The 55,797-nt window shown below is 72.2% G+C and carries 54 protein-coding genes, 2 tRNA genes, 1 pseudogene and 1 riboswitch (1 of these 58 only partly in view); of the genes and pseudogenes, 32 read left to right on the forward strand and 25 right to left on the reverse strand.

Annotated features, from left to right (window positions below; genetic code table 11):
• On the forward strand, window positions 1-421 hold a 421-nt coding region (locus IEZ08_RS14850), incomplete at its 5' end, for a GGDEF domain-containing protein (RefSeq protein WP_189242332.1).
• Between the two features lie 115 nt (window positions 422-536).
• Window positions 537-1,307 (forward strand): VOC family protein, encoded by a 771-nt coding sequence (locus IEZ08_RS14855; RefSeq protein WP_068924323.1) that lies wholly within the window; start codon window positions 537-539, stop codon window positions 1,305-1,307.
• 63 nt (window positions 1,308-1,370) lie between these two features.
• On the opposite strand, the gene IEZ08_RS14860 is transcribed toward IEZ08_RS14855, so the two are convergent.
• Window positions 1,371-2,015, reverse strand: a complete 645-nt coding sequence (locus IEZ08_RS14860; protein WP_084780315.1) for a TetR/AcrR family transcriptional regulator — start codon at window positions 2,013-2,015, stop codon at window positions 1,371-1,373.
• Window positions 2,016-2,079: 64 nt separating this feature from the next.
• On the opposite strand from IEZ08_RS14860, the gene ureA reads away from it, so the two are divergent.
• The 4 genes from ureA to IEZ08_RS40250 all read left to right on the forward strand — a co-directional run bounded on the left by ureA (window position 2,080) and on the right by IEZ08_RS40250 (window position 7,856).
• Window positions 2,080-2,883: an urease subunit gamma gene (ureA, locus tag IEZ08_RS14865; protein WP_189242333.1), complete on the forward strand. Its 804-nt coding sequence runs from the start codon at window positions 2,080-2,082 to the stop codon at window positions 2,881-2,883.
• Between the two features lie 55 nt (window positions 2,884-2,938).
• Complete coding sequence (locus tag IEZ08_RS14870) at window positions 2,939-4,588, forward strand: urease subunit alpha (protein WP_068924326.1); 1,650 nt, start codon at window positions 2,939-2,941, stop codon at window positions 4,586-4,588.
• 109 nt (window positions 4,589-4,697) lie between these two features.
• A complete protein-coding gene (locus IEZ08_RS14875) occupies window positions 4,698-5,684 on the forward strand; it encodes an agmatine deiminase family protein (protein WP_068928923.1) in 987 nt (328 codons plus the stop codon).
• Between the two features lie 300 nt (window positions 5,685-5,984).
• Window positions 5,985-7,856, forward strand: a complete 1,872-nt coding sequence (locus IEZ08_RS40250) for a tetratricopeptide repeat protein (protein WP_189242334.1) — start codon at window positions 5,985-5,987, stop codon at window positions 7,854-7,856.
• A 21-nt stretch (window positions 7,857-7,877) separates the two neighbouring features.
• Here the strand turns inward: IEZ08_RS40250 and IEZ08_RS14885 are convergent, their stop codons facing one another.
• From IEZ08_RS14885 to IEZ08_RS14895, 3 genes are all read right to left on the reverse strand, one after another.
• Complete coding sequence (locus IEZ08_RS14885; protein ID WP_189242335.1) at window positions 7,878-8,876, reverse strand: phosphotransferase enzyme family protein; 999 nt, start codon at window positions 8,874-8,876, stop codon at window positions 7,878-7,880.
• Window positions 8,877-8,948: 72 nt separating this feature from the next.
• Window positions 8,949-9,596, reverse strand: a complete 648-nt coding sequence (locus tag IEZ08_RS14890; protein ID WP_068924329.1) for a response regulator transcription factor — start codon at window positions 9,594-9,596, stop codon at window positions 8,949-8,951.
• Window positions 9,587-10,834 carry a sensor histidine kinase gene (locus tag IEZ08_RS14895; protein WP_068924330.1) on the reverse strand — a complete coding sequence of 416 codons (1,248 nt, stop codon included), beginning with the start codon at window positions 10,832-10,834 and terminating at the stop codon, window positions 9,587-9,589. Before IEZ08_RS14895 ends, IEZ08_RS14890 begins: the two co-directional genes overlap by 10 nt.
• A gap of 193 nt (window positions 10,835-11,027) precedes the next feature.
• Here IEZ08_RS14895 and IEZ08_RS14900 point away from each other — a divergent pair, with 193 nt between their 5' ends.
• From IEZ08_RS14900 to IEZ08_RS14910, 3 genes are all read left to right on the forward strand, one after another.
• On the forward strand, window positions 11,028-12,458 hold the full coding sequence (locus IEZ08_RS14900) for an acyltransferase family protein (protein WP_189242336.1): 1,431 nt from the start codon (window positions 11,028-11,030) through the stop codon (window positions 12,456-12,458).
• 70 nt (window positions 12,459-12,528) lie between these two features.
• Window positions 12,529-15,033: a DEAD/DEAH box helicase gene (locus tag IEZ08_RS14905; protein WP_068928924.1), complete on the forward strand. Its 2,505-nt coding sequence runs from the start codon at window positions 12,529-12,531 to the stop codon at window positions 15,031-15,033.
• Between the two features lie 113 nt (window positions 15,034-15,146).
• Window positions 15,147-15,680 carry a DUF2087 domain-containing protein gene (locus IEZ08_RS14910; protein WP_068924331.1) on the forward strand — a complete coding sequence of 178 codons (534 nt, stop codon included), beginning with the start codon at window positions 15,147-15,149 and terminating at the stop codon, window positions 15,678-15,680.
• Between the two features lie 113 nt (window positions 15,681-15,793).
• On the opposite strand, the gene IEZ08_RS14915 is transcribed toward IEZ08_RS14910, so the two are convergent.
• From IEZ08_RS14915 to dusB, 3 genes are all read right to left on the reverse strand, one after another.
• Entirely contained in the window at window positions 15,794-16,774 is a 981-nt protein-coding gene (locus IEZ08_RS14915; RefSeq protein ID WP_068924332.1) for a TAXI family TRAP transporter solute-binding subunit, read from the reverse strand.
• Window positions 16,775-16,846: 72 nt separating this feature from the next.
• The gene (locus IEZ08_RS14920; protein WP_203863256.1) at window positions 16,847-18,922 is read right to left on the reverse strand and encodes a TRAP transporter permease; all 2,076 of its coding nucleotides are present in this window, start codon (window positions 18,920-18,922) and stop codon (window positions 16,847-16,849) included.
• A 125-nt stretch (window positions 18,923-19,047) separates the two neighbouring features.
• Entirely contained in the window at window positions 19,048-20,172 is a 1,125-nt protein-coding gene (dusB, locus tag IEZ08_RS14925; protein ID WP_068924333.1) for a tRNA dihydrouridine synthase DusB, read from the reverse strand.
• Window positions 20,173-20,318: 146 nt separating this feature from the next.
• Between dusB and IEZ08_RS14930 the strand changes: the two genes are divergently transcribed.
• The 6 genes from IEZ08_RS14930 (at window position 20,319) to IEZ08_RS14955 (ending at window position 22,078) form a co-directional block, all read left to right on the forward strand.
• Window positions 20,319-20,390, forward strand: a tRNA-Gly gene (locus IEZ08_RS14930).
• Window positions 20,391-20,404: 14 nt separating this feature from the next.
• Window positions 20,405-20,479: transfer RNA gene (locus IEZ08_RS14935), tRNA-Val, on the forward strand.
• A gap of 25 nt (window positions 20,480-20,504) precedes the next feature.
• On the forward strand, window positions 20,505-20,696 hold the full coding sequence (locus IEZ08_RS14940; RefSeq protein ID WP_068924334.1) for a hypothetical protein: 192 nt from the start codon (window positions 20,505-20,507) through the stop codon (window positions 20,694-20,696).
• 123 nt (window positions 20,697-20,819) lie between these two features.
• Window positions 20,820-21,353, forward strand: a complete 534-nt coding sequence (locus IEZ08_RS14945) for a hypothetical protein (RefSeq protein WP_141704118.1) — start codon at window positions 20,820-20,822, stop codon at window positions 21,351-21,353.
• Window positions 21,350-21,640, forward strand: a complete 291-nt coding sequence (locus tag IEZ08_RS14950) for a hypothetical protein (RefSeq protein WP_189242337.1) — start codon at window positions 21,350-21,352, stop codon at window positions 21,638-21,640. Before IEZ08_RS14945 ends, IEZ08_RS14950 begins: the two co-directional genes overlap by 4 nt.
• A 69-nt stretch (window positions 21,641-21,709) precedes the next feature.
• Complete coding sequence (locus tag IEZ08_RS14955) at window positions 21,710-22,078, forward strand: nuclear transport factor 2 family protein (protein ID WP_068924336.1); 369 nt, start codon at window positions 21,710-21,712, stop codon at window positions 22,076-22,078.
• Between the two features lie 123 nt (window positions 22,079-22,201).
• On the opposite strand, the gene IEZ08_RS14960 is transcribed toward IEZ08_RS14955, so the two are convergent.
• Window positions 22,202-22,867, reverse strand: a complete 666-nt coding sequence (locus tag IEZ08_RS14960) for a hypothetical protein (RefSeq protein WP_189242338.1) — start codon at window positions 22,865-22,867, stop codon at window positions 22,202-22,204.
• A 163-nt stretch (window positions 22,868-23,030) separates the two neighbouring features.
• On the opposite strand from IEZ08_RS14960, the pseudogene IEZ08_RS14965 reads away from it, so the two are divergent.
• Window positions 23,031-23,939, forward strand: a pseudogene (locus IEZ08_RS14965) (SDR family NAD(P)-dependent oxidoreductase); the annotation flags it as partial.
• 8 nt (window positions 23,940-23,947) lie between these two features.
• Here IEZ08_RS14965 and IEZ08_RS14970 read toward each other — a convergent pair.
• Entirely contained in the window at window positions 23,948-24,499 is a 552-nt protein-coding gene (locus IEZ08_RS14970) for a DUF6886 family protein (protein WP_068924339.1), read from the reverse strand.
• Between the two features lie 106 nt (window positions 24,500-24,605).
• On the opposite strand from IEZ08_RS14970, the gene IEZ08_RS14975 reads away from it, so the two are divergent.
• Together IEZ08_RS14975 and IEZ08_RS14980 are read left to right on the forward strand one after the other, a co-directional pair.
• A complete protein-coding gene (locus tag IEZ08_RS14975; protein ID WP_084780319.1) occupies window positions 24,606-24,938 on the forward strand; it encodes a DUF4291 family protein in 333 nt (110 codons plus the stop codon).
• Between the two features lie 71 nt (window positions 24,939-25,009).
• Window positions 25,010-25,573 carry an ATP-binding protein gene (locus IEZ08_RS14980; RefSeq protein WP_068924340.1) on the forward strand — a complete coding sequence of 188 codons (564 nt, stop codon included), beginning with the start codon at window positions 25,010-25,012 and terminating at the stop codon, window positions 25,571-25,573.
• 79 nt (window positions 25,574-25,652) lie between these two features.
• Here IEZ08_RS14980 and IEZ08_RS14985 read toward each other — a convergent pair whose 3' ends face one another.
• A complete protein-coding gene (locus IEZ08_RS14985; RefSeq protein ID WP_068924341.1) occupies window positions 25,653-26,057 on the reverse strand; it encodes an STAS domain-containing protein in 405 nt (134 codons plus the stop codon).
• Window positions 26,058-26,435: 378 nt separating this feature from the next.
• On the opposite strand from IEZ08_RS14985, the gene IEZ08_RS14990 reads away from it, so the two are divergent.
• The gene (locus IEZ08_RS14990; protein WP_068924342.1) at window positions 26,436-26,870 is read left to right on the forward strand and encodes a ribosomal maturation YjgA family protein; all 435 of its coding nucleotides are present in this window, start codon (window positions 26,436-26,438) and stop codon (window positions 26,868-26,870) included.
• A gap of 8 nt (window positions 26,871-26,878) precedes the next feature.
• Window positions 26,879-27,703, forward strand: a complete 825-nt coding sequence (locus IEZ08_RS14995) for an Fpg/Nei family DNA glycosylase (RefSeq protein WP_068924343.1) — start codon at window positions 26,879-26,881, stop codon at window positions 27,701-27,703.
• A 33-nt stretch (window positions 27,704-27,736) separates the two neighbouring features.
• Here the strand turns inward: IEZ08_RS14995 and IEZ08_RS15000 are convergent, their stop codons facing one another.
• Window positions 27,737-28,612, reverse strand: coding sequence for a dihydrodipicolinate synthase family protein (locus IEZ08_RS15000; protein ID WP_189242339.1), 876 nt, complete (start codon window positions 28,610-28,612; stop codon window positions 27,737-27,739).
• Between the two features lie 71 nt (window positions 28,613-28,683).
• Here IEZ08_RS15000 and IEZ08_RS15005 point away from each other — a divergent pair, with 71 nt between their 5' ends.
• On the forward strand, window positions 28,684-29,655 hold the full coding sequence (locus IEZ08_RS15005; protein ID WP_189242340.1) for a LysR family transcriptional regulator: 972 nt from the start codon (window positions 28,684-28,686) through the stop codon (window positions 29,653-29,655).
• Here IEZ08_RS15005 and IEZ08_RS15010 read toward each other — a convergent pair.
• A complete protein-coding gene (locus IEZ08_RS15010) occupies window positions 29,579-31,045 on the reverse strand; it encodes an FAD-dependent oxidoreductase (RefSeq protein ID WP_084780321.1) in 1,467 nt (488 codons plus the stop codon). The two genes, IEZ08_RS15005 and IEZ08_RS15010, sit on opposite strands and share 77 nt — an antisense overlap.
• Window positions 31,046-31,054: 9 nt before the next feature.
• The gene (locus IEZ08_RS15015; RefSeq protein ID WP_068924347.1) at window positions 31,055-31,909 is read right to left on the reverse strand and encodes a tryptophan 2,3-dioxygenase; all 855 of its coding nucleotides are present in this window, start codon (window positions 31,907-31,909) and stop codon (window positions 31,055-31,057) included.
• A 146-nt stretch (window positions 31,910-32,055) separates the two neighbouring features.
• Here IEZ08_RS15015 and IEZ08_RS15020 point away from each other — a divergent pair, with 146 nt between their 5' ends.
• The gene (locus IEZ08_RS15020) at window positions 32,056-32,496 is read left to right on the forward strand and encodes an Lrp/AsnC family transcriptional regulator (protein WP_068924348.1); all 441 of its coding nucleotides are present in this window, start codon (window positions 32,056-32,058) and stop codon (window positions 32,494-32,496) included.
• Window positions 32,497-32,517: 21 nt separating this feature from the next.
• Here the strand turns inward: IEZ08_RS15020 and IEZ08_RS15025 are convergent, their stop codons facing one another.
• Both IEZ08_RS15025 and IEZ08_RS15030 read right to left on the reverse strand, forming a co-directional pair.
• Window positions 32,518-33,684: an alpha/beta hydrolase gene (locus IEZ08_RS15025; RefSeq protein ID WP_068924349.1), complete on the reverse strand. Its 1,167-nt coding sequence runs from the start codon at window positions 33,682-33,684 to the stop codon at window positions 32,518-32,520.
• A gap of 63 nt (window positions 33,685-33,747) precedes the next feature.
• Window positions 33,748-34,434, reverse strand: coding sequence for a GntR family transcriptional regulator (locus tag IEZ08_RS15030; protein WP_068924350.1), 687 nt, complete (start codon window positions 34,432-34,434; stop codon window positions 33,748-33,750).
• 87 nt (window positions 34,435-34,521) lie between these two features.
• Between IEZ08_RS15030 and IEZ08_RS15035 the strand changes: the two genes are divergently transcribed.
• The 4 genes from IEZ08_RS15035 (at window position 34,522) to IEZ08_RS15050 (ending at window position 38,056) form a co-directional block, all read left to right on the forward strand.
• Complete coding sequence (locus tag IEZ08_RS15035) at window positions 34,522-35,835, forward strand: MFS transporter (protein ID WP_189242341.1); 1,314 nt, start codon at window positions 34,522-34,524, stop codon at window positions 35,833-35,835.
• Between the two features lie 159 nt (window positions 35,836-35,994).
• Entirely contained in the window at window positions 35,995-36,552 is a 558-nt protein-coding gene (locus tag IEZ08_RS15040; protein ID WP_068924352.1) for a GNAT family N-acetyltransferase, read from the forward strand.
• A 113-nt stretch (window positions 36,553-36,665) separates the two neighbouring features.
• The gene (locus IEZ08_RS15045; protein ID WP_229803124.1) at window positions 36,666-37,481 is read left to right on the forward strand and encodes a sirohydrochlorin chelatase; all 816 of its coding nucleotides are present in this window, start codon (window positions 36,666-36,668) and stop codon (window positions 37,479-37,481) included.
• Between the two features lie 74 nt (window positions 37,482-37,555).
• Window positions 37,556-38,056 carry an OsmC family protein gene (locus IEZ08_RS15050; protein WP_068924354.1) on the forward strand — a complete coding sequence of 167 codons (501 nt, stop codon included), beginning with the start codon at window positions 37,556-37,558 and terminating at the stop codon, window positions 38,054-38,056.
• Here IEZ08_RS15050 and glgA read toward each other — a convergent pair.
• A complete protein-coding gene (glgA, locus tag IEZ08_RS15055) occupies window positions 38,032-39,210 on the reverse strand; it encodes a glycogen synthase (protein ID WP_176728544.1) in 1,179 nt (392 codons plus the stop codon). The genes IEZ08_RS15050 and glgA overlap by 25 nt on opposite strands.
• Window positions 39,211-39,258: 48 nt before the next feature.
• On the opposite strand from glgA, the gene glgC reads away from it, so the two are divergent.
• Window positions 39,259-40,485 (forward strand): glucose-1-phosphate adenylyltransferase, encoded by a 1,227-nt coding sequence (gene glgC / locus IEZ08_RS15060; RefSeq protein WP_068924356.1) that lies wholly within the window; start codon window positions 39,259-39,261, stop codon window positions 40,483-40,485.
• Here glgC and IEZ08_RS15065 read toward each other — a convergent pair.
• The 3 genes from IEZ08_RS15065 to IEZ08_RS15075 all read right to left on the reverse strand — a co-directional run bounded on the left by IEZ08_RS15065 (window position 40,482) and on the right by IEZ08_RS15075 (window position 43,853).
• Complete coding sequence (locus tag IEZ08_RS15065) at window positions 40,482-42,002, reverse strand: hypothetical protein (RefSeq protein ID WP_189242342.1); 1,521 nt, start codon at window positions 42,000-42,002, stop codon at window positions 40,482-40,484. The genes glgC and IEZ08_RS15065 overlap by 4 nt on opposite strands.
• A 328-nt stretch (window positions 42,003-42,330) precedes the next feature.
• A complete protein-coding gene (locus IEZ08_RS15070) occupies window positions 42,331-42,798 on the reverse strand; it encodes a hypothetical protein (protein ID WP_189242343.1) in 468 nt (155 codons plus the stop codon).
• Between the two features lie 263 nt (window positions 42,799-43,061).
• Complete coding sequence (locus IEZ08_RS15075) at window positions 43,062-43,853, reverse strand: enoyl-CoA hydratase/isomerase family protein (RefSeq protein WP_307815318.1); 792 nt, start codon at window positions 43,851-43,853, stop codon at window positions 43,062-43,064.
• 108 nt (window positions 43,854-43,961) lie between these two features.
• Here IEZ08_RS15075 and IEZ08_RS15080 point away from each other — a divergent pair, with 108 nt between their 5' ends.
• The 4 genes from IEZ08_RS15080 (at window position 43,962) to IEZ08_RS15095 (ending at window position 47,373) form a co-directional block, all read left to right on the forward strand.
• Entirely contained in the window at window positions 43,962-45,596 is a 1,635-nt protein-coding gene (locus IEZ08_RS15080) for a pentapeptide repeat-containing protein (protein WP_229803126.1), read from the forward strand.
• A gap of 146 nt (window positions 45,597-45,742) precedes the next feature.
• Window positions 45,743-46,162, forward strand: a complete 420-nt coding sequence (locus tag IEZ08_RS15085) for a hypothetical protein (RefSeq protein ID WP_068924359.1) — start codon at window positions 45,743-45,745, stop codon at window positions 46,160-46,162.
• Between the two features lie 2 nt (window positions 46,163-46,164).
• The gene (locus IEZ08_RS15090) at window positions 46,165-46,389 is read left to right on the forward strand and encodes a helix-turn-helix transcriptional regulator (protein WP_068924360.1); all 225 of its coding nucleotides are present in this window, start codon (window positions 46,165-46,167) and stop codon (window positions 46,387-46,389) included.
• A gap of 3 nt (window positions 46,390-46,392) precedes the next feature.
• Entirely contained in the window at window positions 46,393-47,373 is a 981-nt protein-coding gene (locus IEZ08_RS15095; protein ID WP_068924361.1) for an NAD(P)-dependent alcohol dehydrogenase, read from the forward strand.
• Window positions 47,374-47,402: 29 nt separating this feature from the next.
• Here the strand turns inward: IEZ08_RS15095 and IEZ08_RS15100 are convergent, their stop codons facing one another.
• The 6 genes from IEZ08_RS15100 to IEZ08_RS15125 form a co-directional block, all read right to left on the reverse strand.
• Window positions 47,403-48,422, reverse strand: a complete 1,020-nt coding sequence (locus tag IEZ08_RS15100) for a mechanosensitive ion channel family protein (RefSeq protein ID WP_084780325.1) — start codon at window positions 48,420-48,422, stop codon at window positions 47,403-47,405.
• A 61-nt stretch (window positions 48,423-48,483) separates the two neighbouring features.
• Window positions 48,484-49,479, reverse strand: coding sequence for a ribonucleotide-diphosphate reductase subunit beta (locus IEZ08_RS15105; protein ID WP_068924362.1), 996 nt, complete (start codon window positions 49,477-49,479; stop codon window positions 48,484-48,486).
• Window positions 49,480-49,536: 57 nt separating this feature from the next.
• Complete coding sequence (locus IEZ08_RS15110) at window positions 49,537-51,765, reverse strand: ribonucleoside-diphosphate reductase subunit alpha (protein ID WP_189242344.1); 2,229 nt, start codon at window positions 51,763-51,765, stop codon at window positions 49,537-49,539.
• 120 nt (window positions 51,766-51,885) lie between these two features.
• Window positions 51,886-52,080: riboswitch (cobalamin riboswitch) on the reverse strand.
• 5 nt (window positions 52,081-52,085) lie between these two features.
• Window positions 52,086-53,129, reverse strand: coding sequence for a Bug family tripartite tricarboxylate transporter substrate binding protein (locus IEZ08_RS15115; protein WP_068924364.1), 1,044 nt, complete (start codon window positions 53,127-53,129; stop codon window positions 52,086-52,088).
• Between the two features lie 145 nt (window positions 53,130-53,274).
• Entirely contained in the window at window positions 53,275-55,083 is a 1,809-nt protein-coding gene (glmS, locus tag IEZ08_RS15120; protein ID WP_229803128.1) for a glutamine--fructose-6-phosphate transaminase (isomerizing), read from the reverse strand.
• Between the two features lie 88 nt (window positions 55,084-55,171).
• Window positions 55,172-55,447, reverse strand: a complete 276-nt coding sequence (locus tag IEZ08_RS15125) for a hypothetical protein (RefSeq protein WP_068924366.1) — start codon at window positions 55,445-55,447, stop codon at window positions 55,172-55,174.
• Between the two features lie 154 nt (window positions 55,448-55,601).
• On the opposite strand from IEZ08_RS15125, the gene IEZ08_RS15130 reads away from it, so the two are divergent.
• A protein-coding gene (locus IEZ08_RS15130; protein ID WP_068924367.1) for an N-acetylmuramoyl-L-alanine amidase crosses the window boundary here: on the forward strand, window positions 55,602-55,797 show its start. 1,736 nt of this gene lie beyond the right edge of the window; the window shows 196 of its 1,932 coding nt (coding positions 1-196); the start codon lies at window positions 55,602-55,604; its stop codon lies off the right edge, out of view.

Here is a 55,797-nt window from a genome sequence, read left to right on the forward strand (position 1 = left end):
GGCCCTGCTCGACCTCGACCACTTCAAGCGCTTCAACGACACCCACGGCCACCAGGCCGGCGACCGGCTGCTGGCCGGGGCCGCCACCGCCTGGAGCCTGGTGATCACCTCCGGCGACATGCTGGCCCGCTACGGCGGTGAGGAGTTCGTGCTGCTGATGCCCGGCCGCACCCTGGACGACGCCGAGCACCTGCTGTCGGCGCTGCGCCTGGTCACCCCGGAACAGCAGACCTTCTCGGCGGGCCTGGCCCGCTGGGACGGCCGGGAGAGCCCCCTGGAGCTGCTGCGCCGCGCCGACACCGCGCTCTACGCCGCCAAGGACGCCGGACGCGACCGCACCATGCGGGCCGGCCTGCCGGCCCGCTCGCCGGTCAAACCCCCGCCCGTGGGAAGGCACCGCGCCCCCGGCGGGCCGTCCTGAAATTGTCGGCGGGCCGTGCGAGGCTGACGGGTGGCCAGATGAGCGGCGCACCGTCTCCCGTCTGCGGAGGCCACGGGGCGCCGCCCGTCACGTACGGACCTCGAAGGAGCATGTCATGCTCACCACGCAGTACGTCCCCGGCGCTCCCAACTGGATCGATCTCGGCTCTCCCGACGTCGAGGCCTCCGTCTCCTTCTACCGGGGGGTGCTCGGCTGGGACTTCCAGTCGGCCGGTCCCGAGGCGGGGGGCTACGGCTTCTTCCAGACCGGCGGGAAGACCGTCGCCGCGGTCGGCCCGCTCACCGAGGAGGGTGCCGGCTCGTCCTGGATCGTCTACTTCCAGACCCCCGACGCCGACGCCACCGCCAAGGCCGTCGAGCAGGCGGGCGGCACCGTCCGCGCCGCGCCGTTCGACGTCTTCGACAACGGCCGGATGGGGCAGTTCAGCGACCCGGCCGGGGCCCGGTTCGCGGTCTGGCAGCCCGGCGCCACGAAGGGCCTCGACGCCGTCACCGAGCCCGGCTCCCTGTCCTGGACCGAGCTGTACGTCCCGTCCCCCGACGCCGTCCGCCCGTTCTACACGGCGGTCTTCGGCTGGCGGATCGAGGACACGCCGTTCGGCGACGCGACCTACATCCTGGTGTCGCCCGCCGAGGGCGAGGGCGACGACGCGAGCATCGCCGGCATCATTCCGCTCCAGGACGGCACGCCCCACTGGCTGCCGTACTTCGAGGTCGCCGACTGCGACGCGACGGTCGCCAGGGCCGGGGAGCTCGGCGGCACCGTGGTCGTGCCCGCCGCGGACGCCGAGGGCGTCGGCCGCTTCGCCTCCCTCACCGACCCGCACGGCGCGCGGTTCGCCGTCATCACCAGCGCCGCCGGTTGACCGGCGCCCCGGCTCAGGCTCCGGCCCGGGGAGCGTCCCCGCCGGGAGGCCTCCGGTCCGGGGTCAGGCGCCGCCCAGCTCCCGCAGGATCGCCCGGACGGCCTGGTCCCGGGCCCAGGCCGCGTCGCAGCCGGGCAGCCCGAGCAGGACGTCGTTCGCGAGGCTGTCCATGATCCGGCACATCCGCGTCGCGTGGTCCTCGGCGTCGCCGATCGGACGGAAGACCCCCTCGCCGATCCCCCGGGTCACGATCCCGGCCAGCTCCCGCACCCAGGTCCCGGTGAAGCCGGCGATCCTGGTCAGTGTCTGCGCGTCCGTCGGCGGCCGGGCGATGACCTGCGCCCACAGCCGCCACCGCACGTCCGTGGCGCTCACGGGGAGGTAGAGCTCCACGAACCGGCCGACCGCCTCGCGCGGGCCGGCGACGGAGGCGAGTTCGGCGGTGCGGCGCTCGGCCAGCTCGTCCTCACTGAGCAGCAGCGTCGAGACCAGGATCCGGTCACGCTTGCCGAAGTAGTACATGACGTGACCGCTGCTCATCCCGGCCCGCTCGGCGATGTCCCGCACCCGCACCCGCTCCGGGCCGACCTCGTCGATCGCCAGCAGCGCCGCCCGGAGCACGTGGGCCCGCACGTCGGGGCGTTCCAGCCGCGCCGCGGCCCTTCGCGTGGGGGCTTCCCGAGTGGAGGCTTCCCGATCGGCAGTCATAGGTGACACCGTACCGGTTTAGAATGCTGCTCTAAGTTTGAAGGAAGTTCTAAAGGGGGCGGTTGTGCGGCTGACACCTACCGAACGCGACCGGCTGCTGCTGTTCACCGCCGCCGAGCTGGCGCGGTCCAGGCGGGCGCGAGGGCTGCGGCTGAACGTGCCGGAGGCCACCGCGCTGATCGCCGACGCGGTCTGCGAGGCCGCCAGGGACGGTGCCCGGCTGGCCGGGGCGATCGAGGCCGGGCGGGCCGTGCTCGGCCCGGACGACGTGCTTCCCGGCGTGGCCGACATCGTGACCGAGGTGATGGTCGAGGCCGTCTTCGACGACGGGACCCGGCTGGCCGTGGTGACCGATCCGATCGGGGGCGGTTCCCTCGGCGCGGAGGCCCCCGGCGCCGTGATCGAGCCGGTCCCCGCGGCGGAGGTCCCCGCGGCGGAGGTCCTCACGGCGGGGGAAACCGCCGTCCACACGGGCGTCACGACCCGCGCGGGCACCGCCGTCCACACCGACGGCCCGGCCCCGGCGACCGGCGGGGCGAGCGGTGCGGACGACGAGGCGGAGGTCGAGGTGGTCAACACCGCGACCGTGCCGATCAGCGTCACCTCGCATTTCCACTTCTTCGAGGTCAACCCCCGGCTCCGGTTCGACCGGGGCGCCGCCTACGGGCGCAGGCTCGCGATCCCGGCGGGCTCCACGGTCCGGTTCGATCCGGGCGAGAGCCGTACCGTCCGGCTCGTCCCGATCGGCGGGGCCCGGGTCGTGATCGGGTTCGCCGGGCTGGTGGACGGGCCGCTGGACGCTCCGGGGGCGTTCGAGCGGGCGATGGAGAAGGCGCGGGCCTGCGGCTATCTGGGGAGTGGCGCGTGAGCGGGCGAAGCGCAGGCATGGAGGAGCCGTTCACACGGCCGGTGGAGGGGATCTCATGAGCGTGTACGGCCCGCGCAAGGGCGACCGGGTCAGGCTCGGCGACTCGGGCCTCGTGGTCGAGGTCGAGCACGACTCGCAGAAGCCCGGCGAGGAGTTCCTCGCCGGGTTCGGCAAGACGGCCCGGGACGGGCTGCACCTGAAGGCCGCCTCGATCGGGGAGACCTGTGACCTGGTGATCAGCAACGTGCTGATCCTCGACCCGTTCCTGGGGGTGCGGACCGCGTCGATCGGCGTCCGGGAGGGGCGCATCCACGCCGTCGGCCGGGCCGGGAACCCCGACACGCTGGACGGGGTGGACGTGGTGGTCGGCACCGGCACCACGATCGTCTCCGGCGAGGGGCTGATCGCCACGGCGGGCGCCGTCGACACCCACGTGCACCTGCTGAGCCCGCGCATCATGGAGGCCTCACTCGCCTCGGGCGTCACCACGATCATCGGGCAGGAGTTCGGCCCGGTCTGGGGGGTCGGGGTGAACTCGCCGTGGGCGCTGCGGCACGCGTTCAACGCCTTCGACGCCTGGCCGGTGAACATCGGCTTCCTGGCGCGCGGATCGTCCTCCCACCCGGCCCCTCTCGTGGAGGCGCTGGCGGAGGGCGGGGCGAGCGGCTTCAAGGTGCACGAGGACATGGGGGCCCACACCCGGGCGCTGGACACCGCGCTGCGGGTGGCCGAGGAGCACGACGTCCAGGTGGCGCTGCACACCGACGGCCTCAACGAGTGCCTGTCGGTCGAGGACACCCTCGCCGTGCTGGAGGGCCGGACGATCCACGCCTTCCACATCGAGGGCTGCGGCGGCGGTCACGTGCCGAACGTGCTGAAGCTGGCCGGGGTGGCCAACGTCATCGGTTCCTCGACCAACCCGACGCTGCCCTTCGGCCGGGACGCCGTCGCCGAGCACCACGGGATGATCGTCGCCGTGCACGGGCTCAAGCCCGAGCTTCCCGGGGACGCGGCCCTGGCCAGGGACCGGATCCGGGCCGGCACGATGGGCGCCGAGGACGTGCTGCACGATCTCGGGGTCATCGGCATCACCTCCTCCGACGCCCAGGGCATGGGGCGCGCGGGCGAGACGGTCCGCAGGACGTTCGCGATGGCCGGGAAGATGAAGGCCGAGCTGGGCGCCCCCGAGCGCAACGACAACGAGCGGGTGCTGCGCTACCTGGCCAAGCTGACGATCAACCCGGCGATCGCGCACGGCCTGGCCCACGAGATCGGCTCGCTGGAGCCGGGCAAGCTCGCCGACATCGTGCTGTGGCGGCCCGACCACTTCGGCGCCAAGCCGCAGCTCGTGCTCAAGGCCGGTTTCCCCGCCTACGGCGTGACCGGTGACCCGAACGCCTCCACCGACACCTGCGAGCCGCTGGTGCTGGGCCCGCAGTTCGGCGCGCACGGCGCGACGGCCGCGGACCTGTCGGTGGCCTTCGTCAGCCAGGCCGCGGCCGTCTCGGGCGGCGACCGCATGACGACCCGCCGGCGGCGCGTCGGCGTGCGCGGCACCCGCGGGATCGGCCCGGGGAACATGGTCCGCAACTCCCGGCTCGGGTCCGTCCAGGTGGACGCGCTGGGCCGGGTCAGCCTCGACGGCGAGGAGCTCCGCTCGGCCGCCGCCGAATCGGTCTCCCTCAGCCGCCTGTACTTCCTCTGAGACCCGCCGGAGAACCCGGGTCTCCGGCGCATCCGAATCCCCGGGGCGGCCGAATCATCGGCGGTCGCTCCCCTCCGACCCTCCCGACAGGAGCCAGCACGTGTTCTTCATGCCGCCCGAATGGCACCCGCACACCCGGACCTGGATGTCCTGGCCGGTCTCCGGTTACGCCCTCACCGACCCCGAGGCGTCCTACCGGGCCTGGTCCGACGTGGCCAACACGATCGTGCGCTACGAGCCGGTCACGATGGTCGTCGACCCCAGCGAGGCCGAGTCCGCCGCCCACTGGCTGGACTCCCGGGTCGAGATGCTGGAGCAGCCGCTCGACGACTGCTGGATGCGCGACAACGGCCCGACCTTCCTGCTGGACGGCGAGGGCGGCCTGGCGGGCGTCGACTGGACCTTCAACGGCTGGGGCTGGAACGCCCACGCCAAGGACGACCTGGTGGCCGCGGCGATCCTGGAGCGGGTCGGCGCGCGCCGCTTCCGCTCGGAGCTGGTCAACGAGGGCGGCGGCATCCACGTCGACGGCGAGGGAACGGTGATCGTCACCGAGACCGTGCAGCTGGGTGAGAAGCGCAATCCCGGCTGGACGAAGGAGGGCGTGGAGGACGAGCTCCGCGCCCGGCTCGGGGTGGAGAAGGTCATCTGGCTGCCGCGCGGCCTGACCGCCGACTACGGCCGGTACGGCACCAGCGGCCACGTGGACCTGCTGGCCTCCTTCGCCCGGCCCGGCCTGGTGCTCTGCCACGTCCAGCCCGACCCGTCCCACCCGGACTACGAGGTCACCCGGGAGAACCTGGCGATCCTGCGCTCCTCGACCGACGCCAGGGGCCGCCCCCTGGAGGTCGTCGAGCTGCTCGCGCCGGAGACCACGGAGGCCGGCGGGGAGCTGGTCGACTACTCCTACATCAACCACTATCTGGCCAACGGCCTGGTCGTGCTCTGCTCGTTCGACGACCCGCGCGACGCCGAGACCGCCGAGATCTTCGCCAGGCTCTTCCCCGGGCGGGCGATCCGGCCGGTGGACGCCCGGGACATCTTCGCGCTGGGCGGCGGCATCCACTGCATCACCCAGCAGCAGCCCCGCCCCTGAAAGGTCAGCTCACACATGACAGATTCACCAGCTTCTGTCCAGCGTTTGGCCAGGTTAGGACACTCGCCGGAAAGATCTTGTCAATCCGTGCACACGCTCCGAATACTTTCGATTTGCACCATTTCCAGAGAGGAGCAGGCGTGAAGAAGGTTATCGTTCACAAGCCGGGCACCGTCGCGCTGAGCGGCGCTGCCAGCCCCAAGCACGTGGGCTGAACCGAAGTTCGCCGAACCGGCGTCCAACGGCGGACGCCGGTCCGTGGCAGGACACGACCTGACGAGACGAAACGCGAGGAGACCGGTGAGCCGGGGATCGCCCATCGCGGAGGAGACCCAGCTTCCTCCCCTGCTCCTGTCCCCGATCGACGCCGACCGGCGCCTGCGGGGCCCGTACACCGCCGGGAGCGCCATCGCCTCGGCGCTGGTGCCGGAGGCTGGGCCGGAGCTGGTCGCCCGCTACGACATCGAATTGCGCACCGTCGCCCCCGATCTGGGCGAGCTGGTCCCGGCGCGGCGCCAGTCGATAGCCGCCCGTCTCCCCCGGGCCGAGCGCATCCTGGTCCACGCCCCGCGGCGGACGCTGCGCATCGCCAACGGCCTGGCCGAGTTCGTCCGTGCGCACCTGCGCGCGACCGGCCCGCGCACCCTCGTCGTCAGGAACCTCCACGAGGCCGACCCGACCGACCGGGAGCTCCTGCGGGTGCTGCGCCGCCGGCTCGGCCCGGACCTGCTCGTCGTGGTGACCGGCGAGCAGGCCCCGTCCGGGGAGCTCGAGGAGGATCTCAGGCCCGAGGAGCACGACAAGCGCGCCGACGAGCTGGAGGCGCAGGGCACGATCGGCGCCCGGCTCGGCGCGATCCCCTACCACCGCGAGCGCGGCACCGACCCGCGCAGGGCCGTCGAGGCCCTGAGGTTCGCGGTCGAGTGGTGCCTGGACTCCGGGTACCACCACGCGGTGGCGGAGCTGGGCCTGCGCGCGCTCCCGCTGGTCGACCCGGAGACCGAGCCGGACCTCTGGTGGCGGTTCCTGCACAGCACCGCGACCGCGCTCGGCTCGCTGCGCCGCGAGGACGAGGCGGAGGCCCTGTTCGACCGCGCGAGGCGGGAGAGCGTCTCCCCCGTCACCCACGCGGCGGCGGCCTACTCCACCGGCATGCTGAAGGTCCGCCACCACGACCCGGCCGGGCGCGACCTGGACGCGGCGCTGGCCTGGGTGAACCAGGCGATCGCCATCTCCACGCTGCTGCCCGACCCGGGCGAGCGCGCCTTCAAGCTGGGCTTCGACCTCAACGGCCGGGCCCTGATCGAGGTACGGCGCGGCCGCCCGGCCAAAGCCCTGGAGCTCGTCCAGCAGGCGGTCGATCTGGCCGACAGCGGGCTCCGGCCGGACGAGCACCCGATCCACCGGCTGGTGCTCCTGGCCAACCGGGCGCAGCTCGCCATCATGCTGGGCCGCCCCGAGGACGCGCTGGAGGACCTGAACCGGGTGATCGCCGCCGACCCGGGCTACCCCGACTACTACATCGACCGCGGCAACCTCCTGTACCGGCTCGGCAGGCTGGAGGAGGCCGCCGCCGACTACGAGACGGCGATGGAGGCGGGCCCGCCCTTCCCCGAGCCGTACTACAACCGGGCCGAGATCCGCTTCTCGACCGGCGACCACGCCGGCGCGCTCGCCGACCTGGACCACGCCCTGGAGCTGGACCCGGAGTTCGTGGACGCGCTGGCCAACCGGGCCGGGTTGCTGGCGGCGCTCGGCGAGTACGGCAGGGCGCGGGCGGACGCGGAGGCGGGGCTCTCGCTGGAGGAGGGCAATCCGTACCTGCTGTGCGCGCTGGGCCAGGTGGAGATGGCGGAGGGCCGGCACGCGGAGGCGCGGGCCGCCTTCGACCGCGCGTTGGAACGTGCCCCCTCGCTCACCGCGGCCTGGGCCGCCCGGGGCGCGCTGGCCTTCGAGACCGGCGACCCGGCCGGGGCGGTCGACGACTTCACCCGAGCCCTCGAACCCGGGACGGACCCGGCGCTGCTGTTCAACCGGGCGCTGGCGCTGCGCGCGGCGGGCCGGCCGCGGGAGGCCGAGGCCGACCTCGCCAGGGCTCTGGAGCTGGACCCCGCCGACGAGGACGCCCGGCGCGAGCTGGCCTCGCTGCGCGGCGAACGACCGGCGCAGTGACGGCCCGTCAGACGGTGCTCGTCAGACGGTGCCCGTCAGATAGCGCTCGGCCAGCTCGCAGGTGCCCAGGGTGTAGCCCGCGCCGAGCTCGGCGGCGATGTCCGCCCCGGTGTGGGTGCCGATCCAGGCGACCAGCAGCAGGCGGCGGAACATGATGAACGTCCAGATCTCGGCCTCCTCCTCGGAGGGCAGGCCGAGCACGGTCCGGTACCCCCGGAGCCACGCCTCGATCATCTCCGGGACCAGGGGGTGGTGCTCGATGAAGCTGAGCGCCGCGGCGAGGTCGTAGAGGTACCAGCTGAAGCCGCAGTCGTCGAAGTCGATGACGCTGGGCGGCCCGTCCCCGGTGGTCAGCAGGTTGGCCAGGCGCAGGTCCGCGTGGATCAGGCCGTAGCGGCCGGGATCGCGGCCGAAGCGGTGCAGCCGCTCGCGCAGTTCCTTGTCCAGCCGGTCCAGTACGGCCAGCGCCCCGGGCTCCATCCCCGGCCCGTCCTGCCAGCGTCCCCAGCGGGACTCCGTCCCCAGGGCGGCCTCGTAGTCCCAGTGGAAACGGGTGAACCCGGCGGGCTCGCGCCAGGCCCGCGCGTGCCGGTGCATCCGCGCGGTGACCTCGCCGAGCAGCTCGAAGTCCTCGACCAGGCGATCCTCGGGCGGCTCCGTCCCGGGCAGGAACTCGAACATGACGCACTCGCGGGGCAGCTCCCCGGGGACGGTCAGCACCCGGGAGCCGTCCGGGGCGGGGATCGCCCTCGGGGTCCTGACCCCGGCCTCCTGGCGGAGCGCCTCCAGCCAGGCCAGCTCGGAGCGGATCGCCGGGACGGAGTGGTAACCGAGCCGGTGCACCCGCAGGATCGAGCGGGTCCCGGTCGCCGGGTCGTCCACCCGGAAGGTGGCGTTCTCCGACACGTTGATCAGTGTGACCTCGGCGTCGGGCAGGCCGTGCAGCCGCGCCGCCGTACGGGCCGTGTCGTGCACGCGGGCCAGCACGTCGCCACCGGCCGACAGGTCGTGGGCCTGCATGGGTCTCCTCCCGGACGCTCGCGCAAAGGCTCGGATCCTATCCGAGACCGCGCCGGGCGCCGCGCCGGGGTCTCAGGAGCGGAGGTAGGCCAGCACCGCCAGGACCCGGCGGTGCTGGTCGCCGTCCTCGGCGTGCAGGCCGAGCTTGGTGAAGATGCTGCGGATGTGCTTCTCCACCGCCCCGTCGCTGACCACCAGCTGCCGGCCGATGGCCGGGTTGGAGCGGCCCTCCGCCATCAGGCCGAGGACCTCGCGCTCCCGGGGGGTGAGGGAGGCGAGCGGGTCGTCGCGGCGGCGCCGTACCATCAGCTGGGCCACCACCTGGGGGTCGAAGACCGTGCCGCCGCCCGCGATCGTGCGCAGGGCCCCCATGAAGTCGTCCACGTCCACGACCCGGTCCTTGAGCAGGTAGCCCACCGCGCCCCTGGCGTCGGCGAGCAGGTCGTCGGCATAGGACACCTCCACGTACTGGGACAGGATCAGCACCGGGGCCCCCGGCACCCGCCGCCGCGCCTCGACCGCGGCCCGCAGGCCCTCGTCGGTGAAGCTCGGCGGCATCCGGACGTCCACCACGGACACGTCCGGACGGTGCTCGGCGACGGCCTCCACGAGACCGCCGCCGTCACCGACCTCCGCCACCACCTTGCAGCCGAACTCCTCCAGCAGCCTGATCAGGCCCGCCCTGATCAGCACCGCGTCGTCAGCCACGACTACCCGCACGGAACCTCCGCCACGATCACCGTCGGCCCGCCCACCGGGGAGTCCACCGACAGCTCGCCGTCCACCGCCCGGAGGCGGTCGGCGAGGCCGGACAGGCCGTGTCCCTTGGCGACGTGTGCGCCGCCGACCCCATCATCCCCGATCGTGAGCATCAGGACGCCACCGGTTTTGCTGAGCGTCACCGTGCAGACGGTGGCGTGGCTGTGCTTGGCGACGTTGGTCAGGGACTCGGCGACCACGAAGTAGACCGCGTTCTCCACCGCGGCGGGGAAGCGCTGGTCGACCTGGACGTCCAGTTCGACCGGGATGGTGCAGCGACCGGCGAGGGCGGCCAGCGCCGGCGCCAGGCCGCGGTCGGTGAGGACCGGCGGGGCGATGCCGCGCGACAGGGCGCGCAGCTCGTCCAGGGTCTCCCGGGTCGAGGTGATGGCCTCGGAGAGCATCCGCTCGACGGCCTGCGGGTCGCGCTTGAGCTGGCGCTGGGCCCGGGACAGGTCCATGGCCAGCGAGACCAGGCGCTGCTGCGGCCCGTCGTGGATGTCGCGCTCCAGCTTGCGCAGCGCGTTGGCCTCGGCCGAGACCGCCGCGGCCCGGCCCTCGGCCAGGTCGTCGATGCGCTCGTGCAGCTCGGCGACGCCGGTCAGCATGGCCCGGCTCAGACCGCCCTGGATCAGCGCCGCGCCGCGGACGACCACCGGAAGCGTGATCGCGAACAGTATGCCGATGACGGTGGTGAGGACGACCTCCATCAGGACGCTGTCGCCGAGCCCGATCAGCTCGGCCAGGCCCTCGTTGCCGGGGATGCTGGCGGTGATCCACCCGTAGATGGGAGCGGTCAGCCCGAGGATCGTCCCGGCCCACCAGGTGATGGTGACGCAGAACGTCGCGGTGGCGATCGGGAAGTTCACGATGGCGTACAACACGTCCAGCCAGGACTGGCCGCTGGTCAGCGGGTTCACCAGCCGGCGGAACGCCCCGGCGTCCCGCGGGGCGGGCCGGTAGCGCGGCCGGGCGACCGGACGGCCGAGCACCTCGGGCAGCATGCGGCGTTCCAGGTCGGCGAAGCCCCGGGCGAGCATCAAAGTGGCCGCCAGGACGGGCACGCCGATCCACACGATCACCGTCCCGACGCCGGCCGCGAGGCCGACGACCGTCAGGCAGAACGCGATCACCGCGAGAGGAAAGCCGAGCAACAGATAGCCGGTGTCGATGCCGATGCGGCGCATGAGGGGTTTCATGGAGGCAACGCTACGAGTCCCGGCGGCGGGGATCGACCCTGCCGGCAGGCATCCTGGGGTAGGGCTGGCCCTACCCCTCCCGGTGGGGTGATCTTGCCCCGAAGAGGCCCGCAGCCGTCACTGCGCCGCCCCGGGTCGCCGCGAAAGTCTCGAACCACAACGCCATGCCCCCCGTGAGGAATCGAGACGCCCGATGGCCACCGTTCTGACCCGCCCCGCGCCAGGGAGCGCCGCGCGCCGCGCGCCGCTCACGCCGCCGTCCGGCCCGCCCGCCTCGCCGCTCGCCCCCGCGCCCGGCCGGGACCTCTTCATCGACGTCCTGCGCCTGTTCGGTATCGCGCTGGTGGTGCTCCAGCACTGGAGCATGCCCGTGTTGTCCTTCACCGGCGAGGAGATCGTCACGGGGAACGCGCTGGCCTCGGGGAACGCCTGGATCATCACGTGGATCAGCCAGGTCATGCCGCTGGTGTTCTTCGCCGGGGGCGCCGCCAACGCGATCAGCCGGCGGGGCGCGGTCCGGCGGGGCGCCACGGGGCCGGCCTGGCTCGCCACGAGGCTGCGCCGCCTGGCCTGGCCGGTGCTGCCGCTGGCGGCCGTCTGGATCCCCCTGCCCCACCTGCTGCTCGCCTCGGGCCTGCCCGAGCAGCCGGTGGTCACGGCCTCGCGCCTGGCCGGGCAGCTGCTGTGGTTCCTGGCGATCTATCTCGTCGCGGTGGCGTCGACGCCGCTGATGCTCAGGCTCAACGCGGCCTACGGCTGGCGGGTGCCCGCGGCGCTGGCGGCGGGGGCCGTCGCGGTCGACGTCATCCGGTTCACCAGCGGCCTGGAGATCGCGGGATTCCCCAACATCGTCCTGGTCTGGCTGGCGGTGCACCAGCTCGGCTTCCTGTACGCCGACGGCCGCCTGCGCCGCCCGTGGATCATGGCGGTGACCGGGTACGGCCTGGCCGCGCTGCTGGTCGCGGCCGGGCCGTACCCGGGCAGCATGATCGGCATGCCCGGGGCCGCGGTGTCCAACATGGCGCCGCCCACGGTGGCGCTGCTGGCGGTCGCGTTCGGACAGATCGGGCTGGCGCTGGGCCTGCGGCGGCAGATCGTCGCGTTCGCCTCGTGGCCGGGGGTGGACCGGGTGCTCGGCTGGGCCGGTCCCCGCATGATGACGGTCTACCTGTGGCACATGAGCGCGCTGTTCACGGTCACCGCGGTGGTCGTGGTGGGGCTGGGCGTGTCCACCCCGGAGCCGGGCGGGGGCGCCTGGTTGTCGGGCTGGCCGCACTGGCTGCTCATGCTCGCGCTGGCGGCGTGGCCGATGCTGAGGGGTTTCGCCCGGTTCGAGGAGCCGCCGGCCGCGGGACCGTACCGGGGCGGGACGGTCAGGATCGCGGTGGCCACGGCGCTGACCGGGACGGGGCTGCTCCTGCTCACCATGTTCGGCTTCGTTCCCGGCGTCGCGCCCGTGATCGGCGCGGGCGCGCTCCTGGCGGGACTGCTGCTGACGTTCTCCGCGCGCACGGACGGGACCCCCTCCGCCCGCACGGACGGGACCGTCTCCGAGCGCACCGGCGGGGCCGCCTCCGGCCGTACGGACGGGACCGCAACCGCCCGTTCCGGCAGGGCCGCGTAGGCAGCCGGCGGGGCCGCGCGGGAAACTCGGGCCGCCCCGGCGGTCCGACCACCGCCGGTTGTTCGGCAGGATGGGAACCGTGAGCCTTGTAGATCGCCTGCCGGAAGAGATAGACGCCGACCCCGACACCATCTTCGACGCCTTCGTCGGGTGGAACGCCGAACGGGGCCTCACCCTCTATCCGGCCCAGGAGGAGGCCCTCATCGAGGTCGTCTCCGGCAACAACCTGATCCTGGCCACCCCGACGGGCTCGGGCAAGAGCCTGGTCGCGGCGGGCGCGCACTTCACCGCGCTCACCCGGGACATGCGGACCTTCTACACCGCGCCGATCAAGGCGCTGGTGTCGGAGAAGTTCTTCGACCTGTGCGAGGTCTTCGGCACCGAGAACGTCGGCATGATGACCGGCGACGCGAGCGTGAACCCCGGGGCGCCGATCATCTGCTGCACCGCCGAGATCCTGGCCAACGTCGCGCTGCGCGACGGCGCCCAGGCCGACATCGGCCAGGTGGTGATGGACGAGTTCCACTTCTACGCCGAGCCGGACCGGGGCTGGGCCTGGCAGGTGCCGCTGCTGGAGCTGCCGCAGGTGCAGTTCGTCCTGATGTCGGCGACCCTCGGCGACGTGACCATGTTCGAGGAGGACCTGACCCGGCGCACCGGCCGCCCCACCTCCGTGGTCAAGCACGCCGAGCGCCCGGTCCCGCTGGTCTACTCCTACCGGATGACCGCGCTCCACGAGACCCTGGAGGAGATGCTCTCCACCAACCAGTACCCGGTCTACGTGGTCCACTTCACCCAAGCCGCCGCCATGGAGCGGGCGCAGGCGCTGATGAGCATCAACATGTGCTCGAAGGCCGAGAAGGAGGCCATCGCCGCGCTCATCGGCAACTTCCGGTTCACCACGAACTTCGGCCGGGCCCTGTCCCGGCTGGTACGGCACGGCATCGGCGTGCACCACGCCGGCATGCTGCCGAAGTACCGCCGCCTGGTCGAGCGCCTGGCCCAGGCCGGGCTGCTGAAGGTCATCTGCGGCACCGACACCCTCGGCGTCGGCGTCAACGTGCCGATCCGCACCGTGCTGTTCACCGCGCTGAGCAAGTACGACGGCAACAAGGTACGGCGGCTGCGCGCCCGCGAGTTCCACCAGATCGCCGGGCGGGCGGGCCGGGCCGGCTTCGACACCATCGGCTACGTCGCCTGCCAGGCGCCCGAGCACGTCATCGAGAACGAGCGGGCGCTGGCCAAGATCGGCGACGATCCCAAGCGGCGGCGCGGCTACGCCCGCAAGAAGCCGCCGGAGGGCTTCGTCGGCTGGAGCGAGGAGACCTTCACCAAGCTGCAGGAGGCCGAGCCCGAGCCGCTGACCTCCCGCTTCAAGGTCAGCAACGCCATGCTGCTGGCGGTCATCAACCGGCCGGGCGACTGCTTCGCCGCGATGAAGCACCTGCTCACCGACAACCACGAGGACCGCAAGTGGCAGCGGCGGCATATCAGCCAGGCCATCGCGATCTACCGCTCGCTGCTGGCGGGCGGTGTGGTGGAGCAGCTGCCCGAGCCCGACGAGCAGGGGCGCAGGGCCCGGCTCACCATCGAGCTGCAGGAGGACTTCGCCCTCAACCAGGCGTTGTCGACGTTCGCGCTGGCCGCCTTCGAGCTGCTCGACCGGGAGTCGCCGACCTACGCCCTGGACATGGTCTCGATCGTGGAGTCCATCCTCGACGACCCGCGTCAGATCCTGTCCGCCCAGCTGAAGAAGGTCAGGGGCGAGGCCGTGGCGCAGATGAAGGCCGACGGGATCGAGTACGAGGAGCGGATGGAGCTCCTGGCCGAGCTCACCCACCCGATGCCCCTGGCCGACCTGCTGCTGGGCGCCTACGAGACCTACCGGCGCGGGCACCCGTGGGTGGCCGACTACACGGTGAGCCCCAAGAGCGTCATCCGGGACATGTACGAGCGGGCGATGACCTTCACCGAGTACGTCGCCCACTACGAGCTGGCCCGCTCCGAGGGCACCGTGCTGCGCTACCTCGCCGACGCCTACCGCACGCTCTCGCGGACCATCCCCGAGCACCTGAAGACCGAGGACCTGGTCGACCTGATCGAATGGCTCGGCGAGCTCGTCCGGCAGGTCGACTCCAGCCTCATCGACGAGTGGGAGAAGCTGGCCAACCCGGCCCTGATCCCCGAGGCGGAACAGGAGATCGAGACCAAGCCGCGTCCGGTCACCGGCAACCCGCGCGCCTTCCGGGTGCTGGTCCGCAACGCGATGTTCCGCCTGGTCGAGCTGGTCGCCTGGGAGCGGGAGGAGGAGCTGGCCGAGCTGGCCCCCGACGTCGACTGGCCCGCCGCGCTGGACGCCTACTACGACGACCACGACGAGGTCGGCACCGGCCCGGACGCCCGTGGCCCGGCCCTGCTCCGGATCGAGGAGGAGAAGGAGCTGTGGAAGGTCCGCCAGGTCATCGCCGACCCGGCGGGCGACGGCGACTGGGGCATCGACGCCCAGGTCGACCTGGCCGCCTCCGACGAGGAGGGCCGCGCGGTCATCCACGTCACCGGCCTCAACCGCCTGTGAGATCCCGGCGGTGAGGTGTCACCCGCGGGATTTCGGCGAGGAGGTCCCACGGGTATCTCACAGGCCGGATTTTCCGATGGCGGCGCGGGAACGGGAACCGGGAGGATGCAACCATGAGCGATGAGGCGATCAGGCAGGTTCTCGGCCTTCTCTACCAGGACGACACGTTGCGGGTGCTGTCGGCGCTGGCCCTGGAACGAGGGCCCGAGGAGTCCGGGCTCGACCGGGACGCGATGTCGCTGGCGTTGAACCGGCTGGAGCGCGGCGGGCTGGCCGTTCCGGACGGTGAGGGCGGGTGGCGGGTACGGCGCGAGCGCTTCCGCGAGCTGCTGCACGCCTCCGCCCCGCCCCCCGAGGTGCTCTCCCCCGAGGAGAAGGTGCTGCGCTCCTTCCTCGTGGACGGGCGGCTGCGGGCCATCCCCACCAAGCGGGACAAGCAGCTCATCGTGCTGGACTACGTCGCCCAGGTCTTCGAGCCGGGCGTGCGCTACCCGGAGAAGGCCGTCAACGTGGCGCTGCGCGCCTTCCACGACGACTACGCGGCGCTCCGCCGCTACCTGGTGGACGAGGGCATGCTGACCCGGGAGAACAACGTCTACTGGCGCAGCGGCGGCGCCGTGGACATCTCCCCCGGCCCCGGCGCCTGAGCGCGGACGGCCCGCAGGCCGGGGACCACTCGCCCAGCGTTCTCCCGCGGAAGGTCCGGGGGACCCGCGCCCGGACGGAGCGGTCAGCCTGCTCCGGCCGGGCGGGACCCCGATCAGCCGTAGTACTTCCTGGCCCCGTCGTGGAGCGGGACCGGCTCGGTCGTCGGCGCCTTCTCACGGGTGATGCTCTTGGCCGAGGGGTGGACCTTCTCCAGCTCCGCCTTGCGGTCGAAGATCAGCTTGGTCAGGCTCTCCGCGAGCGCCGCGTCCATCGACGAGTTCACCACGAGCAGGTTGGGGACCACGATCGTGGACACGTCGGCCGCGGTGGCGTAGACGTCCTTGCCGATCGTCCCCTGGGCGTAGACCTGGCCGTGCTCGGCCTGCATCTTCGGCAGCGAGGCGTCGAGCGGGACGAAGGCGACCTTCTCCTTCATGCTGGTGAACAGGTCGGTGATTCCCGGAGTGGGCAGGCCTCCCGACCAGATCAGGGCGTCCAGGCTGCCGTCCTTCATGCCCTGCACGCTCTCGGGCAGGCCCAGGGACTGGCGGGTGACGTCCTTGTCGGGGTCGAGCCCCGCCGCCCTGAGCAGGCGCAGCGCGATGACCTCGGTGCCGGAGTTCGGCGAGCCGGTGGAGACCCGCTTGCCCTTGAGATCGGCGATGGACTTCACGCTCGCCTCGGTGGTGGCGACGACCTGGGTGGAGTTGTCGTACAGCCGGGCGATGGCGCGGATCGGCTGGGGCGAGGTGAAGGCGCCCTTGCCCGCGATCGCGTCGGCCGCGGAGTCGGCGAGGGTGAAGGCGATGTCGGAGTCGCCCCTGACGACCCGCTGGATGTTCTCCACCGAGGCGCCGGTCGCCTCGGCCGTCGCCTGGTAGCCGGGGAGGTTCTTGCTGATCTGGTCGGCCAGGCCGCCGCCGAGGACGTAGTAGACGCCGGTGGTGTTGCCGGTGGCGATCGACAGGCGCTTGCCCCCGCCTCCGGCGCCTCCGGTGGCCGTCTGCTCGGCGGCCTGCTCGGCGGACCGGTCGCCGCCGCAGGCGCTGAGGGCCAGGATCCCCGCGGCCAGCAGGACGGTGAGACGTCTCATAGTCGAACCTCTCGTTTCACGGGAGGAAGCTCTCCCAAGGGGTGTGTCGTGGAGGATGTTCTGTCGAGCTGTCTATGGGGGACCCTCCTGCGCGGCGGGGTCCTCTCGAGGTGAAGGAGCGGCCTCCCGCACGGAGGGAGAACCTTCCGGCACGGAGGGGGAGCCCTCCGGCACGGAGCCGGGCGGGGAACCGCCCGGAGAGGCGCGCGGGGAGAGCCGGCGCAGCACGAGGTGGAGCACCACCGCCAGGGCGAGCACGCCCGCTCCCGCCAACACGGGTCCGGGCGACAGGAACAGCAGCAGGACGGCGGCCACACCGCACAGCGCCCGGACGGGCATCCCGGACCGGCCCGCCGGCCAGCCGCCGGTGACGGCGGCCAGCGCGGCCACGGCCAGCGCCGACGCCCCGGCGGCGAACAGGATCCCGCCCGCCGTCCCCTGGGCGAGCAGACCCGCACCGCCGGGCGTCAGCACGAAGGCGAAGGGCACCAGAAAGGCGGGGAGGGTGTACTTCCAGGTGGCCAGCATGGTGCGGTAGGCGTCACCGCCCGTGATGGCGGAGGCGGCGAAGGCCGACAGCGCCGTCGGCGGGCTCACCTCCGACAACACCGCGTAGTAGAAGATGAACATGTACGTCTCGGCGTCGCTGACGCCGAGGTTCTTCAGCGCGGGCGCGATGATGACCGCCGCGATCACGAAGGACGCGGTCACCGGTACGGCGAGGCCGAGCAGGAGCACCGCCAGCGCGCACATCAGCGCGGTGACCGCGAGCACGCCGCCGGAGACCCCGACGATCAGCGAGCTGGCCTTGAGCCCCAGGCCGGTGAGCGTGACGACGGCGACGATCATCCCGGCGGCGGCGCAGGTGACCGCGACCGGCAGCACCCCCATGGCGCCCGCGGCCAGGGCGCGGGCCGCCCGCAGGGGCGTGAGCCGGTGCTCGCGGTCGAGGAAGGAGAGCGCGAAGGCCAGCAGCGTGGCGTACACCACCGCGCGGAACGGCGACTGGCCCAGCGCCATCAGCACGACGATGACGAACAGCGAGCTGAAGTGGTAGCCGAAGCGCCGCAGCAACGGCCACAGGCGCGGCGCGTCGACGGCGACGGCGACGGCGACGGCGCGCGTGCCGTACCGGCGGGCGTCGATCTCGATCGCCAGGAAGATCCCCAGGTAGTACAGGAGGGTGGGGATCAGGGCGTAGATCAGCACCGTCAGGTAGCCGACCTCCATGTACTCGGCGATGATGAACGCCGCCGCGCCCAGCGTGGGCGGGGACAGGATCGCCCCGATGCCCGCCGCGGCGAGCACTCCCCCGCCCTGCTCGCGCGGGTAGCCCGCACGGCGCAGGATCGGCCAGGCGACGCTGCCGACGCTCACGGTCGTCGCGACCCCGGAACCGCTGACCGTGCCGAGCAGGAAGCCCGCCAGGGTCACCGTACGGCCCGGCGCGGCCCGCGAGCGCCGGAAGGCGGCCAGGGAGACGTCCACGAAGAACCGCCCCGCGCCGGAGTGGTCGAGGACGGCCCCGTAGATCGTGAACAGGATGATGTAGGTCGCCGCGACGTCCAGCGGCACGCCGTACACCCCGTCGGTGCCCATGACGAACGAGGCGAGGATCCGGTCGAGGTCGTAGCCGCGGTGCCCGAGCAGCCAGTCGAAGGGCAGGTAACCGCCGTAGTAGGCGTAGGCCAGGAACAGCAGGCAGACCGCGGGCAGGATCCAGCCGACGGTCCTGCGGCACGCCTCCAGGACCAGCAGGCAGATGACCGCCCCGGCGACCGTGTCGAGGACGGTGGGGTCGAACGTGCGCCGGATGAAGGCGTCGAAGACCGCCAGAGGGTAGACGCACGCCGCCAGGGAGAGCGCGGCCAGCGCCCAGTCGACGGCGCCCGGCCCGTTCCCGCCTTTGCGCCGGGGCTTGTAGCAGACGAAGACGAGCGGGAGCACGACCGCGAGGAACAGCATGCGGTACGGCAGGACGGAGCCCGGGAAGAACGTCCACCACAGGACGTAGAGCGAGAGCCCCAGCGCGATCAGGGTGACGGCCCGGGAGAGCGCGCCGGACAGGTGCCGGGCGGGCCGCTCGGCGTCGTACTCCGCGATGAGCGCCTCGGCTGAGGGCGGAGGTGCCGCTGTGGTGCCCGTCACACGCCACTCCCCGGATGAGCCGCCATGCCGTTGACGGCACCGTACTCGGGGGGCTGACACGGGGCCGTCAGAAAGAGATCACAACATGGTTACATGATCGTTTCCAGTGTCCCGGGGAGCCGCCGTCAGCCGCCCGAGGTGTCGAGCTCGGCGTCCGCGCAGGGCACGGCGAGGTCGTAGGGGTCGTCCAGCCAGCCGGCGGGCAGGTGGACGCGGTCACGGGCGTGGGTCTTGCCGCGCGGGGTGTCCACCACCCCGTCCGGCCAGGGCTGCGCGGCGTCCAGCTCGGCCAGTCCCTCGCGCAGCTCGGCGAGGGTGTTCGAGGTCGCCAGGCGACGGCGCAGCTCGGCGCCGACGACGAAGCCCTTGAGGTACCAGCCGACGTGCTTGCGGAAGTCGGTCACGGCGTGCTGCTCACTGCCGAAGCTCTCGGTCAGCAGCGTGGCGTGCCGGTCCATGGTCGCGGCGACCTCGCCCAGGGACGGCCGGGCCCGCTCCGCGCTCCCCTCGCACACGGCGGCCAGGTCGCGGAAGAGCCAGGGGCGGCCCAGGCAGCCCCGGCCCACCACGACCCCGTCGCACCCGGTCGACTCCATCATCCGCAGCGCGTCGTCGGCGCTCCAGATGTCGCCGTTGCCGAGCACCGGGATCTCGGTGACCGCCTCCTTCAGCCGCGCGATCGCCTCCCAGTCGGCCGTCCCGCCGTAGTGCTGGATCGCGGTACGGCCGTGCAGCGCGATCGCGGCGACCCCCTCCTCCGCCGCGATCCGCCCGGCGTCCAGGTAGGTCAGGTGGTCGTCGTCGATGCCCTTGCGCATCTTCATGGTCACCGGGAGCGTCCCGGCGTTGCGCACGGCCTCGCGCAGGATCGCGCGGAGCAGGTTCCGCTTGTACGGCAGCGCGGACCCGCCGCCGCGCCGGGTCACCTTGGGCACCGGGCAGCCGAAGTTGAGGTCGACGTGGTCGGCCAGGCCCTCCTCGGCGACCATCCGCACGGCCCGGCCGACGGTGACCGGATCGACCCCGTAGAGCTGGATGCTCCGGAACTTCTCCTCCGGCGCGAAGCGGATCATCTTGAGCGTCTTGGCGTTCCGTTCCACCAGCGCCCGCGTCGTGATCATCTCGCAGACGAACAACCCGCCGCCCTGCTCCCGGCAGAGCGTGCGGAAGGGCGCGTTGGTGATCCCCGCCATCGGCGCGAGGACGACCGGCGGCCAGACCTCCAGCGATCCCAGCTTCAACGACTCCACCTGGTGTTTCTACCGCACTCGGCCGGGTGGGACGAACCGGGTTCCGGCTGCGGGAACGCCACGGGGAACGCACGGTTACACACCTGTCCGGAAAACCCGCTAGAGTTCTCTCGTCGCCGCGGGAGGGAAACATCCGGCGGAAACACGCGGAAGTGGCTCAGGGGTAGAGCATCACCTTGCCAAGGTGAGGGTCGCGGGTTCGAATCCCGTCTTCCGCTCTGGGTTCACCCGAGGACGATTAGCTCAGCGGGAGAGCGCTTCCCTGACACGGAAGAGGTCACAGGTTCAATCCCTGTATCGTCCACCACACCGCACTGCGGACCAGGCCCGGCTTGGCCGACGAGAAGGCGGAGCCCCAGCTCTTGATCGTGAGCTGGGGTTTTTTCCGTTCCCGATCGTTCCGGATCGCCGACGGCGCCGCCGACCCCGTCCCTGAGTTCACGCCGCACGGCCCCGAGGCCTCGACCGGCTTCGCGGAGGCGCTCCGAACCGTCCACAGGGCTCCCGACTTCACCTCGACATGATCCGAACTCATGTTCGCTATTTCACAGACACTCATCGACACGGAGAGTAAAGTTCCCACTACCCTCAGAAAGGGCGGAAGGAGAACTGTGCCCCCCGGTCACCAGCACGAGATGCCTCTGGAGATGGCGAGACGCCGACCCATCTTCGCCCTGGAGCTCCTCGCCCTCGGCCTGCGCGCCACCGCCGACGGCTACCACGACGCCCGTCTCGAATCGGTCGAGCTCAACGAACGTCTGCCCGCCGAATACCTCGCCGACTCCGTCATTTCCCTGCAAGGCCCCGATGGCAACCGCCGCTTCCTCATCGTGGAGGTCCAGCGCGCCTGGGACAATCGCAAGGTCTGGTCCTGGGCCGCCTACGTCGGCGGCCTCATGGGCCGCCACCACTGCGCCGTCATCCTCATCGTGATCTGTTTCACCAAAGCCGTCGCCGCCCGCTACGACCGGCCCATCGCGCCCCCGGACTCGTGCATGCTGCTGTGTCCCATCGTCGTCGGCCCCGATCAGTTCCCTCTGCCCGGCTGCGCCGAGGACGTCCTGGCCTCCCCCGAGGTCGCCGTCCTGAGCGCCATCACCCACCCCGACGACCTCGACATCGTGACCACCGGCAGCAACAGCTCCCCGGGCCGGTCCGTGCGCAACTGGAGGAGATCATGAGCACCATGACCCCGGACACCGAGAGCCATTTCGAGCGGCTCATGCGAAGGCGTGAGGCCATCGCCGAAGCACGGGCCGAAGCACGGGCCGAAGCACGGGCCGAAACACGGGCCGAAACACGCGTAGGGGCGGAGATGGTGATCGCCGTCCTGGAGGCCCGCGGGTTCGTCCCGGACGCCGCCCAGCGGGAGCGGATCACCTCCTGCACTGATTTCAGCCTGCTGACCACCTGGGTGACCCGCGCGGCGACCGCCACCGACATGGCCGAGGTGTTCGACGACCGCTGAGGGCCGCTCCACAGCTCAGCGCGCCGTACGGGCTTCCCTCCGGATCCCGCTTGGGATAGACCGGGTCCCATGACGGATCTCAGCCGTGTGAGCGCGTGGATCGACGGATACGTCAAAGCGTGGAACTCCAACGATCCGGAGCACATCGGCGCCCTGTTCACCGAGGACGCCGAGTACTACACCGCCCCGTTCGACCCGCCGTGGCGCGGCCGCAGGGAGATCGTCTCCCGCTGGCTGGAGAGGAGGGACGAGCCCGGCGAGACCACGTTCGAGTGGTCTCCGGTGAGCGTCACCGACGAGGTGGCGATCATCCGGGGAACCACGGCCTACCCGGACCTGACCTACAGCAACCTGTGGGTGATCCGGCTCGACGCCGACGGCCGCTGTCGCGAGTTCACCGAGTGGTGGATGAAGCATCCGAAGAGCCGCACCCGGTAGGACCAGACCTGGTCTCCCGCTCCGTCCGCCGGGGACCGCTCCCGCCCGGAGCGGAGCCGTTCCCGTACCGGACCGTTCCGGGCGGGCGGACACGCCGTTGGGCCCGCCCGCCCGGCCGGTGGCTCAGTCGGCGATGTAGCTGATCGAGCGGACCTCGTAGCCGGTGGTCTTCGAGCCGCGGACGTGCATGAACATGGCGCCGCCCTCGTAGGAGTAGGCGCACGAGTACCCCTTGGGCTCCGAGGAGCAGCCCTGGAAGGTGTGGGCCACGCCCTTCGGGTCGTACTTCACCCGGAACAGCTTGTTCGCGACGCCCGTACGGGCGGCCTCCAGTCCCTGGTAGCGGTCGTTGCGCTTCCAGGCCGCGAACAGGTGCTTGGCGGCGGTGGACGGCTTGGTGAAATGGCGTGACCGGTAGACCTTGGTCACCTTCGACCCGGACACGACCATCGCGAAGCCGTCGAGCCCGCCGGGCACGTTCACGCTCGTGTGCACGAACCGGCAGACGTTGCCGGAGCATCCGGCGAACTTGTCCGGGTCGCGGTAGACGTAGGAGAAGACGGCCTTCACGGCAGACGGGGTCGCCACCTTGGCAGCGGCGTGGCGGTCTCTGCGCACCCACGCGTCGAACAGCTTGCCGGACACTTTGGCCGGCGTCGGCGCGGTGGCCGAGGCCTGCGCCGGGGCCGGGACCGGGGCCGCCGCCTGGGCGGAGGCGGGAGCGGACGGGAACAGCAGCGCGGCGCTCGCCGCGGCCGCGGCACCACCGAGAACAAGTCGTCTGGACACGCCCCGAACGTTAGAGGCAGCGGCTTGCACCCGGGTTATCCCCCGCTTGCAACCCCTTCTCCAGCCTGTACGGACACCGGTCGGCAAGCCGTGCCCGGGGTGCGGAGACGGGATCGCGGCATGATCCGGCGCGGCGTAGGTTCGGGGACGGAGCTGTGATCACGAAATTCGGAGGATGACTGTGAGCCGTTCCTACGTGGTGACGGGTGGAGGACGCGGTATCGGCAGGGCGGTGGTCGAACGACTGCTCGGTGACGGCGGGACCGGCGGCGTGGTCGCGATCGAACGGGACCCGGACGCCCTCACCTGGGTGAAGGCCCACCCCGCCGGTTCCCGCGTCAGGGCCGTGATCGGTGACGCCGGTGACGAGGCCGTCACCGAACGGGCCGCCGACGCCGCGCAGGAGGCGGGCTCCCTCACCGGCTGGGTCAACAACGCGGCGGTGTTCCGGGACGCCTCAATCCACTCGGACTCCACCCGCGTTCTGCTCGACCTCATCTCGGCCAACCTCACCCCCGCCGTCACCGGCTGCGCGACGGCGATCCGCCGTTTCCTGGCGGCGGGGACGGGCGGGGCGATCGTCAACGTGTCCTCGCACCAGGCCCGGCGGGCGGTGCCGGGCTGCACGCCGTACGTCACGGCCAAGGCCGCGGTCGAGGGGCTGACCCGCTCGCTCGCCGTCGAGTACGGTCCCCGCGGCGTCCGTGTCAACGCCGTCGCCCCGGGCTCGGTCCGCACCGAGCGCTACGACGAGTTCCTGGCCGGGCAGGGCCCTCACGCCGCCGCGGAGATCGAGCGGGAGATGGGCCTGCTGCACCCGCTCGGCCGGGTGGCCCGCTCCGAGGAGGTCGCCGCCGCGATCGTCCACCTCCTCTCCGAGGACGCGGGCTTCATCACCGGCGCCACCGTCCCCGTCGACGGCGGCCGTTCGGTCCTCGCCCGCGACCCCGAAGCCCACGACCCGGAAGCCCGCGACCCGGAAGCCCGCGACCCGGAAGCCCGCGACCCGGAAGCCCGCGACCCGGAAGCCCGCGACCCCAAGGACCATGCCCCCAAGGCCCACGACTCGTAGGCCGTCCCTCACCGGCGGGTCGTCTCCCGTCTCGGACGGGCGTTGCGCAGGCGGATGCCGCTCCAGCCCAGAGAACTGCCGGTCACCGCGTCCCAGAACTCCCACAGGTTGTCCAGGAGCCTCAGCTGGATCCCGGCCCGCTCGTGCAGGCCGAGCAGGTCGCCGACCGGTTCGGGCGGGCCGAGCGGCTCGACGGGCTCGGTGGCGACCACGGCGTTCGGCGCCGGCTCACCGATCGGGACGAACTTCTCCGCGGGCAGGCGGTAGGCGTACAGGCGCACGTTCAGGAACGCCTCCAGCCAGCCGTATTCGATCACGTGGACCCGCCGCCCGCAGCCGGGCCCGATGATCCGTTCCCGGTCGGCGTCCGTCGTCTCCGGGACGGTCCAGGCCATGGCGCGCGGGCACTGGCGCGGGAACCAGTAGTCGGGGCAGCGGCCGGCGTCCACCGCCCACACGTACGACTCCGGCTGCTGCACCGTGGCCGCCACGTGCGGGACGAACCGGGTGATCGTCGGATCCTCGGAGAAGTGCAGCACCTGGCCGGGATCGGGTCGCATGATCCCGTGTCTATCACTTTCATTCCCGGGTACGGACTCTCCCCCCCGCGTCGATCCGCCGTTAATCCGTTGCCCGGCCCGGGGCCGGTTCGCCACGCTGATCGCCATGAACGTGCCCTACCGGCAGATCCGCGCCGCCTACACGGAGAACACGATCACCGTCTACCAGGCCTACGACCCGGCCGTCGCCGGGCCCGCCGTCGCGGCGCAGCGGTTCGTCCCGCCGTTCACGCGGGAGCGGATGACCTGGATCAAGCCGTCGTTCCTGTGGATGATGTACCGCTGCGGCTGGGCTGCCAAGCCCGGTCAGGAGATTCACGCCGCCCTCCGGGCCCATGACCGCGAGCGCGCGACGAGCCTGCTCCCGGACGAGCAGCCCTATCCGCTCCCCGTTCCCCTCGCCCGGACCGTCCAGGCCACCGCCGATGATCCCCTCTGACCTGCGCGCCCTCGTCCGGGAAGACGGGCCCTTCCTCTCGGAGAGCAGGTCCGGCCTGCTGGAATGACGGCATGGGAGTCCTGGAGGTGGCGGTCCTCGTCGGGCTGCAGGGATCGGGCAAGAGCACCTTCTACCGCCGGGTGCTCGCGGCGACGCACGCCCACGTGAGCAAGGACGACTTCCCCAATGCCCGCAGGCGCCAGGAGCGTCAGCTCCGCCTGATCCACGAGGCGCTGGACGAGGGCCGCGACGTCGCGGTGGACAACACCAATCCTTCGGCGCAGGAGTGGCGGCCGCTCATCGGGGCCGCCAGGGAGCACGGGGCGCGGGTGATCGCCTACTGGTTCCCTCCGGACCTGCCGGGCTCGCTGGAGCGCAACGCCGTACGGGAGGGAAGGGCCAGGGTGCCCGAGGTGGGGGTCTTCGCCACGCTCAAGCGCCTGCGCCGCCCGCTCCTGGCCGACGGCTTCGACGCTCTGTTCACGGTCCGTCTCGACGGTTGCGGCGGCTTCGAGGTACGGCGGGACGCGGAACGGCCGTCCGCGGCCGGACACGGCCCCGCTCCCGCGCCGACCGCCTGGGTGACCCGGGCGGCGACGGCCATCGACACGGCCGACGGGTCCGGGGAACGCTGACAGAGAAGCGCCGATCCGGATGAGGACTCATCCGAGCGAGGCTCTTCGGCCAGATAGGTCGGATCTTTTTGCGGTTCCTCTATGAAGGACTATCCAGACCGAACACCTCGGCGAGCTCCAGCTGCAGGCAGGAGCGCAGGAGGCGGGGGGTCAGGCCGATGAGCCTGAGGTGACCGGAGACCGCGAGCAGGCGCCAGCGGATTCCGAGCAGGAGCGTCCAGCCCGCGCCGTCACAGGACTTAAGGGCGCGGGCGTCGAGAACGAGGAATCGGTGCCCCTGGTCCACCAGCTCGGTCAGCACCCGCCCGAGGTGGCAGGCCGTGGACATCGTCAGTTCTCCGACGAGGGTGACGACCGTCCGATCAGGCTCGGGTCCGATCAGAAGCTCCAGGCCCGCGGCGGACTCGGTGGCCGGCGGGGCGGCGGATGCGGTCTCCTCCGGCTGGGCGGCAAGCATGGCGTCCGGCAAGATGAGACTTCCCATAGATGACCAACTTCCTCGGACGGGCGGCAGAGCGGGGCGCTCTGCCGCGCTGGTGAGGGGTCGTCAGGCTGCTTACCCCGACATCATGGTATATCACCGTAAGTAGCGACCTAATTACCCATGAATATGGACACAAGACGCTATATCACCCCTCGCCGACCTCGGTGTAATGCCTGTGGGTCTCTCTCTGTACTACGTAACACGCACCGGCACCGTTCGGAATGGCCACAGCCTCCCACTCCCCTGCCCCTCCTCCGTGGAGCAAGATTCATCGGATGTGTGGTGAGGTCTCCCCCGAGAGGTACTGCCCGCCGCCCGGAACGGTGATCTCTCCGGCCGGCGGCCCGGCCGCGGCGGGGCGGTCGTTATCGTGGAGCGGTGCCTCCCGCCCTCCGCTCCCGCATCCCCGCCGCACTGGCGGCCCTCGCCACCGTCGCCGCCGGGCTGAGCCTGCGCGCGGCCACCGACGGATGGCTCGGCAAGTACGGCGGTGACGCCCTCTACACCGTGCTGATCTACACGCTGATCGTCTTCGTCCGGCCCCGTGTCACGCCGGTGCGGGCCGCGGCCGGGGCGCTCGCGTTCAGCTGGGCCGTGGAGTTCGCGCAGCTCACCCCGCTTCCCGCGGCGCTGTCCGAGGCGAGCACGCTGGCGCGGCTGGTGCTCGGCAGCACATTCGGGGCGGCCGACCTGGTCGCCTACGCCGCGGGAGCCGTCCTCGCCGCGGTCGCGCACCTGCCGCTGCGCCGTACCCCCGCCGTCGCACCCCCGCCGGTCGGCCGGACACCCTTTCCCACCGAAGAGACCGGATAACCTGCACCATGCCCGAAGGACACACCATCCACCGCCTGGCCGCCGAGCACGCGCGGTTGTTCCGCGGCCGGACCGTCCGCGCCGAGAGCCCACAGGGCAGGTTCGCCGCCGGGGCCCTGCAGATCGACGGGCGCGTGCTCCAGGAGGCCGGCGCGCACGGCAAGCACCTGCTGCTCGGATTCGACGACGACCGGTGGCTCCACGTCCACCTCGGCATCTACGGCAAGTACACCCTCGCCCCCGCCCCGGCGCCCGCCCCCGTCGGGGAGGTACGGCTCCGCCTGACCGGCGGCGGGCACTACGCCGACCTGCGCGGCCCCAACACCTGCGAGCTGCTGGAGCCCGACGGGGTCAAGGCGCTGCACGCCCGGCTCGGCCCGGACCCGCTGCGCCCGGACGCCGACCCGGAGCCGGCCTGGCGGCGCGTCTCCCGCAGCCGCACCTCCATCGCCGCCCTGCTGATGGACCAGTCGGTGGTCGCGGGGGTGGGCAACATCTACCGGGCCGAGGTGCTGTTCCGGCAGGGCGTCGCCCCGGACACGCCGGGCCGGGAACTGACCCGCGAGCGGTGGGAGGCGATCTGGGCCGATCTGGTGCTCCTCATGACCGACGGCGTGCGGGCGGGCAGGATCGACACGGTACGGCCCGAGCACACGCCCGAGGCGATGGGCCGCCCGCCCCGGGTGGACGACCACGGCGGCGAGGTCTACGTCTACCGTCGCTCGGGCATGCCGTGCCTGGTCTGCGCCACCGAGGTCCGCACCGAGGCGCTCGCGGGCCGCAACCTCTTCTGGTGCCCCGGCTGCCAGGTCCCCGGCCGCCGGCTGACCTGATCGCCGCGGGCGGGTTCAGCGGGTTCAGCGGGTTCACAGCAGCCGCAGGGCGGCCTCGGCGGCCTCGACCGACTCACGGCGGGCGGGGACGAGCGGGAGCCGTACCGAGGCGGTGGGGATCCGGCCCCGTGCGTGCAGCACGCCCTTCAGGACGGTCGGGTTGGGCTCGGTGAACAGGCTCGCCGACATGGCCGACAGGCGGTGGCCGAGGGCGCGGGCGTGGGCGACGTCCCCGGCCCGCCACGCCCCGGCGAGTTCGACGAAGCGGGCGGTGTCCAGGTGGGCGGAGGCGAGGATGCCGCCGGGGGCGCCCAGGGCGAGCAGGGCGGAGAAGAACGGGTCGTCTCCGGCGAGGATCGCGAAGTCGGCGGGCGGGTCGGCCAGCAGGGCGACGGTGTCGGCGTCGACGCCGCCGACCGCGTGCTTGACCCCGGCGACCGTGGGGAGCCCGCCGATCTCGCGCATCGTGGCGGCGCCCACGGACTGGCCGGTCCGGTAGGGGATGTTGTAGACGACCAGCGGTACGGGGGTCTGCCCGGCCAGGGCGGTGAAGTGGGCGAGCACCCCGGCCTCGGAGGGACGGACGAACGACGGCACGGTGACCAGCGCGGCGTCGGCCTCGCCCTTGAGGGCGAGCAGCGCCTCGGCGGAGCCGCGTGTGTCACTCGATCCGGCCCCGACGATCAGCGTCGCCCCGTGTTCCCGGCACACCCGTCCGCAGATCTCGGTGACCGCCCGCCGTTCCTCCGCCGCGAGCGTGGCGACCTCCGCGGTGGTGCCGAGCGCGACCAGGCCCGCCGCCCCGCCGTCGAGTACGGCGTGCGCCAGGTCCTCGAGCGCGTCGGCGGCGATCTCGCCGTTCTCGGCGAAGGGGGTGATCAGGGGGACGTAGACACCGGAGAGATTCATGCTCCGAGCCTGACGGCCACCGACCGTGCAGGTCCAGTTCGCGTTTCTTTCTCAAACGTTAAGCTGGACTGATGCTCGATGTGCGACGGCTCCGCCTGCTCCGCGAACTCTCCCACCGGGGGACGATCGCCGCGGTGGCCGAGGCGCTGATGTTCACCCCGTCGGCGGTCTCCCAGCAGCTCGCCGCCCTGGAGCGGGAGGCCGGGGTGGCGCTGCTGGAGCGGACCGGCCGCCGGGTCGTGCTCACCCCGGCGGGGATCGCGCTGGTCGGGCACGCGGAGGCCGTACTGGAACGGCTGGAGCAGGCCGCGTCCGAGCTGGCCGCCGCCCGGACGGGCCTGGCCGGGACCATCCGGATCGGCGCCTTCCCCACGGCGACCCGGACCATCCTGCCCGCGGCCCTGGCCGCGCTGGGCCGGGAGCACCCGGCCCTGGAACCGATGGTCGACGAGATCGACCCCGCGGAGGTCGCCCCCCGGCTGCGCACCGGCGACCTGGACGTGGCCCTGGTCCACGAGTACGACTTCGTCCCCACCGAACCCGACCTCGCCCTGGACTCGCTCCCTCTCCTCGAAGAGCCCATGTACCTCGCCACCCCGGCCAACCCGGCTACGACGTCCACCGCGTCCACCGCGTCCACCGCGTCCGCCGCGTCCGCCGCGGCGCACGGTACGCTCCCCGCCTGCCGGGACGAGCCCTGGATCGTGTCCGCGCCGGGCACGCTCTGCCACGCGATGACCGTCCGCGCCTGCCAGGCCGCCGGGTTCGCCCCCCGGGTCCGGCACCACATCGACGACTTCGGCGCGGTCCTGGCGATGGTCGCGATCGGCCAGGGGGTGGCGCTGGTGCCGGAGCTGGGCGCGGCCGATCCGCCCGGGGGCGTCGACCTCACCCCGCTGCCCATGCGCCGCCGTACCCGGATCGCCTTCCGGCGCGGCGCGGGGGCTCACCCCGCGATCGCGGCCCTCACCGCCGCTCTGCGCGCGGGCGTCGGCCCGTCCGCGAACGCCCCCGGCCCGGCGGTCCCGGCTCCTCGGGTCTGAGCCGGTTCCGGAGGGTCGCGCCCGCCCAGGCGGACATCCCCGCGGCGGCGAGGGCGGCGACGGCCGCCCAGCGGCGCTGGCGGGTGACGCGGCGCTCGACCTCGGCGTAGGGAACGGTGCTGAAGGAGATCAGCTCGTAGCGGGAGGCGTAGCGGCCGGGCAGGGCGCGTTCCAGGAGGTGCTCGGCGCGCTTGCGGGCCAGGAACGCGCGGGAGGCGACCTTGTCGCGCATCTCCACGAAGTTGTCCAGGGCGAGGCGGGCGATGGTGTCGGTGTTGCCCTTGCGGCGGTTCTCGTACAGCAGCAGGGCGGCGGCGTAGTCGTCGCCGGTCTCCGCCAGGCAGCGATCCAGTTCGACGCAGTCCTCGAAGCCGCAGTTGGCGCCCTGGCCGTAGAACGGGACGATCGCGTGGGCGGCGTCGCCGATCAGGCCGACGACGGCGGCGCGGCCGAGGACCGTCCAGGGCTCGCAGCGTACGGTGACCAGGTGGCCGATCGGGTTGAGGGCGTAGTCGGCGGCCAGGTCCGGGATGAGGGCGTGGGCGTCGGGATAGTTCTCGGCGAAGGCCCGCTCCACCTTCGCCGGGGTGTCCAGCTCGGCGAGCTCCCGCTCGGGCCAGAACAGCGTGCAGGTGAAGGAGCGGTCCGGGTTGGGCAGGGCGATCATCATGGACCGGCCGCGCGGCCAGATGTGCAGCGCGCCGGGATCGAGGGCGAAGTCGCCGGCCCGCGCCGGGATGGTGAGCTCCTTGTAGCCGTAGTCCAGATACTCCTGGTGCAGGTTGAAGCCGGGCCGGGTCTGGAGCCGGGCCCGGACCGCGCTGCCCGCGCCGTCGGCACCGATGATCACTGGTGCGACCGCGGCGGCCGGCCCGCCGGGGGTGTCGAACTCCATCCGGCCGGTCTCCGGATCCAGGGTGGTGAGCCGGTGCCGGAAGCGGAGCCGTACCCCGGGGAAGGCGTCCACCGCGTCGAGCAGCGTGCGGTTCAGCGCGGACCGGCTGATGGAGTTGATCGCCCGGCGGCCGTCGGCGCTGTAGGGCTGGAAGCTGAGCGTGCCGTCGGGGGCGTGCATCATCCGGCCCGGCATGGGCAGCGCCGCCTTGAGCACGGTCTCGTCCAGGCCGACCCGGCGCAGGGCGTCGATGCCCCGCTCGGAGATCGCCAGGTTGATCGACCGGCTCCGTCCCGCGCCCGCCTCGCGCGGGTCGGGCCGCCGCTCGTAGAGCGTCACCGCGTGGCCGCGGCGGGCCAGGAAGCAGGCCAGCAGGCAGCCGACCAGGCCGGCGCCGACGACGGCCACCTCGGGGGCGCCGGTCGCAGGGGCGCCGACCCCGGGGGCGCCGGTCGAGGGGGGTCTCGCGGGGGGTCTCGCGGGGGGATCGTCCACTCTGCCACCTCACATGAGCGTGCGTGCCGTCCAGAGCTCGGGGAAGATCTCACGCCGCATGCTCCGCTCCAGCCAGGTCAGCCCGCTGGACCCGCCCGAGCCGGGCTTGGCGCCCATGGAGCGGCGCACCGCCATCAGGTGCCGGTAGCGCCAGTCGGAGAACTGCTCGGCCAGGTCGGTGAGCGCCTCGGCCAGGGGTGCGTGCGGCCCGCCGTACACCTCGGCCCAGACCGCCTCCACGCGGGGGTCGGGCTGGTAGTCGGCGGCGAAGTCGCGCTCGATCGCCTCTTTGGGGACGTCGTGGCCGTTGCGGGCCAGGAAGGCCAGCACCGAGTCGTACAGGCTCGGCCGGGACAGGGCCTCGACGAGTTCGGCGTAGGCCTCCGGGTTGCGGCGGTGCGGGCGGATGAGCGCCTCGGACTTGTTGCCGAGCAGGAACTCCACGTGGCGGTAGGCCGCCGACTGGAATCCCGACGCCTCACCCAGCGCGTCGCGGAAGTGGTTGAACTGCGCCGGGGTCAGCCAGCTGAGCGAGGCCCACGCGGCGTTGAGCGCCTCGAAGTGGCGGACCGTGCGTTTGATCGTCAGGATCGCGGCGTCGGCGTCGTCATCGTCGAGCTGCCGCTGGGCGAGCCGCCACTCCGATCGGAGGAGGCCGAAGTAGAGCTCCATCACCTGGGTGGTGACGAGGAAGGCGAGCTCCTCCGGGGCGTCGGTGACGGTGTGCTGGAGCCGGTGCAGGGTGGTGGTGCCGACGTACTCGTCATAGGGCGTGACGGAGTCGAACCCGAGCGTGGGCAGGCCCTCGTTGGCCCTGGCCCGCTCGGCCCGGTCCTGCTCGGTGCGCTGCTGGATGCCGTTCACTGGGTCGTCCTCCTTGCTCGTTCTCCCTACCCATCCTGGTCCGAATCAGTGATTCCGGAAATAATGCAAGAAAGGTGATTTTGCTGTTGACCTTCAGATCGCAAGGCGTCGGCGGCATCCGGGTTGCGGAGTGACGGAGCGTGACGATGGACGCGATGGACTGGGCCATCCTGGCCGAGCTGCAGGCCGACGCGCGGTTGTCCTACAGCGAGCTCTCCCGCCGGGTGCACCTGTCGGCCCCGGCGGTGGCCGAGCGGGTGCGGCGGATGGAGGAGTCCGGCGTGATCGTCGGTTACCACGCCCGGGTGGACCCGGCGCTGGCCGGGCGCGGGGTGGCGGCGCTGATCAGGATGTCGTGCTACGGGCCCCGGTGCGTGCTCCGCGACGAGCAGGCCCTGGCCTGGCCGGAGATCCTGGAGGTGCACCGGGTGACCGGGGAGACGTGCTGCCTGCTGCGGGTGGCGGCGGCGTCGATGACCGCGTTCGAGGAGCTGATCGACAGGCTCGCGCCGTACGGCCACCCGTCGAGCATGATGGTGCTCTCCAGTCCGGTCCCCTGGCGCCCGCTCACCGCCGCGGAGCGTTAGGGACGTCCGTCGGCGGCCGGCTCACATCCGGTAGTCGGCCATCGCCCCGGCGGTCGCGCGCCAGATCGGTGACGCGGGGTCGATGACGTCGAAGTGGTCGCCGGACATCTCCAGATACGTCACGTCGTCGTCCGCCGCCCGGGCGGCCCGCGCGTAGCGGCGCCCCAGGTCGATCAGGTCGAGGTCGTCACCGCCGCCCTGGACGATCAGCTGGGGCACCTTCAGCGGGAGGCGCTCCAGCGGGCTGGAGGCGGCGTAGGCGGCGGGCACCTCGGCGGCCGACCCGCCGAGGGCGGCGGCGACCGCGCCCGAGCTGAGGTGCCTGCGGTCGCCCTCCACCAGGTCGAGCACCCCGGCGAGGGAGACGGCCAGGGCGACCCGGTGGTCGTCGGCCGCCGCCCGCAGGGCGAGCTGCCCGCCCGCCGAGTGGCCCACCACCACGACCGGGCCCCGCGCCCGCCCTGCGGCCAGGGCGAGCGCCGCCGCCACGTCCTCGGTCGTGGCGGCCCAGCCGTGCAGGTCGGGGCGGCGGTATTCGACGTTCCACGACACGGCGCCGCGCTCCGCCAGATCCACGGCGAGCGCGTCCATCAGGTCGGCGCCCCAGATCGACCGCCAGTAGCCGCCGTGCAGGAGCACCACGGTCGGAGCCGTCCCCGGCCCCGGCTCCGGCCCCGTCCCCTGGACCGCCGGGGATCGCCGCGGGAACCGTACCTCCGCCCACTGGTCGGGGTCCGGACCGTAGGCGACCCGGCGGGCGGGCCACCGCAGCCGGTGGACGGCGTGGCGGATCGCCCAGGCCAGCCCCCAGACTCCCCGGCCGTGCAGGTGGGTGGGGCGTTCGGTCCCGGCTTCCCGGAGGGCCCCCTCGGAACCCGCCGGACGTCCGGGAGCGGAGCCGGCGTGTCCGGCAGCGGAAGCGGAGACGGCTCTGACCAGGTCGAGCCAGACGACGTGCGGGTGGGCGGGGATGAGGGCACGGGCCTCGGCCCGGGGGCCGGGCAGGACGACCAGGGGACCGGGAGCCTCCAGCGCGGCGCTCAGCGCGGGCAGGTCGGGGGCGGAGGAGACCGTTCCGCGGATGCCGAGGGCGGCGAACTCCCGGTCGGCGACCTCGGTGAGCAGCCGGAGATCAGCGGCCAGGTCAGGACCGGCGACAACCCGGAAGGCCGGAATGGACGAGGTCATCCGCCTATTCTGACCCACGCGGCCATGACCGGGAACGGACGCGGCGCGGTACGGGCCGTGGGATCACGGGCGGGGCGTGTAGGCCCGGATGAGGAGCTCCTCGGCGTCGTCGAGGTAGGACTCCAGGGCACGCTCGGCCTGCGCCGCGCGACCGGCCTCCATCAGGTCCGCCAGCTCCCGGTTGCGCGCCACGAACGGCTCGTGGAAGGCCCGGGGGTTGTCCATCACGTGGAAGACCAGGCGCAGCTCGGCCAGGAGGTGGCGCATGGTCTCGTCCAGGCGGGGGCTGCCGTTGAGCGCGGCCAGGGCCTGATGGAAGCGGATGTTCGCGGTGCCCACGTCCTGCCAGCGGCCCTCCTCGGCGGCCCGGGACGCGGCGGCGACCGCCTCCCTCATCGCGGCGAACGCCTCGCGGGGGGCGCCGGCGCCGCGCCGTACCGCGGCGCCCTCGATCACGCGGCGCACCCGGTAGAGGTCGGCCACGTCCTCGGCCGACAGCACGCGCACGAACACCCCGCGGTTGAGCCGGTGTTCCAGCAGCCGCTCGTGACCGAGCAGCCGGAAGGCCTCGCGCAGGGTGTTGCGGGAGACGTCGAGCGCCGCGCCGATGGCCTCCTCCGAGAGCCGCTGGCCCGGTGTGAACAGGCCGTCCGCGATGCGGTCACGCAGGATGTCGGCGACCCATTCGGCGGTGCTGCTGCGCCCGGGCCGGTCACGGTCGAGCTGGAGCTGCGCGACGGCGGTGTCCACCGCCCAACAAAATCAAGGAACAAGTCCCTTGTCCAATCGTTCAACAATTCTTATGTTGAAACTACCCTCACCGAAGGAGCGAGTGCGATGGCAGGCTCCCAGTCCAGGCGGGTCATCGTGGCCAGCCTGATCGGCACCTCACTTGAGTGGTACGACTTCTTCCTGTACGGCTCGGCCGCCGCCCTGGTCTTCGACAAGCTCTTCTTCCCGACCTTCGAACCCCTGACCGCGACGCTGCTGGCCCTCCTCACCTATGCCGTCGGGTTCGTCGCCCGGCCGCTGGGCGGTGTCGTGGCCGGGCACTTCGGCGACCGCGTCGGCCGCAAGAACGTGCTGGTGGCGACCCTGCTGCTGATGGGCATCTCGACCTTCCTCATCGGCCTGGTGCCCGGCTACGCGACGATCGGCGTGGCCGCCCCGCTGCTCCTGGTCGCGCTGCGCTTCCTGCAGGGTCTGGGCCTGGGCGGGGAGTGGGGCGGGGCCGTGCTGATGTCCATCGAGCACGGCGACCCGCGGCGGCGCGGTTTCAACGCCAGCTGGCCGCAGGTCGGCGTGCCCCTGGGGAACCTGCTCGCGGCGGGCGCGCTCGGTGTGCTGTCCGCGACGTTGTCCGAGGACGCCTTCCTCACCTGGGGCTGGCGGATCCCGTTCCTGCTCTCGGGCGTGCTGGTGGTCGTGGGCCTGTGGATCCGGCTCAGGATCGTGGAGTCGCCGCTGTTCGCGGAGGTCGAGCAGACCGGGCGCAAGGCGCGGATGCCGCTGCTGGAGGTGGTCCGCACCCACCCGCGCGAGCTGGCCTCGGCGTTCCTGGCGCGCATCGGCGTCGACGTCGCCTTCTACACGTTCGTCACCTACAGCCTGTCCTATGTCAGCACGACGCTGGGGCTGGACCGGAGCGTCGCGCTGAACGCCGTGCTGATCGGGTCGGCCGTCCAGCTGTTCCTCATACCGCTGTTCGGCGCGCTGTCGGACCGGGTGGGCAGACGCCCGGTCTACCTGGCGGGTGCCGCCGCGACGGCGATCTGGGTCTTCGCCTTCTTCCCGCTGCTGGACACGGGGTCCTTCCCGGTGATCGCCCTGGCGTCGATCGTGGCGCTGGCCTGCCACGCCGCGATGTACGGCCCGCAGGCGGCCTTCATCGCCGAGCTGTTCAGCACCCGGCTGCGCTACAGCGGCGCCTCGATGGGCTACCAGCTGGCCGGGATCGTCGGCGGGGCGCTGGCCCCGATCATCGCCCTGCAGCTGCTGGAGACCTTCGGCGTCACCCTGGCCATCTCCCTGTACGTGGTGGCGGCGCTGGCCCTGACCGCGGCCGGGCTCCTCATCGCCCCCGAGACCCGCGACGCCGATCTCACCGACGCCGGGGGGACGCCCACGGGGGCCGTCCCCCAGCAGATCTGAGTCCGGCCGCGGTCGCGGAACGGCTCCCGCTGCGCGGTCGCGGAGCGGGAGCAGTTCCGCGCCGCCGGCCTCTTTCCGTGGAAACCCCCGAAACGGGGGAATAGTTGTCAGCCGGAACTATCCCTAGCACTGGGACCTTTGAGGCGTTAGCGTCTGCGCATGCGTCCTGTTGAGATCTCCGGCAAGAGACTCGGCCTGCGGGAAGTGACGGTCGACGACATCGACGCGCTGCACGCCGTCTACGGAGATCCCGCCGCGACCGAGCACCTGCCGTTCGACCCGCGCACCCGCGAGGAGGTCGAGCAGATCGTCGCCGAGGCGGCCGAGGCCGCCGCCGCGACCCCCCGGCGGCTCTACGTGCTCGCGGTCACCGAGCGGGAGAGCGAGCAGGTCATCGGCGTCGCCCGGCTGCACATCGAGGCCGACCACCCGCACAGCGCCGAGATCGGGCTGGGCCTGCGTCCCGACCAGTGGGGCCGGGGCATCGGCACCGACCTCATCCGGCTGCTGCTGACGTTCGGTTTCCGGCACCTGCGCCTGCACCGCATCTGGGGCGCCCGCTCCCCCGCCAACACCGCCGCGCAGCTGGCGATGCTGGTCGCCGGGATGGTCGAGGAGGGCAGGATCCGGCACCACGTGCGGGCCCGCGGCGCCTGGCGCGACTCCATCGTCCACTCGGCGCTGGAGGACGAGTGGGAGGGTCACCGGGACGACTGACCGTCCCGCTCTCCGGGCCGCCCGATGTGTTCATCGAGGTGTCAGCGGGTTGTGACGGAATTGCTGTCGTTTTTGACAACGAAGCGGGTGAAATGGGCCTAGAGTTCGCGCGTGTGAGTGAAAGTTCCAGCCTCCCCGTGCGCGGGCGCGCCACCCGGCCCTCGGGCCGCCACCGCAGGCCCGTGCCCTCCCAGCTCCCGCCCGAGGCGCCCGCGCTGGTGCTGGCCGCCCCCGGCGACGCGTCGGGTCCCGCCGCCGAGCTCGCGTCCATGGTCCGCGTGGACAACCCGCAGATCGAGGTCCGCCTGGCCGGACTCGGCGGGGACGCCAAGGAGCTCACGTCCGAGCTGGAGGCCGCCGCCCGGACCCGCCCCGCCGACGGCGTGGCCGCCATCGTGGTACCGCTGCTGACCGGGCCGAACCCGGTCGCCGACCGGCTCATCGCCGGGGCGGTCGCGGAGAGCGGGGTGGCCGTGACCGTCACCTCGCACCTCGGGCCGCACCCGCTGCTCGCCGAGGCGCTGCACATCCGGCTGGCGGACAAGGGCCTCGCCCGGGCCGACCGGATGCGGCTGCTGAACATCTCCAGCCCGGTGGACGCGGTCATCCTCGCCACCGTCGGCGGCGAGAACGCCGCGGTGGAGGCGCAGCCCACGGCCGTGCTGCTGGCCTCGCGCCTGACCCTGCCCGTCCTGGTCGCCTCCCTGGACGGGCCGCCCACCGTCGCCGACGCGGCCGAGCGGCTGCGCGGCGTCGGCGCCGAACGGATCGCCCTGTCCCCCTGCCTGATCGGTCCCGAGGCCGACCCCGGTCTCGCGCCCGCCACGGCGGCGGCGGTCGGGGCCCAGTGCGCCGACCCGCTCGGCGCGCACGGGCTCATCGCGGACCTGGCGGCCCGCGCCTACGGGAGTGTGCTCGCCGAGGACTGAACCGTGCACCGCCGGGCGGGGGGCCGGACCACGCCGTACGGCCGTCAGCGCCGGGCCTTTGGCATGATTCGGGCATGACACGCGAACACCGCTACCGGCTCACGGTTTCCTGGACGGGGAACCGCGGCGAGGGAACCGCCGGCTACCGTGCCTACGGCCGTGACCACGAGGTCTCCGCCCCGGGTAAGGAGCCGCTGGCCGGGTCGTCCGACCCGGCCTTCCGGGGCGACCCGGCCAGATGGAACCCCGAGGAGCTGCTCGTCGCCTCACTCTCGCAGTGCCACATGCTCTGGTACCTGCATCTGTGCGCGTCCAACGGCGTCGTGGTCACCGGTTACACCGACGAGCCGGAGGGCGTCATGGTGGAGGACGCCGACGGCGCCGGGAACTTCCGCGAGGTCGTGCTCCGGCCGGCGGTGACCGTGGCCTCCCCGGAGATGGAGGACACGGCGCGGCAGCTCCACCACGAAATCCACAAATACTGCTTCATCGCCCGTTCGGTGAACTTCCCGGTCGTCCCGGAACCGACGATCCGGTCCGGGACGCCCGCTCACGACGGGACGAGCGACCGGTAGAGGTCCATCGTCCGCTCGGCGATCCGGGCCCAGGAGAAGTGCTCCACCGCGCGGGCCCGCCCGGCCCGGCCCATCCCGGCGGCGAGTTCCGGGTCGGCCAGCAGCCGGTTGACCCGCTCGGCCAGGTCGGCGGCGAAGCGGTCGGGGTCGTCCGGGGTGCCGTCCGCGGCGCTCTGCGCGATCGGCACCAGCAGGCCGGTCGAGCCGTCGGCCACGACCTCGGGGATGCCCCCGGTGGCCGTGGCCACCACGGCGGTCTCGCAGGCCATGGCCTCCAGGTTCACGATGCCCATCGGCTCGTACACCGAGGGGCAGACGAAGACGGTGGCGTTGGTGAGGATCTGGATCACCTCGGGGCGCGGGAGCATCTCCGAGATCCAGACGACGCCGTCCCGCTCCAGGCCCCGCACCAGCCCGGTCACCTCGGCGGCGATCTCGGGCGTGTCGGGCGCGCCCGCGCAGAGCACGAGCTGGGCGTCGGGATGGAAGTCCCGCGCGGCGTGCAGGAGGTGGACCAGGCCCTTCTGCCGGGTGATCCGGCCGACGAACACCACGTACGGCCTGCGCTCGTCGATGCCGTGCTTCTTCAGCACGTCGGTGCCGCGGTCGGGGGCGTACTCCACGGTGTCGATGCCGTTGTGGATCACCGAGACCCGCTCCGGGAGGATCTCCGGGTAGCAGGCGAGCACGTCCCGCCGCATGCCCTCGGAGACCGCGATGATCGCGTCCGCGCCCGCCAGCGCGGTCCGCTCGGCCCACGACGACAACGTGTATCCCCCGCCGAGCTGCTCGGCCTTCCACGGCCGGAGCGGCTCCAGGCTGTGCGTGGTGACCACGTGCGGCGTGCCGTACAGCAGTTTGGCGACGTGACCGGCGAAGTTGGCGTACCACGTGTGGCTGTGCACCAGGTCGGCGCCCTCGCACCCGGCGGCCATCTCCAGGTCCACGCCGAGCACCTGCAGGGCCGGGTTGGCCGCCTCCAGTGCGCCCGCCACCCGGTAGGACTCGACGCCCGGCTCGGTCCTCGGGGCGCCGAAGCAGCGGACGCGCGCGTCCGCCAGCCGTCGCAACTCCCCGGCGAGGTACTCGACGTGCACCCCCGCCCCACCGTAGACCTCGGGAGGGTATTCACGGCTCAGAAGATCGACGCGCATGAGCGCAGCATAGTGTTTCATGCCTTCCTGGCGGGTTAAGGTCCTTCCATGAGAGTCCTCGCGATCGTGCTCGCCGGCGGTGAAGGCAAGCGGCTCATGCCGTTGACGGCGGACCGCGCGAAACCCGCGGTGCCGTTCGGGGGGATCTACCGACTGATCGACTTCGTGCTGTCGAACCTGGCCAACGGCCACTATCTGAAGATCGTCGTGCTGACGCAGTACAAGAACCACAGCCTCGACCGGCACATCTCCCGCACCTGGCGGCTCTCGGCGATGCTGGGCAACTACGTCACCCCGGTCCCCGCCCAGCAGCGGCTCGGACCGCGCTGGTTCGCCGGGTCGGCCGACGCCCTCTTCCAGAACCTGAACCTGATCTACGACGAGATGCCCGAGCACGTGATCGTGTTCGGCGCCGACCACATCTACCGGATGGACCCCCGGCAGATGGTCGAGCAGCACATCGAGTCCGGCGCCGAGGTGACCGTGGCGGCGATCCGCCAGCCGCTCTCGCTGGCCGACCAGTTCGGGGTGATCGAGACCGACCCGGCCGGGCGGCGGATCGTGGCCTTCCGGGAGAAGCCCAAGGACGCCGTGGGCCTGCCGGACGCCCCCGACCAGGTCTACGCCTCGATGGGCAACTACGTCTTCCGCACCCAGGCCATGATCGACGCGCTCCGGGAGGACGCGCTCGACCCCACCAGCAAGCACGACCTCGGCGGGAACATCATCCCGATGATGGTCAAGGCGGGCAGCGCCGAGGTCTACGACTTCGCCGACAACGTCGTGCCCGGCTCCACCGAGCGCGACCGGGGCTACTGGCGCGACGTCGGGACCCTGGACGCCTACTACGAGGCCCACATGGACCTCATCTCGGCGCACCCGGTCTTCAACCTCTACAACGACCGCTGGCCGATCTACACCGGCCACGACCCGCTCCCCCCGGCCAAGTTCGTGCACAACGACGGCGACCGGGTGGGCCGGGCGATCGACTCGCTGGTCTCCCCCGGCGTGATCATCTCCGGCGGGCTCGCCGAGCGCTCCATCCTCTCCCCCGGCGTGGTGCTGCACTCCCACTCCACGGTCGAGGACTCGGTGCTGATGGGGTCCGTGAAGGTCGGGCGGGGCGCGATCGTGCGCCGGGCCATCATCGACAAGAACGTGATCATCCCCGACGGGGCCCGGATCGGTTTCGACCTCGAACACGACCGCAGCCGCTTCGCGGTGACCCGGGGCGGCATCGTGGTCATCGGCAAGAACGAGATCATCGACCGTTAGGGGACCCGACTCGGACCGTCGTCGGGAGCGGGCCGGTTCCGCGGGAGGTCGCCGCCCCAGGCCGGGGAGAAGCGCGCCCTCCAGCCGCCGGGCAGCTCCACGGTGCGCCAGCCGGCGGCGTACCGGGGCGGTTCGGCGCCCCGGTAGACCAGGAGCACCCGCTCTCCGGTCTCGATGGCCCGCCGTACCGTGGCGGGCGGCCGGCGGTGGAATCCGCGGGCGAGCCCCCGCGAGCGGCAGCCCAGCATGTAGCCGATCTGGACGCCCGACTGCCCGTAGACCATGCACGGCCCCCGCACGCCCATCCGGCGCAGCTCGTCGGTGGCCAGGCGCACCCGTTCCCTGTCCTCGTAGACGTTGGCGGCCATGTGGTGGGCGTAGCCGCCCTGCAGGACCAGGTGGGCCAGCAGGCCCGCGACCACGAACACCGTCGCCGCGCGCCGCAGCGGCGGCCGGGTCCGTCCCGGCAGAGCGATCATGCCGGCGGCGACCGGGAGGGCGAGCAGCGCGTAGACCGGCATGAGGAAGCGGGGGGCGGCGTAACCCACGTAGAACAGGTACGGGGCCGCGCTCGCCGCCGCGGTCGCCGTCGCCAGCAGCAGCGGCCCCGGCCGCGACCGGTCCCGCCAGGTCAGCCAGAGGCCGGCCCCGGCCATCAGCGGGATCGCCAGCCACCAGGTCAGCGCCACCGGCGAGACGTCCCCGCAGTCGGTGCCCCACCGGCACAACGACGGTCCGTCCAGCGCGCGGGCGTGCTCGACGAGGGAGAAGGTCAGGCCCGTCAGGTTGGCCTCCCCCGCACCGTGCATCCGGGCGGCGACGCCGCCGTACCTGAGCTCCGCCTCGATCAGCCACTCGCCCCAGCCGACGGCCAGCCCGGCGGCGACGGCCGCGAACTCCCGGAGGCGGCGCGGGCGCGCCAGGAGCGCCGCCACCCCCAGAGGCGCCGCGACGACCAGGGCGTCCGAGGGCCGGAGCAGCGAGACGGCCGCCATCGTCCCGGCCAGGCCCAGGGTCGCCGCCCGGCCGCGGCCCGGCAGGCACAGCAGTCCGGTGGCGGCGACGGCGCCGAGCGCCACGTACAGGTTGGGCATGGCCTCGTTGCCGTAGAACAGCGACAACCAGCAGCCCGCGAAGAGCAGCGCGGCCAGCGGGGCCGTGTGGCCGGGGCGCACGCGGGTCCAGATCAGGAAGGCGCCGAACAGGGCGAGCGAGGAGATCGCGGTGAGGTAGAGGCGCAGGGCGATCACCGAGTCGGTCAGCGCGGTCACCGGCGCGACCAGCAGGGGCACACCCTGGGCGCGGGGCGCGCTGAACTCGGCCGGCGGGGCGTGCCCGGAGAACTGGCTGGCGTAGATCGCCTCGTCCCAGCCGATCCCCATGCGGGCGGAGACGATCGTCAGCTGGGCCGCCCCGTACAGCACGGCGACCAACCCGAGCAGGACGACCGGGCGGGTGAGCGGGCGCGGCGGGGACTGCTCGGGGGCGGGGGTCACCCGGGGAAGAGTGCTCGTCATCGTGGTTCACCCGGACGGTTCCACCGTACGGCGGGCAGAGGACTCGTCATCTCCGGTGCTCCTCGTGGTCACTGTGGGATGTCCACCGCGACGGCCCGCCGTGCGGCGGGGCGACGGGGAGAGCGGCGGGAACGCGATACCCGGCCGAGTTGCGCCATACGCACTGCCCGCACCAAGGTTCGGAAAACCGGGGCAACGACTCGTCTGCGAAAACGCCGAGGCCCGGCCCCTGGCGCCCCAGGGACCGGGCCTCGGCGGTGCTCTCGGTTACCGGAGGATACGGCTCGCGCGCCCTGCTCTGTCGCATCCCCTCACGCGACCGCCCGTCCTATGACGCGGTCTTCTTCTCCGGCAGCCGCTCCAGGATCGCCTGGAACATCGCCGCGTTGGACTTGGCCAGGGCGTCCACCCGGGCACTCAGTCCGTCGACCCGGCCCGCCAGCAGGTCGATCCGGCCCGACAGCCGCTCGTCGAGCTCGTTGATCTGACCCGTCAGCCGCTCGTCCAGATCGTCGATCCGGCCCGACAGCCGCTCGTCGAGCTCGCCGATCCGCTCCTCCATCCGGTCCATCCGGGCGGTGAAGGCGACCATGTGGTCCCTCAGGAGGCTGACATCGGTCTTGATCCTCTGGACGGTCCCCTCGACGCGGACGAGCCGCCCGTGGATCTCCTCGATCCTCTCGTAGGCGGGGTTCACCGCCTCGGCCGCGTGGTCCGCCGACCGCTTGGCGCATCGGGAACTGAGCTCCACGAATCCCTCTTCCAGGTGCGTTACCCGCTCTTCGAGCGTGAGCATCGATTTTCCTCCGGATGTGTCGTACAGCGTAGCCGAGGCCCGCCGGCGAGGAGGGGGATGGGGATTGGTCCTCGCACCATGGATCCTGAAGGAAGATCGACTCTTACCTGGGGAAACGCGCGAAAAGAACATTCTTCCAGCCGGGAATGGGGTCATGTTTCCACTCCCGGCGGATGGCGTTTCTCCGACGGAGGAGAACAGACCTTAGATATACCGCGGGAACGAAATACGGAATATCGGGATCGCGGGAACCCTATCGGCAATTAACGGGTCCACGGGAAATGTGGCGGGCGGCGTTCGAGGAAGGCGGCGACGCCCTCAGCCAACTCGGCGGCCGACTCCTTCTGCCACCACCGGAAGCGGGCCTCGTCGGCGTGGCCGTCCACGATCTCCTTGCTGGCGGCCAGGGTGAGCTGGGAGCGTCCGGCCATCGTGCGGGCCAGGCCGTACACCCGCTCCGCCAGCGCCCCGGGCGGCAGGACCTCGTCCACCAGGCCGATGCGCAGGGCATGGGCGGCGTCGATCTGGTCGGCGGAGTAGAGCAGGAGCTTGGCGGCCGACGGCCCGACCTGGCCGACCAGGCGGCGGGTGGAGGAGAGCGGGTAGACGATGCCGAGCTTGGCCGGGGTGATGGCGAAGCGGGCGTCGGAGGCGGCCACGCGCAGATCGCAGGCGAGGGCGAGCTGGCAGCCGCCGCCCACGCAGAAGCCCTCGATCATCGCGATCACCGGCTTGGGGAAGCGGATGAGCGCCCGTTCGGCGGTGACGGTCACCCCGGTGTCGTCACCGTCCTCGGCCAGGCCGGCGATCTCCGAGATGTCCGCCCCGGCGCAGAAGGTGCCGCCCGCCCCGGTGAGCACGAGCACCCGTACGGCCGTGTCCTGCGCCAGCGGCGCCAGGATCCCGGGCAGAGCCCGCCACATGCTCGCGCTCATCGCGTTGCGCTTGTCCGGGCGGTCGATCCGCAGGGTGGCGACGGGGCCGTCGGCGGAGAGGGTGAACCCGTCGGCGAGGCCGTCAGGGGAACCGCCGGGAGAGCCATCGGAGATCTGCACGGGATAGATTCTCCCGGCCCGCTTCTGCGATCATGATCCGGGCCCCGGCGGTCCCGCGCCCGGACCGGCGGGACCGTGATCCACGAGGCGAGAGGTCAGGAGATTCGCGTGCCCCCATCCCCCGCCACCCGCAGGACGCGGCCGTCCCGGCCGCTCGGGCGCCTGAGCCCGGCCGAGCGGCGTCTGTGGGACGCCTACCCGACGGGGGCCTGGGTGGACCTGCGGACCGGCGACCCGGTGACCGACGACCCGGCGGGCGGGGCGGCCTGGGGGCCGGAGCGCACCGTCCGGGCGGAGGTCGTCACCGCCCTCCTGCTCGGCGCGCGGGAGGCCGAGCCGGGCACCACCCCGGGCGTACGGCTGGCCGGCGCGCACCTCACCGGGGATCTGGACCTGTCCGACGCCGCCGTCGAGACCAAACTGCACCTCCTCAACTGCCGCCTGCCGGGGGTGGTCGACTTCAGCGACGCGAGCACCCGGGGTCTGCGCTTCCGAGGCTGCGCCCTGGGCCGGGTCCGGGCCCCCCGCAGTACCGTCGACGGGCTGCTGGAGTTCGACGGCTCCTCCCTGCGCGGCCTGCGACTGGACAACGCCCACGTCACCGGTCAGCTCCGGCTCTCCAGGGCGCAGGTGGACCCTCCCCGGGAGGGCGACCGGACGGGGACGACCATGCAGGACGTCAGGAGGCCGTACAGCGAGGCCGAGCGCCGGGAGCGCGGCCTGGACGACGGGTACCGGTGGGCGATCTGGGCCGGCGGGCTGGTCGTGGACGGCGGCGCGTTCCTGCGGGGGCTGCGGATCACCGGCGGGCTGCGCATGGTGGGCGCGAAGTTCCACGGCGGCCTCTACCTGCAGCGGGCGTCGATCACCGCACCCGGCTCCCCCGCCGCCGAGTCTCCCACCGACGGGTCCGCCCGGTGGCACGCCGTCTACGCCGACTTCCTGGAGGCGTCGGCGGCCGAGTTCAGCGCCGGGTTCACCGCGACGGGCACGGTACGGCTGCGCGGGGCGCGGATCGCCGGGGTGCTCTCCTTCGACGAGGCCGAGCTGTCGGCCCCCGACCGGTCCCTGCACCTGAGCCACATGCAGGTGGAGCAGCTGATCCTGACGCCCGCCTCGATCGAGGGAGAGGTGAACCTGGGGTACTCGCGGATCGGCGTGCTGATGGACCGCCCCCGCGTCTACCCGGACCGGGTCCACCTCAACGGGCTGGCCTACGAGGCGCTGCGCGGCCCGTGGACCGTGGCCGAGCGGCTCTCGTGGGTCTGCCGGGACCCCGACGGCTACCGGCCGCAGCCGTACGAGCAGCTGGCGGCCTGGTACCGGCGGATCGGCCACGAGCCGGACGCCCGCCGGGTGCTGCTGGCCAAGCAGCGCGGGCACCGCGCCACGCTCCGGCCGACCGGCCGCCTGTGGGGGCGCCTGCTGGATGGGGCCGTCGGGTACGGCTACCGGCCCTGGATGGCCGGGCTGTGGGCGGCGATCCTGCTGATCGCGGGGACGGCCGTCTTCTCCGCCGTCCCCCCGGTGCAGATCGACCCCGACGAGGTCCGGCACTTCAACGCCTTCGTCTACACGCTGGACCTGCTGGTCCCGGTGAGCGTCTTCGAGCAGCGCGGCGCCTGGGAACCGGCCGGCTGGACCCGGTGGCTGGCCTGGACGCTGGTCGTCTCCGGCTGGGTCCTGGCCACCGCGCTGATCGCCGGGGCCGCCCGGGTGCTGCGTCCCTCGACGGCGGCCTGAGTCCGCAGCCCCGCCCCCGACGGGCCCGAGTCCGCGGCCCCGCCTCCCGGCGGGGTTCCCCGACCGGAACGATGTCAAAAATCATTGACCTCATGTCCGCCCTGCTTTACGTTGGCCATGTTAAGTTTTCTATACATGGAGCGGGGATGTCGTACGAAGAGAAGGGCGTGTGGGTCTACCTCGTGGTGAGCCTCGGCGCGTACGGGGTCTACCTCGCGGTCATCCTCGGGCGGGCGGACGGCGTCCCCCTCTCCGAGGTGGCCTACGTGCCGCCGATGTTGTGGAGCATCGGCATCGCCGTCGCCGCGACGGTCGTCGGCCGGGTCGCGGTCGAGATCGTGCGGCCCAGCGAGAGCCACAGGAGCGACCCCCGCGACAAGGAGATCAACCGGTTCGGCGAGTACGTCGCCGGCGTCGTCTTCGCCGTCGTCATGGTGGTGCCGCTCGGCCTGGCCATGGCGGAGGCCGACCACTTCTGGATCGCCAACGCGATGTACACGGCCTTCGTCCTGGCGGCGCTCGTCGGCTCCGGGGTGAAGCTCGTCGCCTACCGGCGGGGCCTGTAGGCATGGGGAAGCCCACCAAGGTCACCAACTCGATCCGCGCGCTGCGGTTCGCACACGGAGAGATGACGCAGGCGGAGCTCGCCGAACGGCTCGGCGTGACCCGGCAGACCGTCATCGCCATCGAACACGGACGTTACTCGCCCTCCCTGGAGATGGCCTTCCAGATCGCACGGGTGTTCGGCGTCCCCCTCGACGACGTCTTCCAGTACCCCGGCACAGAGGAGTAGACAATGCGGGCGATCATTCAGGAGAGGTACGGAGCGCCGGAGGACGTCTTCGCGCTCAAGGAGATCGACAGACCGGTCCCCGGGGACGGCCAGGTGCTCGTGCGGGTCCACGCGGTCCCCGTCACGGGAAGCGACTGGCACCTCTTCCGGGGCCTGCCGTACGCCGCACGGCCCGTCACGGGCATGCGCAGGCCGAGGAACCGCGTCCCGGGTCTTGAGCTGGCCGGGACGGTCGAGGCCGTCGGCGGGGACGTGCGGGAGCTCCGGCCGGGCGACGAGGTGTTCGGCTGGTACGGCGGGACCCTCGCCGAGTACGTCGCGGTACCCCGGGACCAGCTCGTGCCCAAGCCCGCCAACCTCACGCTCGTGCAGGCCGCCGCCGGGCCCATCTCGGCGTTCACCGCGCTGCAGGCCCTGCGCGACCGGGCGCGGATCCGGCCAGGGCAGAAGGTGCTGATCTCCGGGGCCTCGGGCGGCGTCGGCCTGTACGCCGTGCAGCTCGCCAAGGCCTACGGCGCGGAGGTCACCGGCGTGTGCAGCACGGCCAAGATGGACCTCGTCCGGTCGGCCGGCGCCGACCACGTCATCGACTACACCCGGGAGGACTTCGCCGACGGCCGCGTCCGCTACGACGCGTTCCTCGACGTCTACGGCAACCCGTCGATGCTCCGCTGCAGGCGTGCCCTCAGGCCGGGAGGGACCCTGGTGTTCGTCGGCGGTTCGGGGGGCCGGTGGTTCATGGGCACCGACCGCTGGCTGCGCGGGACACTGCTGGCTCCGTTCCTGCGTCTGAAGGCGCGGGTGCTCGTGCACAAGGACAGCCGGGAGGACCTGGTGCTCCTCAAGGAGCTCATCGAGTCCGGCAAGCTCACCCCGGTGCTCGACCGGACGTACCCTCTGTCCGAGGTCCCCGAGGCCATCCGCTACGTGCGGGAGGGCCGCGCCCGGGGCCAGGTCGTCATCGCCGTCGCCGACCCGGCGTAGAACGCCCGCCTCCACGCCCGCCCCCGGTCCTAAGGGGTGTCCACCCGGAACCTGGGCAGGCACTCGGGATACTTCTCCCGGATGAACGTCACCATGTGCTCGCGTATGTCGCACCTGAGGTCCCAGGCGCTGGCGGAGTCGGCGGCGCTCATCAGCGCGCGCAGCTCCACCAGGCCGTTCGGCAGGATGTCGGTGACCTGGAGCGTCCAGTCCTTCTGGTCCCAGAGCGGATGCTCGCGTAACGCGCTGTAGAGCTCGGCGCGCAGCTCCTCCACCGGCACCGCCCAGTCCACCCGGAGCAGCACCGTGCCGATCACCCGGCTGCCGTGCCGGGTCCAGTTCTCGAAGGCGTTGGAGGTGAAGTAGGAGACGGGCAGGACCAGCCGCCGCTCGTCCCACAGGCGCAGGACCACGTAGGTGAGGGTCAGCTCCTCGATCCGGCCCCACTCGTTCTCCACCACGACCACGTCGTCCAGCCGGATCGCGTCGCTGAAGGCGAGCTGGAGCCCGGCCAGCAGGTTGCCGAGGGTGGACTGGGCGGCGATGCCGGCCACCACGCCCGCGATGCCTGCGGAGGCCAGCAGACCGGCGCCGAGCGCCCGCACCTGGGGGAAGCTGAAGAGCATCGCGCCCAGCGCCACCACGACGACCACCGCCGTGGCGACCCGCCGGACCAGCGCGATCTGGGTGCGGATGCGGCGGGCCCTGCGGTTGCGCTCCCCCTCGACGGCGTGCAGCCGCTCCAGGACGACGTCGGTGACGGCGTAGGCGGCCTGGATCACCAGCCAGGTGACGGCGGCGATCATCGCCAGGCTGATGCCCCGCTGGATCGCCGAGTCCGCCGCCGCCTCGGCCATCCCGGGCTCGTAGACGGTGTACACGGCCGCCACGGCAGCCGTGGCGAACCCCGGCCAGGTGCAGCGCCGTACCAGCGGACCGGCGAGGACCCACCGCTCGCCGATCAGCCGGGAGCGCAGCGCCCGCCGTATCACCTCCACGGCCGCGACGGCGGCCAGCACGGAAACCAGCATGATGATCCAGTCGGACACCGGCAGCGCCCCCCTCCGTCGGCTTTACCGACGGATGGGTGCCCCTATGTATGTCACATATTCAGAAGGACTCGTCGAATGTGACATTCCCCTCAACGGCCACTTGATAGGCAGAAACACGGCGCTCGAAGAAGTTCGCCAGCTCCTGCACGTCCTGGAGCTCCATGAAGGCGAACGGGTTGGCGGTGCCGTACCGGGCGGGCAGGCCGAGGCGGGCCAGGCGCTGGTCGGCCACGTACTCCAGGTACTGCCGCATGCGCTCGGCGCTCATCCCGGCCAGGCCGTCGCCGCACAGGTCGGCGGCGAAGGCCAGCTCGGCCTCGACCGCCTCCTCCAGCATCCGCGTCACCTGCGCGCCGAGCTCGTCGTCGAACAGGTCGGGCTCCTCCGCCCGTACGGTGTCCACCACGCTGAAGGCGAACTCCATGTGCATGGACTCGTCGCGGAACACCCAGTTCGTCCCCGTGGCCAGGCCCCCGAGCAGGCCGCGGGAGCGGAACCAGTAGACGTAGGCGAAGGCGCCGTAGAAGAACAGGCCCTCGATGCAGGCGGCGAAGCAGATCAGGTTGAGCAGGAAGGCCCGCCGGTCGTCCCGCGACTCCAGCCGCCGCAGCCCGCCGAGCGAGTCGATCCAGCGGAAGCAGAACTCGGCCTTGTCCCGGATGGAGGGGATGTGCTCGACCGCGGCGAAGGCCTTGACGCGCTCGTCGTGGTCGGGCAGGTAGGTGTCCAGCAGGGTCAGGTAGAACTGGACGTGCACGGCCTCCTCGAACAGCTGCCTGCTGAGGTACAGCCGCGCCTCGGGCGCGTTGACGTGCTGGTAGAGGTTGAGGACCAGGTTGTTGGCCACGATCGAGTCGCCGGTCGCGAAGAACGCGACGAGGCGGTTGATCAGGTGGCGCTCCTCCGGCGTCATCTTCGCCAGGTCGGCGAGGTCGGAGTGGAGGTCCACCTCCTCCACCGTCCAGGTGTTGCGGATGGCGGCCCGGTACCGCTCGTAGAAGTCCGGGTAGCGCATGGGCCGCAGGGTCAGGTCCATGCCGGGGTCGAGCAACATCAGGGGAAGACCTCTCGGGGAGTCGTCGTACGGGCGGGTCCGGGGCGGCCGGCGCGCCTACTGGCAGGCGTCGCAGTACTCGGGGTTCTCCAGCGAGCACGCGACGGCGTCGGGGTCGGCGACCGGCACGGCGGGTGCGGTGGCCGGGGCGGCCGGCTGGGCCACGGTGGTCTGCGCGATCCTCGTCGCGGGCCGCGAGCGCAGGTAGTAGGTGGTCTTCAGCCCGGACTTCCAGGCGTAGGCGTACATCGAGGAGAGCTTGCCGATGGTGGGCGTGGCCATGAAGAGGTTCAGCGACTGCGACTGGTCGATGTACGGCGTGCGCGCGGCGGCCAGGTCGATCAGCGCCTTCTGCGGCAGCTCCCACGCGGTCCGGTAGAGGACCTTCAGGTCGGCCGGGATCTCCGGGATGTCCTGGACCGAGCCGTCCGCCCGCTTGATCGCGTCGCGGACCGCCGGGGTCCACAGGCCGCGCTCCTGGAGGTCGCGGACGAGATAACGGTTGACCTGGAGGAACTCACCCGACAGGGTCTCGCGCTTGAAGACGTTGGAGACCTGGGGCTCGATGCACTCGTAGCAGCCCGCGATGGACGCGATCGTGGCGGTCGGCGCGATGGCGATCATCAGCGAGTTGCGGAGACCGGTCTCGGCGATCCTCGCGCGGAGCGCGGCCCACGCCGGGGAGTCCGCGGCGCCGTAGTGGTCGGGGTGGAGCACGCCCGCGGCGGCCCGCGTGTCGTCGTAGGAGGGGTGGCGGCCCCGCTCGGCGGCCAGGTCGGCCGAGGTGCCGTAGGCGGCCAGCGCGATCTCCTCGGCGATGCGGGTGGACAGCTCCAGCGCCTCGGGCGAGTCGAACGGCAGGCGCAGCGCGAAGAACACGTCGGCCAGGCCCATCACGCCCAGCCCGATCGGCCGCCACCGCCGGTTGGCGGCCTCGGCCTCGGGGGTCGGGTAGAAGCCGAGGTCGATGGTGCGGTCCAGGAAGCGGACGGCGGTGCGGACCGTACGGCGCAGCCGCTCCCAGTCCAGCCCGCTCCCGCCGTCCAGGTGGGCGGCGAGGTTGACGGAGCCGAGGTTGCACACGGCGGTCTCGGCGTCGCTGGTGACCTCCAGGATCTCGGTGCAGAGGTTGGACAGGTGGATGACGTTCTCGGGGCGGGCGGTCTGGTTGGAGGTCCGGTTGGCCGCGTCCTTGAAGGTCATCCAGCCGTTGCCGGTCTGCGCGAGGGTGCGCATCATCCGGCCGTAGAGGGCCCGCGCCGGGACCTGCCGGACGGCCGCTCCGTCGGCCTCGGCGGCCCGGTAGGCCTCGTCGAAGGCGGGGCCGTACAGGTCGGTGAGGTAGGGGACCTGCTTGGGATCGAACAGCGACCACATGGCGTCGGCCTCGACCCGGCGCATGAACTCGTCCGGGATCCAGTTGGCCAGGTTGAGGTTGTGGGTGCGGCGGGCGTCCTCGCCGGTGTTGTCGCGCAGCTCCAGGAACTCCTCGATGTCGGCGTGCCAGGTCTCCAGGTAGACGCAGGCCGCGCCCTTGCGGCGGCCGCCCTGGTTGACCGCGGCGACGCTGGAGTCCAGGGTGCGCAGCCACGGCACGATGCCGTTGGAGTGGCCGTTGGTGCCCCGGATCAGCGAGCCCCGGGAGCGCACGCGGGTCCAGGAGACGCCGATCCCCCCGGCGTACTTCGACAACCGCGCGACCTGGCCGTACCGCTCGTAGATCGCCTCCAGCTCGTCGCGCGGCGAGTCGAGCAGGAAGCACGACGACAGCTGCGGGCGGCGGGCACCGGAGTTGAACAGGGTCGGCGAACTGGGCAGGTAGGACAGGCTCGCCATGAGGCCGTACAGCTCGGCTGCCTCGGCGACGGTCTCCGCCAGGCCGCAGGCCACCCGGAGGAAGAAGTGCTGCGGGCGCTCCAGGACCTTGCGGGTCTCCGGGTGGCGCAGCAGGTAGCGGTCGTAGACGGTGCGCAGGCCGAAGTACTCGAACGCGCTCTCCCCGGTGATCAGCGCGTCCAGCTCGGCGGCGTGCGCGGCGACGAACGCGGCGAGCCGGTCGGCCACCAGGCCTGCCGCGTGGGTGGCGGCGACGGACTCCGAGAAGGTCCGCACCCCGTGCCCGGCCGCCTCGTCGGCGATCAGCTCGGCCAGCAGCCGGGCGGCGAGCCGGGAGTTCTCCGGGTCGGTGACCACCCGGGCGGCGGCCTCCTCGATGGCCAGCCTGCGCCCGGCCGTTTCGGACAGAGCTCTCTCGGACAGAGCCGTTTCGGACAGAGTCTGTGTCACGTGCTACCCCTCGCGTTCCCCGTGCGGTACGGCTCTCGCGGGCGGGCAGGCGGCAGGGGCGGTACGCGGGCACGCGGGCATGCCGGACCGCCTCGTCCGCGGGCCCTCCCTCGAGGCCCTGGACTCATCACGTCACCGGCAGGTCTTCGGACTCACGGGCGTCACACGCGTTCCTACTGGCCGTCGCTTCCCAGGTCTCCCCAGTGCTCGACTGACGGCGGTCGTTCCCGTTCACCGCTGCGGGGCAGCCCCGGACTCTCACCGGGTTCCCTCTTGCCTCGCCCCGGAGGGCGAACCAGCAACGAGGAAGGATCCTACATCTAGGGGCGCGCGGCGCAACCAACCCCACAGTTTGTGTCGGCTGCGCGCAGCAACCCGAGCTCGTAGAGCGCCTCGCGGGTGCGCCTGGTCTCGGTGCCGAGCCACCGGCGGAAGTCGTTCCCGCTCAGGTAGACGCGGTCCCAGCCCTCCCGCGCGCACAGCGCCCGCCAGCGGGGGGAGGCGTCCAGGCGGTCGCACAGCGCCACGGCGGCGTCGTAGTCCTCGGCGCCCATCCCCCGCGGGCCGAACACTCCGCACCAGTCGCTGTACTCCAGCCGGATCCCGAGCTCCATCAGCGTGGGGGCGTCGATCCCGTCGATCCGGGCGGCGGCGGAGACCGCCAGGGGGCGCAGGCCGCCGGTGGCGATCCCGGTGGCGAAGGAACGGACCGGGCCCACGAGGGCGGCCAGCCGTCCGCCGTGGAGCGCCTCGGCGGCGTCGGCCTCCTCGGGGTATCCGGCGTAGTTGAGCAGCCGGACGTCCAGGCCGAGGCACTTGCCGATCATTCCGTAGAGGACGTGGCCGCAGCCGCCCACCGTACCGCCGCCGGCCACGGGACCGGACGGGTCGCGGCGGAGCGCGGCGGCGAAGTCCTCGAACGAGCGCAGCGGCGAACCGGCCGGGACCACCAGCGCCGCCCAGTCGCCGACCAGGCGGGCCAGCGGGGTCACGGCCTCGGCCACCGGGGCGTCTCCCGCCATCTCCGCCGCGGCGACCAGGGGCGCCCCCGCCACCAGCAGCCGGCCCTCCCGGGCGAACGGGGCGCGCGGGGCGGCGAGGGAGTGGAGCGCGGCGAGCCCGGCCTCCTGCGGCCGGTTGCCGACCTGCGCCGCGGCGGCCAGCCCGTCGCCGGTCACGACCTCGGCCACGGCGCGGGCCGTCCGGTCCCAGCGCTGCCCGCGCGCCGCGGGGGCGACGATGGACAGCCTTCCCGCGCGCGGCACCCCGGCGCCGCCGATCAGGGCGCAGCCGGTCGCGGCGGCCGTGATCCCGGCGATCCCGGTGATCCCCGCACTGAGCGCGAGAAACGTCCTGCGGCGCATCGGTGTCCTCCCCCAGGTTCCGATACTCGAAGTTACCTTCAAGTCACTTTCCGCTATGAGGCGGGGTGGGAGAAGACGCCCGGATCACTCCACTGTGACGCTCTTGGCCGGTTTCACAGCGCGGCGGGGCCAGGGGTCGCCCGGATCACTCCACCGTGACGCTCTTGGCCAGGTTGCGCGGCTTGTCGACGTCCCGCTCCAGGGCCACGGCGGCGTGGTAGGCGAACAGCTGGAGCGGGATGCCCATCAGGATCGGGTCCAGTTCCACCTCGTTCCTGGGCAGCACCAGGCAGTCGTCGGCCAGCTTGGGGTCGGCCTCCCGGTGGCCGATCATGATCACCTTTCCGCCGCGCGCCCGGATCTCGCCCAGCGCGGTGAGGTTCTTGTCCAGCAGCTCGTCGTCGGGGACGATCGCCACGGTCGGCATCTCGGGGCCGATCAGCGCCAGCGGGCCGTGCTTGAGCTCGCTGGCCGGGTAGGCCTCGGCGTGCACGTAGGAGATCTCCTTGAGCTTCTGCGCGCCCTCGCGGGCCACCGGGTAGCCCCGGACCCGGCCGATGAACATCATGCTCGGCGCGGCGGCGTACTTCCGCGCGAGCTCCTTGATCTCCGGCTCCAGCGCGAGGATCTCCTTGATCTGGTCGGGCAGGCGGCGCAGCCCCTCGCAGATGCGGCGGCCGTCGGACGGCGACAGGTCGCGCACCCGGCCCATGTGCAGGGCCAGCAGCGCGAAGGCCACGGCGGTCGAGGTGAACGCCTTGGTGCTGGCGACCGAGACCTCGGGTCCGGCGTGCAGGTAGACGCCGCCGTCGCACTCGCGGGCGATGGCGCTGCCGACGGTGTTGACGATGCCCAGAACCCGGCCGCCCTTGCGCTTGAGCTCCTGGACGGCGGCCAGCGTGTCGTAGGTCTCGCCCGACTGGCTGATCGCCACGTACAGGGTGTCGTGCTCCACGACCGGGTTGCGGTAGCGGAACTCGCTGGCCGGCTCGGCGTCGGCCGGGACGCGGGCGAGCTCCTCGATGAGCTGCGCGCCGATCTGGCCGGAGTAGTAGGCCGAGCCGCAGCCGATGATCTTCACGCGGCGGAAGGACCTGATCTCCCGGGCGTCCATGTTGAGGCCGCCCAGGTGGGCGACGTTGAAGCGCTCGTCGAGGCGGCCGCGCAGGGTGCGGGCGACGGTCTCGGGCTGCTCGGAGATCTCCTTGAGCAGGTAGTGCTCGTAGCCGCCGGTGTCGTAGTTCGCGGTCTCCCAGTCGACGGTCAGCGGTTCCTTGGCGGTCTCCCGGGCGTCGCTGGCGAAGGTGTGGAAGCCGTCGGCCTTCAGCACCGCCAGCTCGCCGTCCTCCAGGTGGACCACCTGACGGGTGTAGCGGACCAGGGCGGCCACGTCGGAGGCTGCGAACATCTCCCGCTCGCCGATGCCCAGCACGATCGGGCTGCCGTTGCGGGCCACGACCACCTCGCCGGGGCGCTCGGCGTCGATGACCGCGATGCCGTAGGTGCCGACGACCCGCTTGAGCGCGGTCCGCACGGCCTCCTCCAGCGAGTCGGACTCCTTGACGGTCCGGGCGATCAGGTGGGCCAGCACCTCGGTGTCGGTCTCGGACAGGAAGACCGCGCCGTCGGCCTCCAGCTTGGCGCGCAGCTCGTCGGCGTTCTCGATGACACCGTTGTGCACGACCGCGATGCGCTCGTCGTTCGACAGGTGCGGGTGGGCGTTCTCGTCACTGGGCACGCCGTGGGTGGCCCAGCGGGTGTGGCCGATGCCGGTGGCCCCCTTGAACCGGGCCGGTACGGCCGCCGCCAGGTCGGCGACCCGTCCCTTGACCTTGCGCATCTTCAGGCCCTTGTTGACGACCACCACGCCGGCCGAGTCATAGCCCCGGTACTCCAGGCGCTGCAGGCCCTCCAGCAGGATCGGCGCCGCGTCCTTCGGTCCAACGTAGGCCACGATTCCACACATTCGGCTCTTCCTTCCCGATCGGGCGCGTTCTCATGCGACTCTTCGATACGCGTTGATTTACGACTGATCTATCCGGTCATCCGTAGACAATCCTGCGGAGTTGCCGCAGGGAGAGCTCGGGCGCCGCGACACGGCGGGACGGCAGCTCCGCGGCGATCCGGCGGAAGATCTCATCGTTGACCAGCCCCCTGCCCTTGAGCTCGGCATGACGCCGCCGGACGAACTCCTCGACGGGCTCGGAGAAGTACGCCAGCACCTCCGCCACCACCCGCGCCGCCTCCCCGGGCCCGAGAGAGCTCGTCCTGGTCAGGTGGACGATCAGGTCTTCGTGCGGATGCCATGTCGTGGACACAGAGCAGGACCATATGCACGGGCGGAGGGATTCACCAAGTTTCCTGCCCGATTTCGGGCAGAAATCGACGCCTCCCATCCAACTGCTGTCACTTCTATGACTCTAGGTAGCGATTTGCCACTGAGGGTAGTCATCGGGGTGGGAGGAGTTATATATGCGACACCTGTCAGGTACCGCGGCGCTTGTCGTTCTCGCCATGGTGATCCCTGCCGCCCCGGGAAAGGCCGAAACCCGGCGGGACGTCCCAGGGGGAAGGCAGGAGGCGTTCGCCCGGGCCGCGCGGGACTACGGGGTGCCGGAGAACGTACTGCTCGCGGTCTCCTACCTGGAGTCGCGCTGGGACCACAACG

The sequence above is a fragment of the Planobispora rosea genome, from assembly GCF_014648175.1.
GTDB lineage: Bacteria > Actinomycetota > Actinomycetes > Streptosporangiales > Streptosporangiaceae > Planobispora > Planobispora rosea.

Coding starts and splice junctions, on each gene's coding strand:
- IEZ08_RS14950 (WP_189242337.1), top strand. CDS start 21,350: ATGAGCACCATGACCCCGGACACCGAGAGCCATTTCGAGCGGCTCATG.
- IEZ08_RS15090 (WP_068924360.1), top strand. CDS start 46,165: ATGGGGAAGCCCACCAAGGTCACCAACTCGATCCGCGCGCTGCGGTTC.
- IEZ08_RS15040 (WP_068924352.1), top strand. CDS start 35,995: ATGCGTCCTGTTGAGATCTCCGGCAAGAGACTCGGCCTGCGGGAAGTG.
- IEZ08_RS14970 (WP_068924339.1), bottom strand. CDS start 24,499: ATGCGACCCGATCCCGGCCAGGTGCTGCACTTCTCCGAGGATCCGACG.
- IEZ08_RS15000 (WP_189242339.1), bottom strand. CDS start 28,612: ATGAATCTCTCCGGTGTCTACGTCCCCCTGATCACCCCCTTCGCCGAG.
- IEZ08_RS14985 (WP_068924341.1), bottom strand. CDS start 26,057: ATGGGAAGTCTCATCTTGCCGGACGCCATGCTTGCCGCCCAGCCGGAG.
- IEZ08_RS15035 (WP_189242341.1), top strand. CDS start 34,522: ATGGCAGGCTCCCAGTCCAGGCGGGTCATCGTGGCCAGCCTGATCGGC.
- glgA (WP_176728544.1), bottom strand. CDS start 39,210: ATGCGCGTCGATCTTCTGAGCCGTGAATACCCTCCCGAGGTCTACGGT.
- glgC (WP_068924356.1), top strand. CDS start 39,259: ATGAGAGTCCTCGCGATCGTGCTCGCCGGCGGTGAAGGCAAGCGGCTC.
- IEZ08_RS15065 (WP_189242342.1), bottom strand. CDS start 42,002: ATGACGAGCACTCTTCCCCGGGTGACCCCCGCCCCCGAGCAGTCCCCG.
- IEZ08_RS15115 (WP_068924364.1), bottom strand. CDS start 53,129: ATGCGCCGCAGGACGTTTCTCGCGCTCAGTGCGGGGATCACCGGGATC.
- IEZ08_RS15005 (WP_189242340.1), top strand. CDS start 28,684: ATGCTCGATGTGCGACGGCTCCGCCTGCTCCGCGAACTCTCCCACCGG.
- IEZ08_RS14870 (WP_068924326.1), top strand. CDS start 2,939: ATGAGCGTGTACGGCCCGCGCAAGGGCGACCGGGTCAGGCTCGGCGAC.
- IEZ08_RS15095 (WP_068924361.1), top strand. CDS start 46,393: ATGCGGGCGATCATTCAGGAGAGGTACGGAGCGCCGGAGGACGTCTTC.
- IEZ08_RS14900 (WP_189242336.1), top strand. CDS start 11,028: ATGGCCACCGTTCTGACCCGCCCCGCGCCAGGGAGCGCCGCGCGCCGC.
- IEZ08_RS14955 (WP_068924336.1), top strand. CDS start 21,710: ATGACGGATCTCAGCCGTGTGAGCGCGTGGATCGACGGATACGTCAAA.
- IEZ08_RS14905 (WP_068928924.1), top strand. CDS start 12,529: ATGGGAACCGTGAGCCTTGTAGATCGCCTGCCGGAAGAGATAGACGCC.
- IEZ08_RS15050 (WP_068924354.1), top strand. CDS start 37,556: ATGACACGCGAACACCGCTACCGGCTCACGGTTTCCTGGACGGGGAAC.
- IEZ08_RS14915 (WP_068924332.1), bottom strand. CDS start 16,774: ATGAGACGTCTCACCGTCCTGCTGGCCGCGGGGATCCTGGCCCTCAGC.
- IEZ08_RS15085 (WP_068924359.1), top strand. CDS start 45,743: ATGTCGTACGAAGAGAAGGGCGTGTGGGTCTACCTCGTGGTGAGCCTC.
- IEZ08_RS14885 (WP_189242335.1), bottom strand. CDS start 8,876: ATGCAGGCCCACGACCTGTCGGCCGGTGGCGACGTGCTGGCCCGCGTG.
- IEZ08_RS14910 (WP_068924331.1), top strand. CDS start 15,147: ATGAGCGATGAGGCGATCAGGCAGGTTCTCGGCCTTCTCTACCAGGAC.
- IEZ08_RS15020 (WP_068924348.1), top strand. CDS start 32,056: ATGGACGCGATGGACTGGGCCATCCTGGCCGAGCTGCAGGCCGACGCG.
- IEZ08_RS14975 (WP_084780319.1), top strand. CDS start 24,606: ATGAACGTGCCCTACCGGCAGATCCGCGCCGCCTACACGGAGAACACG.
- IEZ08_RS14945 (WP_141704118.1), top strand. CDS start 20,820: ATGGCGAGACGCCGACCCATCTTCGCCCTGGAGCTCCTCGCCCTCGGC.
- IEZ08_RS14860 (WP_084780315.1), bottom strand. CDS start 2,015: ATGACTGCCGATCGGGAAGCCTCCACTCGGGAAGCCCCCACGCGAAGG.
- IEZ08_RS15070 (WP_189242343.1), bottom strand. CDS start 42,798: ATGCTCACGCTCGAAGAGCGGGTAACGCACCTGGAAGAGGGATTCGTG.
- IEZ08_RS14875 (WP_068928923.1), top strand. CDS start 4,698: ATGCCGCCCGAATGGCACCCGCACACCCGGACCTGGATGTCCTGGCCG.
- IEZ08_RS15025 (WP_068924349.1), bottom strand. CDS start 33,684: ATGACCTCGTCCATTCCGGCCTTCCGGGTTGTCGCCGGTCCTGACCTG.
- IEZ08_RS15105 (WP_068924362.1), bottom strand. CDS start 49,479: ATGTTGCTCGACCCCGGCATGGACCTGACCCTGCGGCCCATGCGCTAC.
- IEZ08_RS14995 (WP_068924343.1), top strand. CDS start 26,879: ATGCCCGAAGGACACACCATCCACCGCCTGGCCGCCGAGCACGCGCGG.
- IEZ08_RS14895 (WP_068924330.1), bottom strand. CDS start 10,834: ATGAAACCCCTCATGCGCCGCATCGGCATCGACACCGGCTATCTGTTG.
- IEZ08_RS14855 (WP_068924323.1), top strand. CDS start 537: ATGCTCACCACGCAGTACGTCCCCGGCGCTCCCAACTGGATCGATCTC.
- IEZ08_RS14980 (WP_068924340.1), top strand. CDS start 25,010: ATGGGAGTCCTGGAGGTGGCGGTCCTCGTCGGGCTGCAGGGATCGGGC.